A 57,671-nucleotide genomic window follows, 5' to 3' on the forward strand; every position below is an offset into this window, starting at 1 on the left:
CTGGGTCTGCAAGGTCCGGGGACTCGTGACCGAGATGGACCACATGTTGTCGCAATACTTGCGCGGCCAGTTGCTCGTGATGGGCGTGCTCGCCGTGTTCTACCCGGTAGCGTTGACTCTGGCCGGCCTCGACATTGCGTTGCCCATCGGACTCTTCACCGGCTTCGCGGTGTTCATCCCCTACGTGGGTTTCGCCCTGGGACTCGCCTTTGCCCTTCTTGCCGCGCTTCTGCAATTTGGCGGCTGGTACGGCATCGGCGCAGTCGCAGCCGTGTACGGAGTTGGGCAGGTTCTCGAAAGTTCTTTTCTTGTTCCCAGATTCGTGGGTAACCGCATCGGTCTACACCCGCTCGCGGTGATCTTCGCCCTGCTTGCATTTGGCGAACTTTTTGGCTTTTTTGGCGTGCTGCTCGCGCTGCCGGTCAGTGCGATCCTTGCGGCGCTGCTGGGCGACCTGCGCCGCCGCTATGTGGCCAGTGCGCTTTATAAGGATTGACCCCCGGTTTGCCCTGGATGCCGATCTGCCGCCCGGACAATGCGGGCGGCAGCCCGATGATCAGTGCGTGGTCTGTGCGGCGTCCGTCGACCCGTACGCGGCCATGAACACGTCGACCGCTCTCTGGACGACCTTCGCGATGTTGCGGGGGCTGGTATCGGCCGGCACGCCAAACAGGCAGAGCTCCATCAGCTCAGCCTCATACAGCGTGCGCAGATGCGCTGTCGCGATGGCTGCGTTACAGTTGCGCAGCTGCCCGGCGTCAATCAATTGCTCCAGGAAGACAGCCACCGTTTGCCAGCCGAGCTTCGGCCCGCGCTCATAAAACAGGGCGCCGATCTTTGACCGGCCGCCTTCGCGATGCGCGAGACGGCGTATCGCGAGCAGTTGCGGTTTCAGCACCGCAATCAGATAGTGCGTGCCGAAGCTCGCCAGTGCATCGCGAACCGGCGTGGAGGTCTTGAGCAGCTCGAACGCCGCTCCGACTTCCTCCTCCGCGGCGGCGGTCATGAACTCAGTGAACATCTCTTCCTTCGACTCGAAGTAGCTGTAGAGCGTGGCTTTCGAACCGCCTGCCCGTGCCGCGATCTCGGACATCGACGCGTGCTCGAATCCCACCTCACTGAACACCTCAAACGCGGCGTCAACAATCGCCTGCCGCTTGGCTTCCGTTTTCCCCCTCATCGGGTTCTCCTTTTGTTTACGCGATCGAATCGACGCCGCCGCCGGCGGCGACGCATCTGATCAATCTTCCGTCTTTACACGTGCGGACTTTAACATAACTGAACTGTATGGTTTATTTACGTTGACGGCAACAGTATGTTTCACTATACTGAACCGTATGGTTTTGAATTTCGATTCACTCTGGATTGCGAACACTTATGGACCATCTCGAAACGCTGCGAACCTTTTGTACCGTCGTCGAAATGCAGAGCTTCACGCACGCCGCCAATGCATTGGGCATCTCAAAGACAGTCGTCTCGCGCGCGATCACCGGGCTCGAAACCAGGCTTGGCGTGCGTCTCTTTCAGCGTACGACCCGACACCTCGCACTCACTGAATCCGGGGAGGAGTTTTACGGCGGCTGCTCGCGCGTGGTTGCTGAACTGGACGTGCTCGAGGCCGGTGCCGGGGAGCGCGCACGGGAGCCTGCAGGGGTATTGCGGCTCGTCGCCCACACCACTGCGGCGCTGATCGAGCTGCCACCGCTGATCGCCGGGTTCCGTGCCCGGTATCCAGCTGTGCAGCTCGAATTGACGCTCGCGGAACGGACAGTGGATCTGATCAAGGAAGCCTTCGATCTCGGCATCGTGCTGCCGTTCATGCTGACCAGCGAGCTGACGATCACCCGTTCGTTGTGCCGCCTGCCCCTCGCCGTAGTGGGCTCGCCCAGCTATCTGCAGGGGCGCCGGCTGCCGCAAAGGCCCAACGATCTCGCCGCATTCCGCTTCGTGACAATCCTCGCCTCGATCAGCGAACCACAACTGCGGTTCCGGCGCGGTGGCGAACAGATTGCCGTGCCACTCGAACACGACGTATCGACCAACAACGCCGCGTTGAACAAGGAACTGGTAATGAGCGGTGCTGGTCTCGGCGTGTTGCCGCTGACGATGGTCGGCAAGGAGCTGGACGATGGCCGGCTGGTACAGCTGCTGCCCGACTTCGAGCTCATGAGCGGGGACGCCGAACTCAGGCTCGCATATCGGGACCGGAGCCTGATGACGGCGAAGGTCCGGGCGTTCATCGACTATACGACGTCATACTTCGACGCGCGCGCTGCTCAGGCGGGCCACGCGCAACAGCAGCGAACTGTGGCTGGGGGCAGTGGCGGGCCGTCCTGATTGCCGGATGCTCATGCAAACCTTCCCTACTCTCGTCGTTTGCGAGCATTGTGACAGCGTGTACCGCCGCCGCGCGCTGCGGGCAATGTTCGGCAGTTCTGTATCGCGCAAGCCAGCTCGAAGTCGATCTGGCGCTTTGGCAATGGTTAGTATCACGTAATTTTTCTTAGCGCTATTCGCTAGTGCAATAAGCGCTGTTTGCACATGTAGATGCCTTCCGCTTTTTTCGGCGGTTTCGTCGGATGGGCGAATTCAAAGTGCGAAGCGAGTAGCAGTTGATGCCAGAATCCAGCCTCGCTTGTCTGACTGTCCGGACGGCGGTTCCACACCACCAGTGATCGCATCACTCTAGACGTGCAGTGCCATCCAGGCAGTAAGACTAGCTGGCCGAAATTGACCAGGGCGCGGTCTTTGAGCACAAGCGGCTTGGCCACGTGCTTCAGGTCTCGCAGGCGATCCACGCACAACGAGATATCCCAACGGAGACGATACTCGGGCTCGACATCGTCGCCGGGGTTGCTGCGGCGTCGGTCGGTCCGTTAAGGCGGGAGGCGACCATTCCATCTATTTAGCCAGGAAACGGATCATTTCTCAATCAGCCGCCCTTAAGCTGCTGGGGAGTCCGGCCGGTCCATCGGCGAATCACGCGCACGAAATGCGAGGCATCCGAGAATCCGGCGCGTCGGCCAATCTCAGCGGTTGTTACGCGATCAAATGCCCGTGACTGGAGCATACGTACCGCCGCTTCCATCCTGGCTTTCAACAACTGTTGACCGAACGTCTCGCCGCTGTTTGCCAGAACCCGGTGCACGGTGCGAAGCGACACATTCAACATTGCTGCAATGTCGCTTGCAGTTAGCTGCGGCTCAGTACGACGCTGCATGATGCACTCGTGAATCCGCTCAAGCAGGGATCGCTCCACAGGTGGCATCCTGAGTGATTGGCCTGAAAGCTCATGGGCCGTAAGCGCAAGCAACGCACCGACCTGATCGGCGAGAACGGATTCAGCCAGCGGCGCGCGCAGGGCAAACTCCGGCGAGAGCTGGTTCACATAGCTTGACAGCACTCGCCCCCATCCGGAGTCTGCTGAAATTCTCCGACCGGTCAGGGTCTCCACATTCGAGCCCCACATGGCCAGCCATTCTGGTGGGAGCGTCAAGTTCAGGAAGTCGTACGTGTCTGGACAATTCATCTCGAACTCAAGCTGTGAATCGAAAAGTACCAACTCGCCGGGCAGAAGCCGCGCCTGGCCGCGGTGCGTCATCGTCCAAGGGAGATTACGGCTCATAACCAGGTGAAACGAACGACCTCGACTCTGCGGGATCTCACGTTGCGTGGTCAGCGCATCGTGTGCTGATCCACGCGTAGCGGTTAGCGTGATCATGCCGAGCGGGGCGCTCAGGAGACTCGACTCGAATTGGCACGGCGATTGGCAATCAATCGCCATCGGCAGGAGCGCAGAAGCGAGAACGTCGGTCCAGTATTCGAGCCGCCGCACCGGTGGCACGTCTTGCGTCGACAACCGCGCAATCGAACGTGGCTCGACACTCGACATATCCTGGATCTCCTTAAAGTGATTTTCTGTTGGCAGCTTCTGCGGGAGCGCGGTACTTATAGGTCGTGGATGCGGTGGCGACACGCACGCCGTTGTAGTCGAGTGTGCCGGCGAGGCTGTCTCCGCCGACCTCAGGCCTCGGGGACACGAACACCTTGGAAAAGCCAAGAATCTCCCGTCCCGCGGTGACGCCGGCCAGATTGTCGAGATAGGCCGAATGCCTGTAGCCGGGTGAGCAGCTTCAGGATGTGGTGTCTTTCGCGACTGCGGCTGCCGTCATCAGATCGCCGACCCGCGCGGTCGAGTAGCCTGGTGATGCGGCGACACCATCGGCGCTTCAGTGGGCTGGCGACGGGTACGCCGCGCCCGGACCTCCGGATCATCGACAGGCAGGAACGCGCGGCTTGCATGAATCCGTGGATCGTTAATGACCTCGCTCGCCATCTGAACGACCCCGTAGATCACGCGTGCCTCGTCGGATGCTTTTTATCCAGTCCATCAAGGTGCACCTCGGAAACACGGGATCGAAGATTTGAACGAGATCCATTTCAATCTATCATCGGTAACGACGTTGAGACATTGGACAAATCAACGAAGATGATTGTGTGTTTGTACAGTTTGGAACTGCAGCGCCCGCCACCGCAGCGTTGCTAGACAGGGCGAGCTCCCATACTTCACCGTCTTGCGCTCTCCCGTCCGGGGGTGGTTTCGACCGTGCCCGCCCACGTCTAACAACGACCACACACGTCCTCGATGCGATCCGCGGGTTGTACAGGAACTATGCGGCTCATATCGTGCAAACAGGCGTCCGGATGCAACTTATCGTCGGAAAACTGTGACCGCTATGGCCGCCGGTCGCCGTACGAACCGCCATGCATGGCCGCAAGGAGGTAGACACCAGCGAATGTCGGCTGTCCCGGCACATTGTGGAATTCCACAAGATATCCAGGCGATTTCCACGAATAACTCAAGTGGGTGCGCTGGTAGAGTGCGAATACCCGATGGGTGTCGTCCGCCCGATTTGACAATTAAGGTGGATTGCTTTGAGAAGAATGCCAATTATCAGCAATCGCTTGCGCGAAAAAACAGCTGCCCTGGCGCACAACCCGTCTCCACTGATTGACCGCGTGTATGCAACGCTGACGAGCCCCAACGAATACCAGGCGCTGACTCCCGCGCTGAGACATGACGTTGCCGAATCGATTACGTTTTCAGTCAACCTGTGGTTCAAGTCGCTTCTTTCCGGTGAGCTACCCACGGCCGCAGACCTCAGCGGCTTCGAGCAACTGGTGCATCGGAGCGTTCACCAGTTCGTTCCGCTCAACCTTGTCTTGCGTGCGCTTCGTCAAAGTTCGCGCGAGTTGTGGCGGGCGTATATCGAACTAGGCAAGCCCGACGGCAAGCTTGTCGAGGAGCTTCTGTTCGACGTTTCGCCGTATTTCTTCGATTACTTCGAAGTCATGGTGCGAAGCATTGCGCGAGCCTATCGGGACGAGCAGCATCGGCAGACGCGATGGCGTAACTCTCTTCGTCAACTACTCTGCAATATTTTGTTCTATTCGCCCCATGACGCGAAGTCGTTTCGCAAGACTGCAGAGGCGCTCGGACTCGATTTCTCCGCGCCGCGCATTGCACTGGCACTGGACGTCGAGGTGACGGGTATTGATTCGTCCACGAGGGAAGATGAATTTGAACGCATATCATTAGCCGCGTCCCGGCATCTGAAAGTGGCGCCGGACGATCTGATGCGAGCGTGGCATCGCGAGCGTCTGATTATCTGGGTGCCATGCGTACGGGGAGATTCCATCACGCGCAGCGACCGGCTCGTAACAGATCGTGCCGCCAGCCTTGCGCTCGGGTTGCCACATGTGCAGAGAATTGGCGTGGGCTTGATGAACGAGGGGGCAAGCGGTTGGGCACGTTCCGCCGAGGAAGCGCTGAAGGCCATTGATTTCTCGCCGAAACGTCATGACAGAAACAGGGTTTCCCTGTATTCGTCGATCGTCATGGCGGAATGCGCCCGTCACACGGATACCGCATCGCGCTACCTGTCGGCGCTCCTGCAGCAGTTATCGAGCGAACCCGATCTCGTTTCGACGCTGGAAGTCTATCTGGAAAAAAATCAGCGTCGCAAACAGTCTGCGCTCACGCTGGGCATCCATCCCAATACGCTGAACTACCGGATCGAACGCATCGAATCTCTGCTGGGCGCCAGTCTCGACGACGTCGGCTGGATTTCGAAGCTGGATATCGCACTCAAGCTGCGCCGTTCAACGCTAGCTGGCTGTTGAGTCGTACCGGCGGACGTCCTGCATGCCCGCGGATCCATCATCTGCGCCGCGTGATGTCGTATAGTGTCCTTGCCGACGGGCGTCACTGTTCAATGCCCGACGTGCACCTGCACAAACGCATCTCCAGGGACGGGTCCCACGATGACGGTCAGCATCCCAACGATCAGCGAGCGCTTGCGTGAACGCACGGCTCAACTTGCGGCGAATCCGGCGGCCGTGATCGATCGTACCTATGAGGTGCTGATAAGCATGGAGGGCTACAAAACCCTCGCGCCCTCCGTCAGGCAGGATATCGCCGCGTCAATCAATCTGACGGCGAGTTTGTGGTACCAGTCGCTCCTGACGGGCAAATCGCCGTCGGCAGAAGAGATGGATCGCTTCCGTGAATTCGGCTGCCGGCGCGTTCACCAGCGCGTGCCGCTGCAGGCCGTGCTGCGAGCCTTCCGCCTCGGGTCGCGTGAAATCTGGCGCACGTACATCGATCTGGGCGAGAACGAAAAAACCCTCGTCGACGAGTTGCTGTTCGCCATCTCGCCGTACCTCTTCGATTTCTTCGACGTCATGGCGCAGAACATCGCGCAAAGCTATCTCGAAGAGCAGTACCAGCAAGCGCGCTGGCGGGAAGCATTGCGTCATCAGCTTTACAGCATTGTCTTTCATTCACCCGACGACCACGCTGGGTTTCGGGAAATTGCGGAAGCGCTGGGCCTCGATTCCACCGCGCCACGCGTTGCGCTGGCCATCGACATCGAACTGCCTGCTCATACGTCCTACGAGCGTGAACGGGAACTCGATCGCATCGCGCTTGCGTCAGCCCGTCATGTGTCTGCTGCGCCGGACGATCTGGTACGCGCCTGGCATCGCGGCCGGATGATTCTGTGGGTGCCTTGCCTGCGAGGCGATTCGATCAATCGAACCGATCGCCAGATGACCGAGCGGGCCAACGCGATGGTCGCTGCGATACCGGAGCTTCGCGGTATCGGCGTCGGCCTGATGAATGAGGGTGCGTCGGGTTGGTCGGCTTCTGTCGACGAAGCGATGAGAGCATTGGACTTCGTATCGAAAAGCGCAAGCCAACCGCAAGTCGCGATGTATTCGAGCATTCTCATCGAAGAAAGCGCGCGCCATGCGTCAAACGCGCTGCGCTATCTCGTCTCTCTGCTCGAACAGCTATCTACCGAACCCGAACTTGTGACGACGCTGCAAACCTACTTCGAGCAGGGACAGCGACGCGGACAGTCGGCCGCCGCTCTGGGCATTCACCCGAACACGCTGAACTACAGGATTGAGCGCGTTGAGGCGTTGCTTGGGGCGAGCCTCGATGATGTCAGCTGGATTGCGAGGCTCGATATCGCCCTCAAGCTACGTCGGGCGGAAAAGTAGATGCCGATCTCCTGTTCCAGGCGAGGCGCGCGATGCGCTCGCGCAGCGTCGTATAGGTCGTCCGCACCTGTCCGCGATACACGATCTCCTGGTCCGACGCCTGAACGAATGGCGTGTGCAACAGTCGCCTGATTAGCAATGGGTAGGCATAAGCCGAGGGCGCGGCGGCCTGGACATCGTCCCGCATCTGAATCTCCTTAAGTCCTGAACTGGATGACGGGCAGACACGGCTTCATCTCTGCTTTGGCGTACTGTGTCGTCCCAATAGGCAAATGATCGGCGCGAATGCGCTCTTGAAATATCCCCTGAGCGGGGAGCGAGACAGGGTGATGCGGGAGGGAACACGGCTGTTCGGCAACGGCTAATCGCCGCCGGCGTTGGGTGGCTAAGCGTTTTCACCTGGAAACGTTCCTCACTGCTGCCGTGCAACGCGGACCGGATTTTTTCTCTGCGGGCGGTCTACGCCGCTTTCTCAGTCCTTGAACAAAAACCCGAGGGGCCAGCGTAAGCGCGAAGCTTGCGTCGCACACGTATCGTGGAAAATGCACGCACCGGCGCTAATATGGATGACAGTGATTAGCAGGGAGAAAATGCGCTATGAACCCATCGATCATCCCCGCACTGTCTGCACTCGTCGGCGCCGCCATCGGCGGCCTGACATCGGTCCTGGCTTCGTGGCTGACCCAACGCACGCAGGTTCGCGCGGAATGGCGGGCACATGACCGAGTCCGGCGGCAGGATCTGTACAGGGAATTTATCGAAGAAGCGGCGAAGTGCTATGTCGACGCGCTGCAACACCACGAGCCGGACCTCCCTGCGCTCGGCAACCTCTACGCGAAGATCAGCCGCATGCGGGTGCAATCATCGCGTGAAGTCGCGGATGAAGCCGACGTGATCGGACGCAAGATCGTGGACACTTACCTCGCGCCGGACAAGACCTTCATCGAGATTCGCGAGCTGCTCGCGGACGGTTCGATCGACATCCTCGGCAAGTTTGGCGACCTGTGCCACGCGGAATTTGAGACGCTGCGCGCCCAGCAGTTCTGAAACCCGCTGACGAGCCGCTCATTTCTTCATTCATCGCGGCTTGAGTACGACCGGCGGATCGGAGCGATACCCGCCGCCGAGCGCCTTCGTCAAAGCAATCTCCTGACTGAGCACCTGGCCGTTGAGCGTAAGCAGGGCGACCTGTTCCGCGATCACCGGCTGGCGCGCTTCGAGCGCCGCGAGCCGGCTCGTGAGTCCGCGCTGATAATAGGCCTCCACACTGTCCCTCGTGAATGTAACCGATTCGATCCGCTGCTTCTGCAAAGCCTTCTGCGCATCGAGAGACTGCAGACGGCTGCCCGTCTGCGCGACATCGCGTACGGCGTTGAGAACGGCCTGGTTGTACTGCTCGATCAACAGGTTGCTCCCCTCGCGCGCGCCGCTCAGGTTCGCATTGAGCCTGCCGCCGTCGAAGATCGGCAGATACAGGCCCGGAATCAGGTTGATCTGCTGGCTCGCATGCGTGAAGAGATCGGCGAGGTGCAAAGCGTTGAAGCCGAAGAACGCCTTGATGTCGAAGCTTGGATAGAACGCTGCCTTCGCCGCGTCGATTCGGTCGAACGATGACTCTACATACCATCGCATCGCCTGTAGGTCGGGCCGCCGGGCGAGCAGTTCGTACGACAATGTCGCCGGCAAGGCCGCCTGCGAACGTGGCAGCGCGACGGGCTCGATCGTCGGCAGCCCAGCGGGTCCGGCGCCGACCAGTGCCCGCATCGATTCGCGAAGTTGCCTGATCTGCCCTTGTGCCGACACGATCTGCTGTTCGATGGCCAACTGCTGCGCGCGTGCTTCTTCGGACTGGGTGCGGGCTTCCAGGCCCCGCGCCGCGCGCGCTTCGTGTGCTTGCACCGCGAAAGCCGCGACCTCATGCGAGTCGTTCAGCAGATCGATCAGCTGATAAGTCGTTTGAATACCGTAGTAAAGCTGCGCGACATCCGCCGAGATTTCGAGTTCGACAGCGGATGTCTCGGCGAGCCGTGCATTGCTCACGCCAAGCGACGCGGCGACCTGCGCGCGCTGCTTGCCCCAAATATCGACGTTCAGACTTGCGCCGAGCCCGACGATGCCTTCGGTGTACCAGGGGCCCGTCAGCCCCAACGCCGGTTCGTTCATCGCGAACGGGCCAATAAAGCCGTTCGCGGAAACGTGCTGGCGATCCAGCAGGCCAAGCGCCACCACCTGAAGGCTCGACCCTGTCCTGACAAGCTCCACGTCCGACTTCGCCTGCGCGACGCGGGTTCGCGCAATCACCATCGTCGGCGCATCGGCGAGCGCCTGATCGATAAGCGCGTCGAGTTGCGCGTCGCGATAGCGGTCCCACCAGCGCGCCGCGGGCCAACCCTCTCGCGCAAGATGGATGTCCTCAGCAAGATTAATCTGCTCGGGCGCGATCTCGGTATAGGGCGTGCCGTTGTGATGGATCAGCGCGCACCCCGACAGCACGGACGATATCCACGCGACGCTTACAAAGCATCGGCGCCATCGCCTGGCGTGCAAACCCGATCGCGTATTCATATTCGTACGGCCTGTGAAGAGCTTGTCGTGACGGGCGCCTCGATGCGCCAGTCCGGCAGCCCTGCGACCTGCCGCGACAGATCTTCCGCGGCAACGATGAGCGGCTGATCGGCCGGTTCGACGGCCTGGGCCGCAATTCCGATGAGTTGCGGGGCGTGCGCCTCAGGCGGGCTGACGGCAAGCTCGTCCGCGTATCGGTTGACCTCGGCGTAAGCCTCGACCTGAGCCGCCCGAGCAGCGCCCACGGCCTGCGGGCTCGATGACCCCGCTTGAGCCACCAGCGCCTTGTGCAGCGCATCGCCAGCGAGCATGATCTCGCGCCCCTGCGCGAGGACTGTTTGTGCGTGCAACGTTAGTTGGGACTGTTCCGCTTCTTGCCAGCCGGGCTCGAGTGCGACGCGCGACAGCGTCGCTTCGCAGTCGGCCAGTACGGCCCACGCCTGCAACTGGCGCTGCGCATACGGCAACACATCCCGTTCGTCGCTCCCAGCCTCTGGCGCGCGTAGCTGGGCCGCAATCGCACGCAGCATCGTCGCGAGTTTTTGTCGCAGCACGTCGCCCTCACCCTCGCGCCAGAACGACATCTGCACGAACGTCGCCACACCGACGCCCAGCAGAATGCCGACCAGCCGGTCGCGTATTTCAGTCAGATTGACGGTTGGGCCAAACTGTTCGAACAAGGCGAGCGAGAAGGTGAAGATCAGCTGTACGCCCGCGTAGCCGATCCGTTCCGAACCAGCCGAAATCCATGCTCCGAACGCGACGACAGGCAGCGTCATCAGCAGCAGACCGACAATGTCGTCGAGATGAGGAACGACGAACACGACCATGAACAGCGCCAGCGCGCTACCGATGGCAGCACCAGCCACCCGCAGCAACGCGCGCTGCGCCGATGCGCCGAGGCTCGGCAGCGCGACGATCACGCAGGTCAGCATGATCGTGTGGATGCCCTGCCAGTCCACGGCGTTGTAGAACACGTAGCAGACCAGAACGGCGAGCAAGGTCTTCAGCGAAAAGCGCATGTAGGCGGGATTGGTCCATGCGTCCGGCGCAATCATCGGCTCGCTGGCGGGCGGCTTGCCGGATGCCGGGTCGCTCGCAGCCAGGTCGGCGAATGCGCGCAGCGCCCGCTGCGATTCGGCAGCAGCAGGAATCGTGTCGGCGGCGTTGCGCTCTTCAGGTGTCGCCGTGCTCACGTAGCGATATGGCTCGTCTGTCGCCACCGCTTCGTCGAGCGCGTGGCAGTTCGCACGCAACTCGCGCAACATCGCCAGCTGCGCGGCTGACGCGCGCGGCCAATTCAGCGGAAGCTCACTCGCTCCGTGATAAAGCCGCGACACGGTCGCAATGCATGCAAGCTGCGACGCCTGATGTTCGCGATAGTGCGCATCACGCATTGTTGTGAACCGCAGCAACTTCTGCAGCGTGAGCGCGCCTTGCTGAACGGCCGCCACCGTGATCGGCGCGGCGCTCGTGCCGCCGTCGATCAGTTGCGTCAGGCGCGCGTCCAGCGCTGCCAGTTGTCGATGGATTTCCGCCTTGAGCTGCAATTGCGGCTCGACGGGCAACAAAAGCGTATTGACCACGAGCGTCAGCGCGATCGGATAGTTGACGGCGACCCATACCCATAACACCGCGCGGATCAGCAGGTCGGCCTGATCGGTCCGGTCGACGAAGCTCTGCACGTAAATCACAATGATGGCGACGATGAAGAACACCACACCGATCTTGAGAACGCGTAGCAGGTACACGCTGCCCAGGAATAGCAGGCTCGCGATGACGATGCGCAGCAACGGGTAGTCGAATGTAAATTTCAGCAGCAGGATCGACAGACCGATGCCAAGCGTTGATCCGACGATGAACATCAAGCCTACCAGCCGCGTGACCACCACATTCGCCTGCGTCACATAGAACACCACCAGCAACGACAGTGCAAGCTCCGGCACTTCGAGCGTCATCGACGCGACGATCACGACGGCGCTCGTCAACATGCAACGCAACATCACGTTGACGCGGCCGGGGAAAAACGCAAGCTCTCGGCTGAGGAACGCGCCTGCATCGCGCAGCGTGACGGGCAGGTAGTCGGCGGCGGCCACGGGCGGTCCTCAATGGCGCTCGCCGTCGTCGCCGGGCCCAGGGTGCAGAACAGCCACCGCGGATGTCCCGACGCGAAACAGCTCTGGGTTCGGTTTGTCGATGAGGATCTTCACCGGGAAGCGCTGCGATACATGCACCCAATTGAGCGTGCGTTGAATGCGTGGCAATCCGCCAGGCAATGCAAGGCCGGCTTCATCGGGCGCGATGCCGTAGCTGATCGAATCGACCCTGCCCTGGAAGCGCTGGCCCGTATCGCTCATCAGATAGACCGTGGCGGGCGTTCCCGTCCGGATGCCTTTGAGTTCCGTCTCGCGAAAGTTCGCGATCACATACCAGTGGCGCGTGTCGATCAATGTGAAGACGGGTTTGAGCGCAGACGCGAACTGCCCCGTCGATGTCTTCAACGACACGATGCGTCCGTCGAACGGCGCCCGCACGGTCGAATATTCAAGGTTCAGCGCGGCAATCGAGATCTCCGCCATGACGACGGCACGCTGCGCAACCAGCGCGTCGACGCCGCTCACGGCCGCAACGGCTTGCTGCGCCTGCAGTTGCGCGGCGCTGAGTTCGGCCTGTGTGGCACGTTGCGCGGTGCGCGCACGATCGACGTCCTCCGCCGACACATAGCCGTGCGACAGCAGCGGCTCCATGCGGTGCAGCGTATCGGATGCCTGCCCGGCCGCGGCTCTCGCGCGCTCGACCGCCGCACGCACCGACTGCGCGTTGTACTGCTGCGCGTTGACCGTACGTTGGGTCAACTCGATCTGGCGATCGAGCGCGACGAGCGACGCGTTGCCCCGCGCGAGCGCATCCTGATACGGACGCGGGTCGATACGGAACAACAGATCGCCCTGCTTCACCGTCTGGTTGTCCCGTACGGCCAGTTCGACGATGCGGCCGTTGACCTCCGGCACGACGTCGATCGTGTCCGCGTAGACATAAGCGTCGTCGGTACGAGGGGTGCGGTCCCACTGCCGGATTACATAGACGAGCAGCAACAGCGTCACCACGACGATCACGATGGCCGGCCATTTTCTTTTCGATGTCTTGCTGGCTGGAGTCGCCATTCATCCACCCGACAAAGATTCAATGTTGGAACAGCAACAACCACGCAGCGAGCGAAAAAAAGGTGGCTAACGCGGGATATACCACCGCTGAAGGTCCCGGCAGACGGTCGGCCTGCAAACGCTTGAGAATCAGATAGAGGGCGACCGTGAGCACGACGCCCGCGGCGATACAGAACAGCCAGTCAGGGAAGTACGCACCGAGCACCCCGATAGACGGCGCCTTGGCACACCCGCCCACCAGGGGAACCGCCGCCACGGCAACGACGACGGAACGCGACACACGTTTTGTTGTGAAGACCGGCATGTGATCGCTCCAAGGTCGCTCGCGTCATCAGGATTTGTATCACCAACCTGAGCCTTTCGCGATCGCTTCTACCCAATCGCAAAGAATTGTGGAGAGTTGGGCATTGCGGTATGCCTGATGGACGGTGGGCATGTCGGAGATCTTCGTGTGCCCCATCACTTCGGGTGTGCCCAAGGCCGCCAGCGTGATCCCGGCAATGATGTCGTGCGGCAGTTGCGCGAGATTGGCGGGCAGAAGTCGCTGCAGGAAGGGCATGCGATGCAGATGAGACTGCGTGGAATCCGCTGGTTTCATGGCGCCTCTTCCACCCGCGCTGTGAGCTTGCCGACCAGCGCATTCGCGACGATCTCATCGACGATAACCACGCCGGATGCCCCCGCGCTCTCGAACAGCCCCTTTCTCAAGGGATTTTCGCCAGGAACGACAATCGTAAGCGAGGCGTTCAGCGTATGCGCCAACAGGGTGATCGCCAGATTGTTATTGCTGTCGGGCGTCGTCACAACCAGTGCTTTGGCGCTGTCCAGTCGCGCGCCCTTGAGCACGTCGTCGAACGCGCCCGGCGAACCGAGCACGACCATATGACCGCGATCCGCAGCCCGATTGGCCTGGTCCTGATCGCCCACGAGGATGAGCACCGTCTGTCCCGCTTCGCGCAAGCTGTTTGCGACCAATTCCCCGGGCGAATGAAATCCAACCACCACGACATGATTGGCGAGATGTGCGAGCTTGCCTTCCATGACCCTGTTCTCCCGATAAGCCATTACATCGTCGCCCGATAGCATGCCGGTGAGCCTCGACACCGCGAATCCGCCGATCAGCAGCGTCGCGAACATGGCCAGCAGCATGAAGATCTTTTGAGGCTGATTGAACTCGGTAAAGTCACCGAGTGTCGAGACGAGGTTGACCCCATCCCAAAGGGCCGCGAACACTTTGGTGGGAAAAGAGGCATTGGTCTGATCGAGCAAGACCAGTCCGGTGGCGGCGCCGCCCAGCAGCAGAAAGAGCAGGCCGACCGTGTGACGCGCACGGCGGTGCCATTCACGAATGCGGATGCCCCCGAGACGAGGCTCATCGACACGGAATATCCACATCGTTACCCCGGGTACATATTCTGAAGGAAACCAGAGCCAACCCAATGCCAGACAATCACGCTCGTCTTCTGGATCAGTGGCCAATAGTCAAGCGTCCCTGGACACGCCGCACCTGTGGCAGAAAGCGTCATTCCTTTCCTCGCAGACGCAGCAGGCCCATCAGAACCTCGTCGCGATACGTCGCAAGATCCTGCTGTAAGGAGCGTGACTGGATCTCATCATGTACACCCTTGATAATGGTCGCGCGAACATCAGGCGTCAGTTCCGGCGTACCTAGCACATGCCACCATGCCGTCAACGGGCCGGTGAACTGTTCAAAGAAATGTTCGATGCCACCCTGACCACCGCCGAGGTGATACAGAAGACTCGGCCCCATGATCCCCCAGCGCAAGCCCGGACCCCACGAAACGGCGGCATCGGCGTCGGCCACGCTGACAACGCCCTCCGCGATCAGGTGGACCACCTCGCGAAAAAGCGCTGCCTGCAGACGATTCGCAACGTGGCCCGGCACCTCCTTGTGCAGGCGTATCGTCCGCTTGCCCAGATCGCGATAGAACGCGCTGACGCGCTCTATCGTCTCTTCCGACGTCTTTGCGCCGCCGACAATTTCGACAAGCGGAATGAGATGGGGTGGATTGAATGGATGGCCGATCACGCACCGCTCAGGGTGGTTCGGGCAAGCCGACTGAATCTCGCTCATCGTCAAGCCCGACGAACTCGATGCAATGATCACGTCCGGCGCCAACGCCTCGTCGAGACGACGGTAGAGATCCTTCTTGAAGTCGATTCGCTCAGGGCCGTTTTCCTGAACCAGATCGACGCCGGCTATGGCCGCATCGAGGTTGTCAGTGAATTCGAGCTTCGACGGCGCAGCTCCCGGCGCGAGACCCAGATGCTCCAGTGCAGGCCAGGCGGCCGCGACGAAATCGTCGAGCTTTTTCTTTGCGTCGGGGGCGATGTCGGTGGCGACCACCTCCAGGCCTTTCGCAAGGAACAGCGCAGCCCAGCTCGCGCCGATAACACCCGTCCCAATGATCGCGATGCGTTTGATTGGCTTGGCCATGAAAAATGAACTCCGTTAATTTTAAACAAAGGCACTGAAGCCGGTGACCGCCTTGCCGACGATCAGCGAATTCATCTCGCGCGAGCCTTCGTAGGAGTACAGCGCTTCGGAATCGGCAAAGAAGCGGGCAACGTTGTAGTCAAGCACAATACCGTTACCGCCCAGAATCTCGCGAGCCGACGCCACCGTTTCGCGCATGCGCACCGTGCAGAAGGCCTTGGCAAGCGATGCATGCTGGTCCTTAAGCTTGCCCTGGTCCTGCAACTGCGCCAGCCGCACGACCAGACACTGCGACGCGGTGATGTTTCCCAGCATCTTCGCGAGGTGATCCTGGATCATCTGGAAAGACGCAATCGGTCTGCCGAACTGCTCGCGCGTCTGCGCATACTTCAGCGCATGTTCGTACGCACCCATGCTGCATCCGACGGCCTCCCACGCAACGTACTGCCGGGTGAAGCGGAGCACGCGCGCGGTGTCGCGGAACGACAGATCGCCCTGCAGGCGGTTTTCTTCGGGCACGCGGCAGTTATCCATTGTGATGACGCCGTTCTGCACCACACGCAGTGCGACCTTGCGCTCGATCTTCTCGACGGAAAATCCCGGCGTGGTCTTATTCTCGACAATAAAACCCTTCACCTGATTGTCCGCGACGTCGCGCGCCCAGATGATCGAGACGTCGCACCACGGCGCGTTGCCGATCCAGCGCTTCTGGCCGTTGAGGGTCCATGTATCGCCTTCGCGTTTGGCCGTCGTCAGCAGGCCCCCGCCGGCACCGGAACCGACGAGCGGCTCGGTCAACCCAAAGCAGCCGATCTTCTCCATCCGCGCCATCGGCGGCAGCCACTTCTGTTTCTGCTCTTCCGATCCGCCCAGATAGATCGAGCCCATCGCGAGGCCGCTATGCACGCCATAGAACGTCGCGATCGATGCATCGACCCGCGCGATCTCCATTGCAATGAAGCCGTCGAGCAAGGTGCTGCCTCCGGGGCAGTCGTAGCCCTCGAAGCCGATACCGGCGATGTTCAGCTCGCGGATACCGGGAATCAGATCGAACGGAAACCGGTCCTCGGCCCAGTACTGGTTGATGACCGGGGCGACGCTCGTTTCCATGAAATGGCGCACCTTCTTGAGGATGGCCTGCTCCTTCTCGCTCAGAATGTCGTGGATCTGATAGAAGTCGCTGTCGGGTACGGGCAGCGACGGTGGGGAGGTCTTCGTCTCGGGCATGGCGATCTCGCACAGTGAGTCAGATAACGTTACGCAAGGTAGTTGTAGACAACCTCGGCGTTCCCGAGAGACAGATCCGTCAGGATATGGACGGCTGACAGCACCTCGAGAACAGGAAGCTTCGCGACGGGCGCAAAGCAGTGTGGGTGCAGCTCCAGGGACGCGGGTCCCGACCAGGCGCCCTTCACTGTCAGATCGTCGACGTGGTATTTGACGATCTCGCAGACCCGTGCGGTGCCGTTCACATTCGGCAGTATCTTCAGCAAAAAGCCTGGCGCTTCGAGCGACTTCCTGACGCCGGCGAGATCGAGCTCGGCATATTTGTAGGCCATTGTCGCGGTGGCGACGCGTACGCCGTTATAGTCGAGCGTGCCGACCAGGGCGTCCTTGCGCACCTCGAGCTTCGGTTGCGCCAACACCTTCGGAAAACCCAGCAATTCGCGGCCGGAGGCAATGCCCGCTTCGCTGTCGAGATACATCGCATGCGTGAACCCGCCCGCCACGCCGTTGAACGTCACGGGAATGACCTGGCCGGACTCGGTATACGAGCCGAGTCCGCTCGAGTCGGGCATGTTGATGAACTCGTATTTGACAATCGGCTCGGTCGGCTTCAGCGGCGCCGGCACCACGCGGGCAAGCGCCTCCGGATCGGTGCGATAAGTGATGATCACGAATTCGCGGTTGACGAACCGGAACGGCCCCTTAGGATAGGCGGGACTCGTCAACGGCATGGTGTAGGCGGTCGAGCGTACTTCGTCTTCAGTCATGTGCATCTCCGTGTGTGCTGCTGCGCGACGTATGCGAAGCCGGGGCGGCCGTTTGCCTGGTCCGACGCCTGGATGCGCTACCTCATGATTTGTCTTCGAACCGGGCGACTGCGCCGCCATCATTCAGCCTCGCAATATCGGCATCGTCGAATCCCAGTTCCTTCAGGATGACCGCACCATGTTCGCCGAGCCGGGGCGCGACCGAGGGCTTGACCTTCGGTGCGCCGTGGATCTGAATGGGGCTGCTGACGGTACGGGCGCCTGCTCTGCCGGGAACTTCCAGCGGCACGACGATGCCGTTGGCCGACAGTTGAGGATCGTTGATGATTTCTTGCGCGATCTGCACGACGCCGAAAATCACGCGGCCCGCCGTCAGCACTTCCTTCCAGTGGGAAAGCGGCTGGCTCGCAAACAGCGGATCAAGAATCTCAACAAGCTGGGCAGCATTGGCCGTGCGCTTGTCGTCGGCGAAACGCGGATCTTCGAGTAGCTCGGGCCTGCCGATCGTCGTCACGAAGCCGGGCCAGTCCTTGCGCTGCGCAGCAACAAGCAGAATCCAGCGATTGTCCGACGTCTGGTACGGATTGAGCAGCGCATTGGGTGGAGACTTACGGTTGTGTTGTGCGAAGAAATGGCCGCCATTGAGGCCGCCTTCGACCCACGCTGCCGCGGCCCAGATACCGTTTGCGATCAGCGAAGTCGAGACATGGCTGCCCTTGCCCGTCGTCGCGCGCACATAAAGCGCTGTGACGATCGCCGCATAGAGCGTTGTCGCAGTCGCGTGATCGCCGATGCCGGGTATCGGAAGCGTCGGCGGGCTTCCGGCATCGTGCGTCACTTCCATCAGGCCCGAGCGTGCCCAATAGGCGGTCACGTCGAACCCCGGTGTATCGGCCTCCGGCCCCTCGGAACCGTACCCTGTGATATCCGCATAGATCATCTTCTCGTTCAGTGGCGAGAGATCTTCATAAGTGACGCCCAGAGAAGCCTTCACGCGAGGCGGAAAATTGACGACGACAACATCGGCCCAGCGTGCGAGGCGCTGCACCACTTCTTTCGCATGGGGAGACTTCAGATCGATGGCAATGCTGCGCTTGTTGCGGTTCGTCAGTTGCCACGCGTAGTTGACATCGCTGGTCGGATTCGGTGGCATGGCCGAGAAGAATCGATAGGCGTCACCCGTACCGGGTGGTTCCACCTTGATGACATCGGCGCCGAAATCGGCAAGGATCGTCGTCGCGGCTGGGCCTGCAATATAGCTTGCCAGATCGAGTACCTTCAGACCCGAGAAGACGTGATTGCCGGTAGTCATCTAATCATCTCCATGAGGTGGGACTAACGTCGTCGCGTTGGTTACGCGCCGTATTTCGGGCAGCGACGACGGTCGTATCGACAGTCGCTATTCATCGGCCGGTGAACTTTGGTGGCCGTTTCTCGAGGAATGCTTTCGTGCCTTCCGTCTTGTCCTCAGTGGATGCGCACAGCGCAAACAGGGCTCCTTCGAGGGCGAGCCCCTCGGACAGCGAACCGTCGAGTCCGCGGTTGACGGCTGCAATGGCGTAACGCACCGCGAGGGGTGCATTCACGGCGATCTGCGCGAGAAGCTCCTCTGCACGCGCGAGAAGCTTCGACGGCTCGACGATTTCATTAACAAGGCCAATGCGGAGTGCTTCTTCGGCGGAGATCATCTCGCCGGTGAGAATAAGCTGCAGCGCGATTCCTTTGCCGACAAGGCGTGCAAGGCGCTGTGTTCCGCCAAAGCCCGGAATGAGGCCGAGTTTGATTTCGGGTTGTCCGAATTTCGCGGTTGATGCTGCGAGCCGAATCGTGCACGCCAATGCAGTCTCGCATCCGCCGCCAAGCGCGAGACCGTTGACCGCTGCAATGACGGGCTTGCCGAGGCTTTCGACCAGATTAAGCAAAGCCTGCCCGTCACGAGTGTGCTGCTCGGCCTCGACGGGTGTCGCGCTCGCAAGTTCGCCAATATCCGCTCCCGCAATAAATGCGCGATCACCCGCGCCCGTGACGATGACGCCGCTGACCTGAGAATCATCCCGAGCGGCTTCGAACGCCGTTTTCAATTCGCTGATGGCTCTCTGGTTCAATGCGTTGAGAACCTTGGGGCGATTCAGCGTGATGTATGCGACAGCACCTGTCCTTTCATAGACAATCGTTTCAAACGATTTCGGGGTAAGTGACGGCACCATGAATCTCAACACTCCACATGAACGTTACTAATCATCTGCGACCAGCATCCCAAGCCCGTATTTGCGCAAAATCCCTCTTCGCTCTTGCTGGGTTTCAGTCCTGGTTATCTCACGCGCATGCCGTTGAGCCTGCCGCAGACCATTGAGGACTTTTCGGGGATGCGCGGGCGGGTCCGTGAGACTAGGTTAGAAAATCCTGGTACATAAAGCCATGCTACGAACGGCTAGCTTTACTAGCGAATTGGCATTGGCTTCTCATACACTTGTATACGTACCCCACCAGGAATAACGGTCCAACTGCGGCTTCGAACGGTCCAAGTTCGCCGATGCGGCATGGGATCGCGTAGAAGCGGTGCTCACCCTATACTCGTTGAACCCAGGAAATCCTGACGGAATGGTGTCGTTGACCCGGCGCGGCTTGCGATAGCCTCCACCTTTAGCAATCAAGGAACGTTCCGGAGGGACGGCCGCCTGGCCGCATATCCGATTACGGAGGCGACTGCTCACCGGCCGCGCGCAGAGGCGCATTCTCCGTGTGGCCGCCTGGAACGGCGAATTGAAAGATGGCCCCATGAGGCAGGTTCGCGGATGCCCATAATCGTCCGCCATGCGCTTCCACGATCGATCGGCAGATCGACAGTCCCATCCCCATGCCCCCTGGTTTGGTCGTGTAAAAGGCCTCGAAGAGTTGGTCGAGGTTCGCAAGAGCGAGTCCCGGGCCCGAATCCCGAACTGCCACAACCACGCCGGCGGAGGTCGCCGGCTCGGTGCTAATCACCAATTCCCGCGCTCTCTCACCGGTGCCGCTCATCGCTTCGATAGCGTTGATGATCAGGTTGAGGATCACCTGCTGCAACTGGATCCGGTCTCCCGAAATGAGCGGCAAGCCCTCCGCGAAATGGGTCAGCACGGAGACGCAGTTTTTCGCGGCTTCGCCGCGAGTCAGCTCAATGACCTCGCGAACCGTGTCGTTGATCTCCAGCCGGTCCTTGCGCGACGGAGCCTTCTTGATGAGAGCGCGGATGCGGCCGATCACGTCGCTGGCTCGCCTCGCGTCCCTGACAATGCGATCGAGCGCCTGCCGGACCTCCTCCGGATCCGGTGGCCGGGCACGCAACCAGAGCAGGGCGGCCTCCGCATTGGTGACTGCCGCCGCGATCGGCTGTCTGATCTCGTGGGCGATCGACGCGGTCAGCTGACCCATGGTGGCGACACGATTCGCGTGCGCCAATTCCATCTGCATCTCGCGGTACCGGCGCTCGTTTTCGGCCGCTGCCGTCTCCGCGCGCTTGCGCTCGGTCAAGTCGAGCACAAAGGCGAGGCCGTTTTGCCGCGAACCTTCCATCAACGCTGAGCCCACCAGTACCGGGACGCGCCGGCCATCCTTGCGGATATATTCTTTCTCGTAGGGTTGGCAACTGCCGGTCCGCCTCAGCGTTTCGACGTGCCGTAAGTCTGCTTCGCGATATTGCGGCGGCGTCATGTCCACCCAACTGATGTTGCCGGAAAGCAGATCTTGCCGGGTGTAGCCGACGATCTGCAGAAATGCGTCGTTCGCCTCGGTGGCATTGCCGGAAAGGTCTCCAAAGAAGATTCCAATGATATTGGCATCAAAAAGGCGGCGGATGCGTGACTCCCGCTCACGCAGTGCGGCGTATAGCATTGCGTTCTCCAACGAGATCGCAGCCTGGGCGGCAAGCAGTTCCAGGACCGCCAGACGTTCGGGCGTAAAGGCATGCGTGGCGAGGTTGTTCTCCACATAGAGCAGCCCGATCATCACGGATTGGCGCATGATCGGCAGGCAAAACACTGATTTCGGTTGCCTGCGGGCGAAATAGTCGTCCGTCGAAAACGGATTCGATTGCATCGCATCGGTCAGCAGCACCGGTTCCTGGCAGCGCCGGACGTAGTTGACGATCGATACCGGCAACACCGACTCGGATTCGGCCTGATCCATCCGCCATTGCACGCGAATCGCCTGCTGCTCGACGCTTGCCTCAACCGCGATGACCAGCCTTTCGTCGCGCACGAGCAGCAGGTAGCCTCGCTGGGCGCCGGCATTTTCGAGCATGAGGCGCATCAGCGTGCTGCCCAGGTCCTCCAGCACAATCTGGCCAGAGATGGCCTGCGAGGCTTTGGTGACCGCCAGCAGATCCAGTTGCGCAACGTTGCCCGGCGAAATGGTGGACGCGGAGGTTGCCTGCACGCGCAGTTGCGGCGGAGCCTGTTCGTCGAGTTGCCGAACCTTGCCAGCGGCACTCCAGCGGACATAGCAACGGCGCGCCTGTTCCAGATAGGCGCAGCCCGCAACGGTCAAACCGCGGGCAAGACAGAACCGCCCGGCAAGTTCATGCGCCATACCTTCGTTCTGGACAAATCCGTTCTCGCGCGCCGATTGAATGGCCACCTCGTAGAGGCGCATAGCCTCGGGGGCGCGCCCTTCAATGCGGGCAATTTCGCCCGAGACCAGCGCATGCTTGTCGCGGAACGTGGGTGGATTGGTATCGGCCCATTCGCGGAGTTGGGCCTCATGCTCTGTGAGAAGGTCGCGCCACGCGCGCTGCTTTTCGGCAGACGCGTTTTCATAAAGCGCGGTGACCGTCAGCGCCGCGTAGAGGAAATAGTCGATCGTCTCGATACGGCCAGCCTGCGCCCAAAGCAACGCCCTTGCCTTGCTGCTTGCCACCAGCGCCTCAGCGTAGTCTCCGGATAGGAACCGGGCCTTCAGCTTGAGGATCCAGTACCAGCAGATCATCATAGGCATGCGGTCTTCCGTCAGTTGCGCCTCGAACGCAGCTTCGCTGAACTGCGCGTCGTTGAAGGTGGACAAGCTCGCGGTGCGGCCCTGCATGGTCGCGATGAAGCGTTGCTGGCTTATGATGATGTCCACGACGTCGCCGAACCCGGCCTTCCGGACGAAATCCAGGGCGATTTCCGACTCGCGCCACACGACGTCGAGCGGATCGTTCCGTAGGAGAAGGTCCGTGCTAGCCTGGATCATGCTGTAGCAAGCTGTCGAGAGGTTTCCCATCTCAGTCGCGGTGCGAAATGCCGCCCGATGAAAATCGATCCCCTTTCCGATCGGCTGGGTCCAGAAGGCGACATTTCCCATCGCGTACCAGACGTTTGCCTTGAAGGTCAGATACCCATGCTTCTCGACCAGATCGCATGCGAGCCTGCTGAAGCAATATCCATCCCTGTAACGGTGAAAGATCGATCCGAGGATCTGTCCGACCCAGCCATAGGCCTGTGCCGACGCGTCGCTTATCCCATGGTTCATACTGATGTTCACCATGCGGAACATGTGCAGGCAAAATAGATTGAGGTCGGTGAAGTAGGCCGCATCGAAGATTGCCGAAAGTACGCGAACTGAAGCCTGTCGTTCCGGATCGGACATCAGCGGCAATTCGATCAGACTCTCAATCGTGCGTCCCTCCAGATTGCGCCAGAGGGTCTCGTACTCGTCCTGAACCTGTTCCCAGCTGGGATGCGCTGGGATGTCGATGCCGAACAGGCGCAGGCATCTTAGTCCGCAGTCGATCGCCAGTGGATTCTCCGACTTTACGACGTGCAACTGAATCTTGAGGATGAAGGCCGCCGCCAGGTTGACTTTCGACCTTCCATGCTGCAACAACTGCCCGATCAGTTGCTCAGCCATGTCGAAGTGACCACTCAGAAATTCGCACTCCGCCCGCTCGAGCCACAGGCCGAACATGAGCTCATACTGGTCGCCCCAGTTCTTCTCTTCGAGCAAGGCCATGCCCGCCGACAAGTAAGTGCATGCCGACGTGTAGGCCGCCGACGCTTTGGCCTTTCGCCCTGCTCGCAGGTTAACCGTGGCCACCTGCGCTTTCTCCTCGTCGACCAGCAACGCGGAACCACGATTGAACTGGCTCGCGACTTCAAACAGATGCTCAGCAAGCTGGTCCGTTGTCATGCTCGCCAGCAACAACCGGCCAATGCGCAAATGAACTTCTGCGCGGGATGCTTCGGCGATCAACGAGTAAGCCGCCTGCTGGATCCGGTCGTGCAGGAACTTGCCGTCAAAGCGGCTGCACGATATCAGATGTTCACGCGTCGCAGCCGCAAGGCGCTCTCCAGCCTGGCTCTCCGATTCCTGACTAACGAGCGCGAGATGATGCAAATCGAACCTGTTGCCGAGACAGGCGGCGACTTGCAGGGCTTCCTGGGTCGAGACCGGCAATTGCCTCAGCTTTTCCACCATCAGGTCGACCACGTTATCTGCGAGATCCTTCGCCTTGATCTGGTCAAGGTCTCCGTGCCATCTGTTGTGCTTCGCATCGTGCACAAGTAAGCCTTCCTTGTTGAGCGCGTTCAGGAATTGGCTAAAGAAGAGAGGGTTTCCCTTGGTGCGTTCATGGAGGAGGCGCGTCAGCGGCTCGCACACCACCGGCTCGGCACGAAGTGTATCGGCCATCAATTGGTTCAGATGCACGATCTGCAATGGCGCGAGCCGGATCTCCGTCACAGTTGCGTCAGCATGCCGGATCGCTTCGAGCGTGCGGATCAGCGGATGTCCCGTGCTGACTTCATTGTCGCGGTACGCTCCGATCAGCAGCAGGTTGCGCACCTCAGGCTGAGTCATCAAGTGTTCGATGAACGCCAGACTGGCGGCGTCGATCCACTGCAGGTCGTCCAGGAACAGGACGAGCGGATGCTGCGCTTTCGCAAACACGCAAATGAATTGCCGCAGTACCGTCCGAAACCGGATTTTCGCCTCGGTGGGCGGCAAGTTCGGTACTGGCGCCTGATTGCCGATGAGGACCTTGACGAGAGGCAGCACGTCGACGATAAGCTGCCCGTTCGCACCGACGGCCGCCTTCACCTGCTCTCGCCAGTCGGCGATCCGCGTCTCGCTTTCGGCAAGAAGTTGTTGCACCAGTTCGCGGAACGCCTGCACGATGGTGGCGTAGGGGACGTCGCGTTGGTACTGATCGAACTTGCCGGAAACGAAGTAGCCGCGTCTCCCGACGATCGGCTTGCGCAATGCGTCGACCAGCGACGATTTGCCGATGCCCGAATATCCGGAAACAGTCGCCAGCGCCGACCGGCCGGTCGCAGCCACGTCCTCGAACGTGGTGAGAAGCATGGTTTCTTCCTCGTCGCGCCCATATAGCTTGTGCGGAATCTGGAAGCGTTCCGACAGGTCCTCCGAGCCGAGCGCAAACGCCTCGACGCAAGCCTCTGCCTGCCATTGCGCCAGGCAGCGGTCCAGGTCGAATCGCAGACCATGCATGCTCTGATACCGGTCCTCCGGCAGCTTGGCCAGCAGTTTCATGACAATGTCCGATACTGTCCGCGGAACCGCAGGCGCGATGTCGCACGGTGCAGGCGGGACACGGGCAATATGGCAATGCGACCATTCCAGAGCGTCCTGTGCCTGAAACGGCAACTGGCCGGTAAGCATGCGATAGAGCATAACGCCGAGCGAATAAAAGTCGCTTCGGTAGTCAATCGGGCGGTTCAGACGGCCGGTTTGCTCAGGGGAGACGTAAGCCCAATCCGCCGCGGAAACGACGCCATCCTCCGGCGAGACGCTAAACGCTTCATGAGCCGCCGCGTTGCTCAAGTCCACCAGCAGAATCTGCCCCGTGTCCGGCGAGACCAGGATATTGGCGGGGTGGACGTTACGATGAACGAATTGAGCCGCGTCGATGCCTGCCAGCACGCCGGCTAACTGACGGGCGATCAGAAGGCAGGCCGCGAAGTCGAGACGCATTCGAGCCAGAACGGATTCAAGCGAATCACCCTGGAAGTCCTCCAGTATCAGCACCAGCGATCCACCGTTGTCGACCAGGGCGAGCGGCTTCGCAATTCCTGCTGCATCTAACGACTGAAGCAGATGATATTCTCGCCTGAGACGAGCGAATTGGGCTGCGTCCGCGGTTTCCGAACGAAGCAGTTTCAGCAGCACCGGCATCCCGTCATTCGTGCGGCGGCCACGGTAGAGGTCTGAGCCCGCCGTGCTGCAGATGCGCTCGAGGATCTGGAGATTTGCAATGGTCATTTCCTTTGTCCTGCAACGGTCCATGCCTCATGTGTCTACAAATCGTATAGCCGCGTGACCAGGAAGAGGAGCAACTGCGTTGCTACCGCTCGGTCGTGGAAACAATCCCGGCTGACTTACATGGTGTTTTGTTCAAACGGGTAAATGGCGGCACGAAACTGCGACGAGTTGTTTGCTTTCTAATCCTACTCAATCAGACGTGAATAAGTGTCAGTGACCTCACCGCATCCAATACGTATGTATAGATCAGCCAGACCATTGACGAGGAAACTGCACGCGTTCGTAGAATGGCGTCTCGCGTTTTTCCAGGTTAAGTTGGCTTCATGGCGCACGGACGGAATCGGGCGCCGCTGAACCGAACTGCGAACGCGATGACCGCGACGGCACCTATCTGGCATCGGGGGCTCGGGCACTGGAAATGAAATACCTCATACGGTTTTCTGTCGCGCTGGTTGCACTCGCGGCGTGCTGCGTTATCGGTCTTTCGGTACGGAATCACGGGTCTTTTGAGCGCCTTGTCAGCGCACAGTGGGACGCGCGCGACTATGTCGTAGAACGTGCTATTCCAGCAGTGATCCCAATGGCTTACCTGAACGGCGGAATGCGGAACAGCCCACGCCAGCGCGCATATATCACGCAGATGACACACGAACCATTGCAACTGCCGCGCCCCACGCTGTCAAACCGATCCTGCCGAATGCGGCTTAACGCCGAGCACTTCTGCCTTTCTGACGAGATCCGCTACCGAGCGGGCGGCCATTTTTTTCATCGCTTGTCCACGATGAACCTTTACCGTAATTTCGCTGAGATTCATTTCCGCAGCAATCTGCTTATTCAGCAGGCCGGCCACGACGAATTCCATGACCTGCTTTTCTCGCGGCGTCAATGAATCGTGGGAAATGCGGAGGGTAGCAATTGATTGTTCGGCCAGGAGGCGCTCACGGTCACGGGTCAACGCATGAGTGACTGCATCCAGCATGTCCTGGTCGCGAAAAGGTTTGGCAAAAAAATCGAGAGCGCCGGCTTTCATGGCCTTGACCGACATGGCAATGTCACCGTGCCCGGTCATGAAAACGATCGGCATGCGAAGCGCGCTCTTTGCAACCTCCTCCTGAAATGCAAGACCGCTCTCGCCTCGCAGCCTGACATCGAGAACCAGGCAACTCGGTGCGTCATACTTCGGAAACGCCAGAAATTCGCGAGAAGAAGCGAACGTTTCAACGCGCAGCCCAACGGAACGCAGCAGCGCGCCTAGCGCGAGCCTTATCGCTTCGTCGTCGTCGACAATGTAAACTACCGGTGGCACGCCTTCGTCAGTACCTTTGAGCGAAGTCGAATTTTGTCCCGAACTCATCAGAATCTCCCTGGCGGCAGAATGCGCGGCGAGGCTCGGCATACCGACACCGATTCCATACCTCATGCCGCAGCGAACGCTTCTCGCTCAATCTGTTTTCCTTCTGGACACGGCAAAATCGGCTGGCGTACCTCGCTCGTGAGCAGGACGAAGATTTCTTGAGGTCGAGTCGTTCTGCTGGTCTGTGCTTGACGTCTGCCGTTGAGCGCACGCAATCGATGAAGATAATTCTAGGCTCCGGAATCAAAAGCTGACAGTGCCGTGCGAATGTGGTCCTGGATGCTGTGGCGCACCTATTGCACTGCAACTTTGCGCAACTCCCTGGAATTCGCTTTGTGCCCGTGCGTCATCCGAGCGCTCGATGATCGCAGGCAGGCCGAACTGGAATGTCGCGCCGTGGCCCGGCCTGCTGGCTGCCGACATCCGTCCTCCGTGAGCTTCGACAATCGATTGACAGATCGACAATCCCATACCGAGTCCATTGGGTTTCGTCGTGAAGAAGGCATCGAATAGTCGGTCGGCGTTTTCTGGATCAATTCCCGATCCTGAGTCCTGAACCGCGACGACCAGATTTCCACCCTGGTCCATGTACGACTCGATGAGCAGGTCACGGGGCCGGCCATGAATGCCGTCCATGGACTGGATTCCGTTCATCATAAGATTGATGATCACTTGCTGAAGCTGAACCCGATCGCCCAGCAACGGGGGCAGCTCAGACGCCAGTCGAAGGCAGAGCGATACCTTGTGGCTCAAAACTTCGCGCTGCGTCAGGCCGACAACGTCATGGATCACGTCGTTGAGGTCCAGTCGCGTTTTCTGCAGAAAGTCCTTTTTGGCCAGCGTGCGGATATGGTGAACAATATCGCTCGCGCGCCGGCCTTCGCCAATCATGCGCGTCACGCAGTTCTGCACCTCCGCCAGTTCCGGGCTCGGGTGCCCCAGCCATCGCAGACAAGCTTCGCCGTTTGTGACAATTGCAGCGAGCGGCTGGCTGACCTCGTGAGCGATCGAAGCGCTTAGCTCTCCCAGCGTTGTCACTCGCGTAACACGCGCGAGTTCGGTCTGCGCCTCGTGCAACTTTTGCGCCGCCAGTTTCGCCGCGGTCACGTCCATTATCGCGCCCACAAATCGCCGCTTGCCAGGCTCATCGGTCACGACATGGGCAACGACGTGAAGATGCTTGATCGACTTGTCCGGCATCAGCAGACGATATTCACAATCAAATTCCTGTTCGCCGCTCGTCGCCTTGTCGATCACCTGCCTGAAAAGAGCAACGTCGTCGGAATACACGCGTTGGAGCGTTAGCTCGACCGTGGGCGTGACGTCGAGGTCGTAGCCAAAGATCCTGAAACTTTGCTCGGACCAGAAAATTTCCCCGCTCGCCGGGTCCCAGCCGAAACTGCCGGTGAGACTCAGTTTCTGGGCTTCAGCCAGGTACGCCGCCTGATTTCGGCGCAGCGCGTCTTCCGCGCGCTTGCGCAGCGTGATGTCATTGTTGGTTTCGAGCGCCGAGATTGGGCGTCCGTTCGCGCTGCGTTGTAATGACCAGCGGCTGAGTACCACGACTTGCGAACCGTCCCGCGTGGTATGAATGAGTTCGCCTTCCCAGCGCCCGGTCGTGAGCAACGTGTTCATGGTGTCGTCAAGAGAAACAGGAAAGCGCGTTTGCAAGAGTTGATGGGAAGTCTTGCCGAGTGCCTCCGCCTTTTTCCATCCATAGAGCTCCTCCGCACCGTGATTCCAGTACGTGATTACGGCGTTCATGTCGCGAACAAAGACGGTGTCGTGAGACAGATCGAGGAGCCTGGCCTGCTCGCGCGCTGCTTTGCCGAGCCAACGTACGCGTCTCACTAGTGTCGTGATGATGAGTGACGTAGTTAGAAAAGCAATCAGCGCTGCAAGATCGCGTAACTCGCCTACCCGAAACGTGAAGATCGGCTGCGTAAAGAAAAAAGCAAGGCAGCCAACGGCGGTTATCGAAAAAACCGCAGAAGTAACGAAGCTGTCCATTAACGACAGCAGTACAATGATAATCAGATAGACAAATCCCGCTGTGCCAAGGCGAGCCCCGAGGTGAAAGCAGACCTTGGTCGCAATCGCCATGGCAACGCCACCCGCTAACCAAAGCCAAGCCAGATAACGTAGTCGGGCAATCTGCTCGACCCGGGTCTCTGATCGAAACAGCCGACGAGTTGGAAGGTAACGGAGCCGCTCCGACTGCTCGACCAATTCCGCGAAGAAATTCATGGGGTATCGTGATATCAACCGGGCTAACTGATCTTTGTTGATGGCTTGAGCCGTTGTGCCCGTGAGTTGTGAGTCATCCGCAGACGGAGGGCCGCCACTCCCAAGTATTTGGCACGCCACACGACGCGCGTAGATGCGCGTTGCTGCAGCCCCTTCCGAGAGGCAACGAGACGTCTCCTTCGGCAATAACCTCGACGATCAAGGCAGCGGCGGGTTGTTCCGCTTTTGTCTTCTGGTAGATCGAGGCGAGGCCCAGCTTTCAAGCGGCGCACAACCTTTCTGATTTCGCTTCCCTGCCGGGCTTCGCTCCGGCATTGCGATTGGACAAGCGCTCGCCGCGCCACAACGATCGGTACTATGTGAAGAAAGCCTTCTTCACTTACCCAATTCCCCGGCTGTGCTCCTTACGGTCAGCAGTTTAGATGCGGCCTCGCGCTCCGGATTGACTGATCGTGCCATTCATACGAGAAATATGGTCTGTAAGTGCCACGACCGGCCCGTGGCCAGCGTGACAGCCGAAACGCGGTGCGTGCCTTCACTGGTGTGCGTCCTGCCTCGGATAAGATCGTCTCCGCGCTAAAACGCCCGGCGAAGGGCATCCATCACGGGCCCAATGACTCACAAAGGTTCGCACCTCAAGTTCGGATCCCTACACTTCCACGAGCCCTGATTGACCTGGCAATCTCAGCGTCCTATCCTTTGTTTCCTGACCATAAGGAGGGCGAGAATATGTCCAGTGTCGAGCCACCTTCGATTGCGCGGTTGTCGACGCAAGATGTGCCACGAGTGCAGCGGCTCGACTACTGGGCCGACGTTCTGGCCTCTGCCCTCGTGCCGATGGCGATCCGTTGCCAGTTGCCACGCCAGTTCGAGGCGAACCTGTTGAGCGCCCCACTCGGCAGGATTACGGTAACCGCTATTTGTGGATCGGCACACGATGCCCTGACCACGCAACGCCAGATTGCGCGGAGTCGAGGCCGATCGTTTCACCTGGTTATGAGCCGTAACCTCGCGTGGACAATGACGCACCGCGGTCAGGCGCGGATTCTGCCTGGCGAGTTGGTACTTGTTGATTCCCAACTTGAGTTCGAGATGAATTGTCCGGACACCTACGACTTCCTGAATTTGACGCTCCCGCCAGAATGGCTGGCCAGTTGGGGCTCCAACGTGGAAGGACTGACGGGTCGGGTAATTTCAGCAGACTCTGGATGGGGCCGGGTGCTGTCAAGCTATGTAAGCCAACTCTCGCCGGAGTTTGCCCTGCGCGCGCCGCTGGCTGAATCCGTTCTCGCCGATCAGCTCGGTGCATTGCTTGCGCTTACGGCCCACGAGCGTTCGGGCGAATCGCTCAAGACATCGCCTGCGGAGCGGTCACTGCTTGAACGGATTCACGAGTGCATCATGCAGCGTCGTACTGAGTCGCAGTTGACTGCAAGCGACGTTGCAGCAGCGTTGAATGTGTCGCGTCGCACTTTGCACCGGGTTCTGGCGGCCGGCAGCGAGACGTTCGGTCAGCAGTTGCTGAAAGCCAGGACGGAAGCGGCCGTGCGTATGCTCCAGTCACGGGCATTTGACCACGTAACAACCGCGGAGATCGGCCGGCGCGCCGGATTCTCGGATGCGTCGCATTTCGTCCGCGTGATTCGCCAGAGGACCGGCCGAACTCCCCGCCAGCTTCGCCAAGGCCGAAAGGTCGCCGAAGGCGCAGGCTAGCGCACGCGGCTTCATCACCGCGTCAGGTTTGCGTAGTACGAAGCGGCAGCGGCGATCTCATCCGGCGTCATATTGCGTGCAATGTTGCGCATCTGCTCCGAGATATCGTTATGCCGTTCACCCGACGCGAACGCCTGAAGTTGCGCCCGCATATAGGCCGCCGGCAAGCCGTCGAGCCAGGGGCTGCCCGCCTTGTTGTCGATCCCGCCGTGGCACGTCGCGCACGCCGGAATATTGCGCAGCGGCGCACCGTGCATGACGATCCCCGGGGCGCCCGCCGCATTGAGGCCCTGTGCCAGCCTCGGCCGCGGCAGCGAGCCGTAGTAGGCGGCCAGATCGCGCATGTCCGGATCGCTCAGGTTCGCCGCCATCGGCGACATCACCGCGTTCGTGCGCGCGCCGCTCTGGAAGTCCTGCAACTGCTTGTAGATCGCGATCGCGTACTGACCTGCCAGATTCGGAGAATTCGCCCCGCTCATGCCACGCTCGCCGTGGCACATCGTGCAGCGCAGCGCGAGGGTGGCGCCGCGTCCGATCGATAGCTGCGTCGCCCCCGCGAGCAATTGGGGGGTCACTTCCACCTTGCTCACCTGCACTTGCGGCGCCACCGGCGCCTCGTTGCCGAGCCACCGCTGCGGCACCCCCGCCGCGCTGCAGATCGCATTCCAGAGGCCTTGGAACTGCGCATCGCGCTGCACCGACGGCAGCCACACGAAACCCACCGCCACGCCGAACACGAACACCGCGGCCGTGACGCCGACGCTCGCCCTGAACCAGCGATTGCTCCACGAGAACAGGCGCTCTTCGCTCATCGCCGGGCTCCAATCGGAATGACCGGGACGGTGTCGCCTCTTGCCATCAACTGGGCGATCGGATAGCCGTAGTTGAGCACCGTCAGCGCAACCATCAGCGTAAGCCACAGCGCGAAGCCGTTGAGCGCCACCGGCACCGTACGCGGCTCGTGCACCGCGGTACTGAAGCGGTATTCCTCGGGCGCGGCGGCTTCGCTGCGATGCCCTTGAATCAGAACCACGAAGAACACGATCGCCGAGAGCACGAGGATGAAGCCGCCGATCGCCGACATCACCACCCAGATCGCCTGCGCCGCAATCTCCGGATCGGTGTAGTCGTAGTACGCCATGCGGCGCGGCATGCCCAGAATGCCGACCCAGTGCCACGGGAACGTCAGCACGATCATGCCGATGAACCACAGCCACAGTTGCAGGCGCATGAGCCGCCAGTTCGTCATGACGCGGCCCGTGATCTGCGGCCACAAGTCGTAGGCGATCGCGAAGTACATGATGACGATCGCGCCCGCGTAGATCAGGTGGAAGTGTCCCGTGATCCACTGCGTGTTGTGGATCGTCAAGTCGAGCTGGTAGCTCATGTTGATGAGGCCGCCCGCGCCGCCGAAGCCCAGCATCACGAACGAGAGCGCGAGCGCCAGCATCTGCGGGTTGTCCCACGGCAACGCGCGAAGCCAGCCGAACGCGCCCTTGCCGCCCCGCAAGCGCGCGGCGATCTCCACCGACGCGCAGATCGTGAACACCGTCAGAAGCGTGGGCACCGCCACCAGCGCCGTGAACACCGACTGCAGGAACTTGAAGCCCGAGCCCACTTGCGGATCGGCGAACAGGTGGTGAATGCCAATCGGCATCGCCACCACGAGAAACAGGATGAACGCAATGCGTCCCATCGTATCGCTGTAGAGCCGCCCGCCGATCGCGCGCGGCACGATCGTGTAAAACGCGATGTAGGCCGGCATCAGCCAGAAATAGACGATCGCGTGCAGCGTCCACGAGAAGAACACGCGCGCGAGGCCCGCATCGATGGTCGTCTTCCAGCCGAAGGCGACCGGCAGGATCTGGAAGATGATTTCGAGCGCTGCGCCCACGGCGGTCCAACCCCACAGATAAGCACCCGCCACGCTCGCGAACATCGGCAGAGGCACTGGCATGCCGGGGTTGTCGCGCTTCCACGCCGCGAGGTTCACCGACATTAGCGCCACCCATATCCACGAGCCCACCACCACCAGCACTACGCCGAGGTAATAGAACACGTTGCCGATCATCGGCGGATAGAACGTGTAGAGCACCGAGGCCAGACCGAGCGCGACCGTGATCGAGGCCATGACCGCGCCCGCCGCCACCAGCATGAACCCGGCCCACGCCCAGCGCGCGCCGATGAGCGCGCGCTTGAGGGAAAGCTCGGTGACCGCATAGCCGAAGCCCATCGCCACGAGCGTCGGGAACACGTAGCCCATCACGGTGCCGTGCTCGGTCACCGAGCGGTAGTAGATTTCGGAGTCCTGCAGCCACGCGTGCAGCGGGCTGCGCACATACATCTGCCAGGCGCCGAGCAATAGCGCCGCGCCGAAGACGCCGAAAGCCAGCCAGAAATGCGCGAGCACGAGTCGCTTGTTATTTAACACAGCTGAGTCTCCGCGAATTGGCGGTCATCTGCATGAACGCATTTTTGTCGATGACTTTCACGTGCGCCCACATCCCCTGGTGGCCCGTGCCGCAATACTCATGGCATGGCATCAGATGGTCGCCCGGCTGCGCAAAGGTGGTCCTGAACGTGGAGATATAGCCGGGCTCGACCATAGAGTTGATGTTGGTATGGGTAACGAGAAAGCCGTGCACGACGTCCGCGCTCGTTGCGCGAAACGTAATCGGCACGCCGGCCGGCACCAGCAGGCACTGCGGCGTGAAGGAGTATTGCTGCGCGATGATGCGCACCGTCACCGAACCGTCGGGCCCCACCGCGCTGCCGAGGTTGCTCTCGACGAACTCACCCGACACGTTGAGCGTCTCGGGCCGAATGGTCTCGACGCGCGAGGGCGGCATCCACGACCAATGCAGGCCGGTGAAGATCACCACCGCGACGGTGCTCGCGACGAGCAGCACCGCGAGGATCGCCCAACGCCGCTCGACGGTTTCGGCGACTCTAGCGGATACATGCGGATCGGGAACGATAGGGTTCGACATAGCGCTGTCTGGTTCGATGAGGGATTCGCTTGAGTGATTCGCTTATTGGATGACGCCGCGCGGCAGGAACACCAGGAAGTAGAACGCGTACCACATGCCAATCACAATGGCCGTCGCGATGCCGGCCACCGCGATCGCGCCGCGCGGGCCGCTGCCGACGATCTGTTCGACGCGTTCTGCTTCGTCGTGGTAAGCGGCGTTGCCGTCGTCCGAAGGGAGGGGGGATTGGATCATCGCTGCCTCAAAAGATCGGCGCCGAGCGCAACTCGTTGACTTCCTTCACGGTCACGGGTGTGCCGTGATTGCCCCATGCCGTGCGGATGTAGGTCACCACGGCGGCTACTTCTTCGTCCGACAGGGTCTGGGCGAACGGCGGCATGCCGTACGGCATGGGATTCTTGCTGGTGCCCGGCGCATAGCCGCCGTTCAGGACCATGCGGATCGGATTGACCGACGAGGTCATCTGGATCGACTGGTTGTCGGCGAGCGGCGGGAAATTCGGCAACTTCCCTTGCCCCTGCGCGGCGTGGCAGATCGCGCACTGGGCATCGTAGATTTTCTTGCCGAGCGGCGTCAGGCGATTCTGTTCCTCGGTCACCGCGACGCTAGGCGGCCTCTGCTGCGCTTCGCCGGAGCGCGCTGGCAGCGCCTTGAGGTAGACCGCGACCGCGCGCACGTCGTCTTCGGAGAGGTACTGGAAGCTGTCGTAGACGACCTCGGCCATCGGCCCGTACACCGCGCCGCGCCGCGACACACCCGAGTGCAGCAGGTCGACGATGTCGTCGATGCTCCAGTCGCCGAGCCCGGCTTCCTTGTTCGAGGTCAGCGACGGCGCATACCAGTTCTGCATGGGAATCAGGCCGCCTTCGAACTGCTTCGAGGGGGAGTTGCCGCCCAGCGCATTGATCGCCGTGTGGCACATCGTGCAGTGGCCAAGCCCTTCGACAAGGTAGGCGCCGCGGTTCCATTCGACCGACTGCGTCGGGTCCGGCTGATACTCACCCTCGTGCATATACAGCGAGCGCCAGCCGCGCAGCAACTGGCGCTGGTTGAACGGGAAGCTCAGTTCGTGCGGGCGGTTCGGCTGATGGATCGGCGGCACCGATTGCAGATATGCGTAGATCGCATCCGAGTCGGCCCGAGTAATCTTCGTATAGGAGGCAAACGGCATGGCCGGATAGAGCAGCGAGCCGTCGCGCGACTTGCCGGTATGCATCATCCGGTAAAACTCGCGGGCACTCCATTTGCCGATGCCCGTGTCCTTGTCCGACGAGATATTGGGCGAGTAGAGCGTGCCGAACGGCGTCTCCATCGGACGGCCGCCGCCGAACAGCTTACCGGCGGGCATGGTGTGGCAGGCGATGCAATCGCCGGCACGGGCAAGATATTCGCCGCGCGCGATGGTGTCCGCGTGGCTGTCCGCGAGTGTGCCGGCCTGCGCGGAGGAGACGCCCACCAGCGTCGCGGCGCGAAGCAGCAGCGTGGCAAGTGCGGTGACGGCGGTGGGCTTTCGGAAACTGGGCACTTCGCAGCCTCGGCTAGTGAGAAACGCTGCCGCAAGCAAGCGGCATCTTCAAGGTGCCCGCGGCGGCGGGTTGCGGATCGGCAGGCGCAGGCTGCACGGAGAGCCACGCCGCGATCGCAGTGATGTCGCTGTCGCTCAAATGCGTGGCGATCGTGTGCATGCAGTCGGGTGCGACGGTGCGGCGCGTGCCGTAGCGGAACGCGCCCAACTGCGCGCTGATGTAGTCGGCGTGCAACCCCAGCAGCCCTGGAATCGTCGGCTCCATGCCGTTCAACGCCGCGCCGTGACAACTGGCGCAGGCGGGCACGCCGCGGGCCCGGTCGCCGTCGCTCACGAGCGCCTTGCCGAGCGCGAGCGCCTGCGCGCCAACGCTCGCGGTGGCAGGCAGGTGATAAGGCGGACGCTCGGCGGCGAAGTAGTCGGCGATCTGGCGCAAATAGGCGTCGGGCAAATAGGCCAGCAGATAATTCATCGGCGGGTACTTGCGGCGGCCATCGCGAAACGCCAGCAACTGGTTGTACAGATAGCCGGCCGGCTTGCCGGCCAGGCGCGGGAAATAGTCGTTGTCGGTGCCTTCACCGTGCGCGCCGTGACAGGCCGCGCAGCCCATGACACGGGCCTGCATAGTGTCGGGCGCCGCCTCGGCGCCGGGCCCCGAGACGAGCGTCGGTTCAGCGGACAACGCGCACGCCGAATAGAGCGCGACGATGAACAATGCAATGCGATTCGTCACCGGTTTCCTCGTACGGATTGCCATAGCCGAAGCGAAGGTGGCCTCGCTGCGTTTGCTTGCCCGCCTTTCTTCGAGCTTGACCGTCTTTCTTCTAGCGTCGCCCCACTACACTTGCATCGCCCCCACCGCGAGCATTGCACGGCCTATGGTTGGCCTAGCGCGACATTGAGCCAATGAGCCATGGCAGCGGCGTCGACCGGCTTCTCGAGCAAAACCAGCGCGCCGTTCGCCTGAATTTCCGATTGCAGCGAAGCGGTCGGAAACGCAGTGATGAAGATGATCGGCGGCGCAGTTCCCAGTCCGAGAAGGTAAGTGTGCATGCCGACCCCCGACATGCCGGGCATCCGCACATCCGAAATCAGGCATGACGTGTCAGCGACGTGGCCGGACTGCAGGAATTCCTCCGCCGACGCAAAAGTGCGCACACTCCAGCCCAGGGAACGCACGAGGCTTGAAGTCGCCAGACGAACCGCCTCATCGTCATCGACTATCGTAACTATCTGGGACGTATTCAAGCGGAGGACCCCGGTTTTTCAGAAAACGGGACACAAAAGCGCGATCAATCACGAGCACGTCCATTACAGCAAGGGTAGCTCGGAGCAAACCAAACGAGAATCATACGAACGTATAGCGCACCGACAATTTGACCGTTACCCAAAAAAACAGGCACGCTCACCGATCGATAGGTTTGGTCCGCTCATACTTTAGTGCGGGTGCTCAACCGATCACCCAGATCGCTACGTAATAATCGAGCATCCGATCTCATCGTCATGTCCCTCGCTATTGAATGCAGACGCGGCTGAGATCGACTGTCCTTCGATAGACGTTCTTTTTCAGCCATGGCACGAACGTGTACTCGTCGTATGCGTTGCTGCCGATAAAAATCCAGTTATGCAGAGCGTTCAACATGACGGCATCCTCGAATCAACCCATCCCGGCGTGACTAACCGCGTATGCGACCGATGAGATGAGCACAACCAAAGCTGGATCTCTGAACCTAATCGCAACACCGGCTCGATGGCTAACACACTCGTACCACGTAGGACGACGAAGATTATCCGTGCAAAGCAGACATCCATGACAGCGCCCCAAACCTTCCACGATAACGATCAGTCTTGCCACGACGGCAGCAGGCAGCATGGCGTCATCGTTTCGCATGCCGAACTCCAATGGCACTTCGATCAATGAATACCAGCAAACAAAAATAATCAGGGATGTGACCGGCTTTTCAAAAAACAGTCGCTGCATGCCCGAAGCTAACGGACTCAATACGCGCTTTGAAAAAAATTGGTCACCATCGGCATCGCCCCACTCGCACCCTATGTCTTGCCCGATCATCAGCTCACCTTCTTCTGAAGTCGTTTGGCCTTCCCGAAAAGCGGTTTATAAAAATTGAACCGGGCAACCGTACCGGCCATGCAATCAGGTTAGGCAAACGGGGCAGGAAAAACTATTCTACGAACGGTTGACATAGTTCCCGCATTGGCGTCGTCGACTCATACGTGGGTATATCCCACGGGCTGGGAGACGCAGTGGAGGGCAACCGACAACCTGCAATCGAATAAGGACTCAAGCGCGCTCACAGGTGGGACGAACGGGCAAGCTGGTCGTCGATAGGCATGGCGAAATTGGCATGCTGCGTCATGAGCACAGGTGTGTATATCCTCGGACTACATACGAGAATATAGGTATCTAAAACCATCGCGTGAAATCGTCATCCTCTTGCAGGTTTGCAACCGTCCCGTTACTGGAGTACTTTGAAAACGCAGCCATTCGTATGCGAGCGTTTTCTGCGCGGACACAGCTTTCGGCTGTTTTCGTCAAGGAAACCAACCGCTGCCAATTCTCTGAAGGATAGCGAAAGAATGCGTTCAAGTGCCTGTCCGAGCGATCCCTGGATGAAGACGATCGGCTTGTTGAAACTGCTATCAGGTCTCGACTCTGAGCGAAAGGAGGTGCTCGCCTCACTTGGCCAAAACGCGTGTCGGCGCGCGCCCTCCTCATGCGTATTGACCAAACGAGTGACATTTCCGGTCAAGGTCATAGAACGACCTGATCCGAATACCCTGATGATCGCTTGGTGTGATCCAACATCATGCCACTATGGCGACCAGATCTGGGGGGCATGTGTAGCGAGAAATTCCGGTGTCTGTGCGATAAGCGGCATGCGTATCAGGCGGGGGGATGCGATATACAGACCAAGAACATCCCGCCTGGCGCACCCGGTCAACGCTGACGCGATGATACTTTTTTCGGTGATCGACCATGCTGCTTCTTGCTCAACGAGCTTGCCATAGCCTTTGTCTTGACGGCCAGCCGACACACAGGCGGGTCTTGCCGTCGACCACACATACGTCGATACGCGGCGATTCTAACTGCTATCGGTTAGGCCGCACTTTCGTTTCTCACAACAGCGCTTCAAATTGAGTTCCGTTGGCAGCGCGGGGGACTAAAGGTGGCACGTTTTGGGGAAGTGAAACTGCAAAGTCGTGTAAACGTCAAAATCGATGAGCAATTCGAAGGGCGAGCCAGCGCAGAAAATGACGCAGAGAACATGAAGATTGCGTCGATCCGAATGTGTAGCAGAGCAGCTCGGTCAGACGGGTTGACAGAGGCGTCGGAGATGCAGTTGACGACGATATGTCAGCCTGGCGACATCGTTTCGTGAAGCAACACGTGGGGCGGAACCTTGGGGACTGCGTTTTGGAAACGATAACAATCACCCTCGAACTGCTCGCGTGCGTCATTGCCAGCAGTTTCGTTAAACGTGTCGCCCGGATTCCGCTTCCCCTTGCTCTTGTTCAGATTGCGATAGGCGCCCTGGTTGCCCAGGTGTTCGGCTTCCGGGTTTCGCTCGCGCCAGACGTCTTTTTGCTGTTGTTCGTCGCGCCCTTACTTTTTCTTGATGGTTGGCGCATTTCAAAGGAAGGGCTCTTTCGCGACAAGTGGACGATCGGCGCGTTCGCGCTCGGTCTGGTCCTGTTCACGGTGCTGGGAACAGGTTTCTTCATTCATTGGCTGATTCCGATGATGCCGCTGCCCGTCGCTTTTGCGTTAGCGGCAACGCTTTCTCCGACTGATGCTGTCGCGGTGTCGGCAATCGCCGAACGTGTACCTATTCCGAAGCGGCTAATGCACGTGCTGGAAGGGGAGGCTCTGCTGAACGACGCCTCGGGGCTCGTCTGCCTTCGCTTTGCGATTGCGGCTGCCGTGACCGGCTCATTTTCACTTGTCGAAGCCGGGAGTACTTTCCTGTGGTTATTGGTCGGCGGTGTTACCGTCGGCGCAGCGGTGACGTTTTTGGCGAGCGCGGCGAAGGACTGGACGGCGAGACTTTTTGGCGAAGAGACTGGCACACAGATTCTTATCAGCTTGGTGCTGCCGTTTGGCTCGTATATCGTGGCAGACAGGCTCGCCGCATCGGGTATTCTGGCGGCCGCGACGGCGGGCATCGTGATGAGCTACGAGGAGTTCTCGGGACGGGCGTTGGCAGGCACGCGTATCCGCCGGGCCGCCGTGTGGGATGCACTTCAATTTTCCGGCAATGGCGTGATTTTTGTTCTTCTTGGCCAGCAGCTTACGAGCGTCGCTGCTCAAGCCGGACAAGCGATTCGCCAAACCGGGAGGGAGGAGGAAGGATGGCTGCTCTTCTATGTCATCGTAATCAGTTGCGCGCTGCTTGTTGTACGGTCTCTATGGACCTGGGTTGCCCTGCGCCTGATCTTGTTTCGCGGCGGTCGCAGCGCCCGGACGATCAACTCGGCAGACTGGCGTTTGATCGCGGCGACGTCGTTGGCCGGGGTACGCGGCGCGGTTTCGCTCTCCGGCGTGATGACCCTGCCGTTGTTTCTCGAAGACGGTTCGTCGTTCCCTGCGCGAGACCTCGCCATATTGCTCGCCGCCGGCGTGATTGTCGTTACCCTGGTCGCTGCAAACGTCGGGCTGCCCTATGTGTTGAGCGGCATCAGGGTCCCTCCCGGCACGCTGGAGCAGCTGCAAGAGGATGAGGCTCGATCCGCTGCGGCTCGGGCGGCGATTATTGCCGTTGAGCGTGCCCTTCATAAGACAGGGAAGGCGGCGGAAGACGCCGACCTTTTCTCGCAGGCCGGCGCGCGTCTCATCGCACACTATCGCGAGCAGATCGAATCGCGCTGCCATATCGGGGCGCACGCGAGGCACGGCATGCAGATCGACCAGATCGAACGCAAGATGCGCCTCCTTGCCCTCAGTGCCGAACGGGAAGAGCTTTATCGTATTGCTCAGTCGGGCAAGCTGACGGACGAAATGGTTCGAGACCTGGTTCGCGAGGTCGATCTGCAGGAGTCACGGTTTAGTGTCCGCGGTTCCCGAACCTGAGGCCCCGTTACTGGATGACTGTTGTTTCGAAGAAAAACCATCCAGTTTCAATCGGTATCAAGCCAACACGGCAGCGACACGAAAACCTCCGACCGGCTCGCCGTGGAACGACATGGCGAGCTGGATGGTCCCGCTACCGATCTCCGCCACTTCTCGCCAGTTCGGACGAGCAACCGTCGTTTGATGAGGTCTGGTCATCGGCGACCGTCTCCACCGGCGTTCTGTCGAGAATCTCGGCGACAGGGCGGCGACAAACGCGGTGCGGGCATCCTGCTCGACCGCACCTCGTCCCTCGATCTGTATCGACACAAGCAGGTAGTCGTCCGCAGTGCGCTGAACTTCGTCCCACTCATGAGCCGCAACGTGATCGACCGCCGAGATCCGGGACACGCACACTCCGTCCGTGTTCACACTAGAGATCTCGCCACGAAATCCCTGATCCGACTCGGTCCTGAAAACCATGGGGACGCAGCTGGCCCGGACCTGATCCGCCCATGCCGAAAGCCTGTCGTCGCGATCGTAATGATCCGTTGTAGTCACTGTATTCATGGCATAAGATTCCGACGGCATATACGCGGGATAGCTATCCCGAAGAATTGCGCATCCAGAAACTGGCGTCAATGCGCAACCGATGATCTATGACGGTCGCCTCGATATGTAGCTGCGATCGAGCTCACTGACCGAGCGACAACCGATGAGGGCGAGCGTCCGGTCTGTTTCCTGCTTGATCATCTCAATGACGTCGCTAACTCCGATTTCCCCTCTGGCAGCCAGCCCGTATAGGGTGGCGCGCCCCAGCATCACGGCATTTGCCCCCAACGCGATTCCCTTGACGACATCAGCCCCCGTCCGTATGCCGCTATCGAGAATGACCGTCGTTCCCGAGGTGCTCTCGACAATATCCGGCAGCACGTCGGCTGTCGCGGGCAGGTCGGCGAGTTGCCTGCCGCCGTGGTTTGAAACGATGATGCCGTCCGCGCCGAGCTCGACGCACCGCACGGCATCATCGGCCGTCACGACGCCCTTGACAAGGAGTTTGCCTGGCCATTCGTCCCGCAAGCGGCGCAGGTCATCCCAACTGAAGCTCGCATCCATCTGTCTGCGAAGAACCGCTGCCTGGGCGGCCGTGTCCGATGCATCATCCGTAGCGAAATTTTTCAACTCCGGCATGCCGTTCCTCAGGTAAGACCAAAGCCAACGTGGGTGCAATAGTCCGTCGACAGCCGCACGTGCACTTGCCTTGAACGGCATGGCAAAGCCATTGCGAAGATCGCGTTGGCGAAAGCCGTTGACTGCTACATCGGTGGTGAGGATCAAGGTCGAATAGCGAGCCGAGCGGGCACGATTGACCAGGCTCTTCGCGAGGTTGCGATGAACGACGTACAGCTGAAACCACAGTTCTCCGTCGGCCCCTTTTGCAACCTCCTCGATGGACATGTTGGAAGCCGTGGATAGTGCAAAGGGAATACCGGCTTTGCCCGCTGCACGTGCAAGTGCGAGGTCACCCTTGGGCCAGAATGCGCTATTGAGGCCCGTCGGTGCGATCACCAGCGGTAATGGGATCCGTTGGCCTAAAAGCACCACGGACTGCTCTCGTGCGCTGACATCCGACAGTCGACGTGGCAATAACTGCCATTTATCGAACGCCGAGCGGTTATGCCTTGGCCCCGATTCATCGTCCGCCGCGCCTTCCAGATAGTCGAACACCATTCTTGGCAACCGCCGTCTGGCTTCGTCACGATAGTCGCTGACGGAGAAAATGCCGGGAAATCCTGTAGTCATGATTTGCGTAAAATCTCCAACAGAAGGCACTGTCAGGTGCTTTCTCTGATTCAATCCGAGATGAATGAAGTCGTTGTCTACTCTGCGCAAGGCCCGTAGCAAACGCCACCCTCAAGACTGAGGTCAGGCGCGATTGACGGGCGGAATGTGATGACGCACGATCATCAGGCAGATAAAGACCATCAACATCGCTCCACCAAGCATGCCCAGGTACGCCGACGCTCCTCCCTGCGTGATCACGAACGCCCCCGCGAACGCGCTAAGAATCGCTCCGAGCCGCCCGAATGCGAGTGCGGATGCGGTCCCGGTCGCGCGTATCTCGGTCGGATAGACGTAGGCGCAAAGGGCGTACATGGTCGACTGAACTGCGTTCACAAAGAGGCCGTGCAAACCAATTCCGAACACAAGCAACGTCGTGTGGGCAGAGACGTCAAGACCGCGCAGGAAAAGCGCGCTCGCGGATGCCATCAGGCAGCACACGAGCAAAGGCCAGCGCGACCCGAACCGACCGATTGCCACTGCGCAGCCCAGTGCGCCCAAGACGCCGCCCAGGTTATAGGCGGTAAGACCTGAACCTGCCACCGAAGGGCTGAGACCCTCGCCAGCAAGCATCGTCGGCAGCCAGCTGAATGCGCTGTAGACCGCGATCAGGTTCATGAAGAAAGCGATCCAGATTGCGATCGTGTCACGGCCCTGACCGTCCGTGAATAGAGCACGAAAGCCCGGACGCTGTCCCGCCTTCTGCTCCTTCTGATCAGCGAACACAGCATCCGGCTGAATCGAGCGGGACATGCGGGTCAGCAGGTGACGCGGTTCGTTCCAACGTTCGTTATGGCGGGCAAGATAACGCGGTGACTCCGGCATGACGAAAAACAGCAGGACCGCCAGAGCTACGGGAAGCGTGCCTCCAATTAGAAAAAGTCCCCGCCAGCCATAGTGAGGAAGCACAACGCTCGCGAACAGTCCGGCAAGCATGCCCCCCAGCGGTACGCAAACGATGGTTGCAGTCACCGCGAGCGTCCGCCGGCGAGCAGGCGTAAATTCCGCCGTCATGGTCGTCGAGCTTGGCAGCGCACCGCCGATACCCAGTCCCGCGAAGAAGCGCAGGATTGCAATGGTCATGACGTCCGGCGATAGAGCAATCGAACTCGTCGCCAAGCCAAATACCAGCACGCTCCCGATGATTGCCCAGCGTCGACCGAACCTGTCCGCGAAAAGCCCGGCGAACGCGCTGCCTATACCCATGCCGACGAGGCCGGCAGCAACGGCGGGCGCAAATGCGTTGCGCGTGATGCCCCATTCCTTGATCAAGCTGGGAATGGCGAAGCCGATGAGTTGTCCATCGAATCCATCCATCACGATCGCAAGCGCGGCGAGAAAGACGACCATTCGCTGAAAAGTTGAGAATGGTCCATCATCAAGGGTGCGGCCGATGTCTACGGTCGGCAGACCGGAATTACGATCGTTCATTTCGCCCCCCGAGCCAGACCAGCGAAGTCTGAATCGCAGTCCTGGCTAACCTGTTCCCTGACAGGATGGTCAAACTCGAACTGGGTGCGACAGAGTGACAACTCGAAATTGACGACAGGCATTGCGGTCTCCTTAATTTGATCGCTCATCTTTCCCGGAGCGAATGCTTCTCACTGGTATATCGTTGTTCTTCTGTTCGCGCCCATGAGCCAGAGGCCCATCTCTTTCACCGTGAGAAAGAGGGGCTTCGCGACCGTAGCAACCGTTAGAACGGATAGTGACGAGGCGTTGTTTGCACGGTGATCCAGCGCAAATCGGTAAATTCCGCGATCCCGGCTTTGCCACCGAAATGCCCAAAACCGCTGGACTTCATCCCGCCAAACGGCATTTGCGCCTCGTCGTGAACCGTTGGCCCATTAACGTGGCAAAGCCCCGACTCAATACGCTTCGCTACCGTCAACGCACGCGCAACGTCACGGCTGAAGACTGCCGACGACAAACCGTATTCATTGTCATTTGCGCATGCGACGGCCTCTTCGTCTCCATCGACGCGGACGATCGCCTTGACGGGCCCGAACGACTCCTCCCGGTAGATACGCATGTCCGCCGTGACGTGATCGAGCAACGTGGCTGGCATGAGCGTGGTTTCGGACTTTCCTCCGCACACTAACGTCGCCCCCTTCGCCAGCGCGTCGTCGATCAAGTCGTTGCATCTCCTGACGGTTGCCATGTCTACAACGGAGCCAAGTACGGCCGGGCCCTTTCTCGGATCGCCAAGCGGCAGGCTCTTCGCCTTTTCGGCCAGTCGCGCGACGAATTCATCGGCGATCTTCGTGTCGACGACGATGCGTTCGGTGGACATGCAGATCTGACCGGAATTTGCAAACGCCCCGAATGCTGCGCCTTGAACTGCAGCTTCGATATCGGCATCGTGAAGAACTAGAAACGGAGCCTTTCCGCCGAGCTCAAGCACTGAAGGCTTCAGATATTTCGCGCACTGTGCAGCGACGATGCGGCCGATGCGCGTCGAACCCGTGAAGTTCACACGTCTGACCGCCGGCTCGGCAATCATCGCCTCGACAATATCGCCCGCATTCGCCGGCGCATTCGTGACGAAGTTCACGACGCCACGTGGCAGTCCGGCGTCCTGTAACGCCTCGATGATAAGGCCGTGGGTCGCGGGGCAAATTTCGGAACCCTTGAGCACGACGGTATTGCCGCACGCCAGCGGCAACGCGATAGCACGCACGCCAAGGATGACAGGAGCGTTCCACGGTGCGATTCCGAGCACGACGCCGGCAGCCTGCCGAACCCCCAACGCGAGACTGCCAGGCACGTCCGACGGAATCACTTCGCCCGAAATCTGCGTGGTCATTGCAGCGGCTTCGCGCAACCCGCCCGCTGCAAGTTTGACGTTGAAATCCGCCCACAGGCGTGACGCGCCTGTTTCGGTTGCCATTGCCAGCGCGAAAGCGTCGCCCTTTGCTTCGAGTGCATCTGCGGCTCGACTTAGCAACGCGCGTCGCTCGCCGGGCCCCGTCGCCGACCATGCTGGCAACGCAGCGGCCGCAGCGTGCACCGCGGCTTGTGCATCGGCGACCGTCGCGGCCGGTGCCGTCGATGCAACCGTGTTATCGAGCGGGTTACGGCGCTCAAATGTCGCTCCATCGCGCGCCATTGTGCGCTCGCCGTTGATCAACATCGGTACCTGATTCATTACCGTCTCCTGGAATATGTTTAAAAATTCAGCCTGCCGAACCACCGACTCACTGTTAGGCCACGACAATTTCTACAAGGCGCGTTTTACCCGAAGACAACGCGTCTTCCAGCGCGGACTTCAGCAACAGCGCGTCGCTCACTCGAACCCCTTTGCAACCCATGCTGTTGGCTAGAGAGACGAAATCCAGCCCAGGGAGGTCGGTGCCCTGTACCGGGTCCGATGCGGAGAAGCCAAACACGGGCGCAAACTCCTGCAAGGCGGCGTAGCGAGAGTTATTCAGAATGACAAATGTGACAGGGAGATCGAGTTGGACCGCGCTATAGATCGCCTGCGGCGAATACATGGTCGAGCCGTCACCGATCAGGCCGATCACGCGGCTGCCGGGTTTGCCCAGAGCCACGCCCACTGCCGCGGGCATGCCGTAGCCCAGACCGCCGCTTGCCATCGTGTAAAACGTCTGACTGCGCGTGAAGGGCAGATAACGTTGCATGACGGGGCGCGAACTAGGCGCCTCCTCGACCACGATATCCGCTGCGTTGCGGACCTCGGACAGCGTCTGCAATGCATACGCGACTGACATGATTGCCGTGGGCTCGGCTCGCTCAACTACCTCGCGAGGAGCCGGTAGCGGCCGGCTATGCGGCGCCGGACGGGCGAGCAGGTCCACAAGCCCCAGGCGAATGTTCGCCACCACCGACATGCCGACGGGTGTCCACGCCGCGGTAGCCGGATCGTCGATGAGCTGGCACAACGCCGCGCCATCAGGCACGTGGGGCCCACTGCCTTCGACGTGATACGCAAAAGCCGGCGCCCCGACGGCAAAGATCAGGTCATGCCCATTCAGAATCCGAACGATTTTTTCGCGCATCGCCGGAAGGAATCCGGCGAAAAGTCGATGATCTTCAGGGAAGCTGCAGCGCGACGACATTGGCGCAACATAAACCCGCGCATTGTGGCGCTCGGCTAGCTGGATTGCCTCACGCCAGGCATCGGCACGATCGAGTTCCGCTCCCACGACGATGGCTGGCCGTTTGCAGTTGTCCAGCGCATCACCGATCTCCGCAATCAGAAGCGGATCGGGGCGGAACCGGGTGCTGACCCGTGTCACCTCGACGAGGTCGGCCGGCTGATCCCAGTCGTCGACCGGAATGGAAACGAACACCGGGCCACGCGGCTCCTGCATCGCCACGTGGTAAGCACGGGCGAGCGCAAGCGGAACATCCGCGGCACGAGCCGGTTCAATGCTCCACTTCACATAGGGCCGCGGCAACTCGGTTGCTTGCGATGCCGACAGAAACGGATCGAACGGCAGAATCGAACGGGCCTGCTGGCCAGCAGTAATAACCAACGGCGTCCGATTCTTGAAAGCCGTGAATATGTTGCCCATCGCGTTGCCGACACCGGCCGCTGAATGCAGATTGACCAGAGCGGCATTGCCGGTCGCTTGGGCATACCCATCCGCCATACCGACAACGACAGCTTCCTGCAACCCGAGCACGTACCGGAAGTCCACCGGGAAGTCGCGGAACATGGGTAGCTCGGTTGAGCCGGGATTGGCAAACACGGACGTCATTCCGAGGCGCCGCATCAAGTCCACGACGGCATCGCGAACGGTCGGCTGCCCACTTGTGTTTCGTTGCATCGTTCCGTCGTCGGCAAGGCACCCTGCCGACGCCCGCTGTGAAACTGCTCGACGAATTGCGTCACCTGACGGGCTCTCTACGTAAAGGCAAGCCAAATCTGTCCTGATCACGATCGCAATGGCTGCGGGTCAACGTTCCCTCGCCGCGCGGCTCAGGAAGCATCGCAGGTTGCCTCGTTGGTATCGAGCCCCGCCTGGGAAGAACATGAGCTCGGCATGTACGGCGCGAGTGTGGACCAGCAGTGCGTCGTTGCTGATGCGCTGACGCGGTCGCTCAGAATCAACGTCACGGGCTTTGCGGTTGTGATAGCCGCTGGGACGGGACTGACGCCCAGCGCCTGACAGGCCACGGAAACCGGCCATTGCCGGCTAAGAAGCTGTTGCGAAATTAGTTAAACAGAGGCTTTAGGCGCGTCCAGCAAATTAAGGCGCAAGCCAAAGACAGGAATGCTTCGTGAACATGCGCATAGCGTTCGTAACGAATCTTGAGCCGTCGAAACGAGTGAAGCCACGCGATCGAACGCTCGACTAGCCAACGCGTTTTTCCAAGCCCACTGCCATGCGGCGAGCCGATTTTTGCGAGCACTGGCGTGATGCCTCGCTCGCGCAAGCGCCGCCGATGGGGTTCGGAACTGTAGCCCCGGTCGCCCTGAACGATTTGCGGCTTGTGCAGGGGACGGCCCCGCTTGCCCCGGATGTGTGGAATGGCATCGACCAGCGCATCAAGCTGGGTAATGTCGTGCCGGTTCGCCGCGCTCAGGATGACCGCGAGCGGGATGCCTTGCGCGTCGACGATGGGGCGGTGTTTGCTGCCGAGCTTGCGCCGGTCCGTGGGATTCGGGCCGGTTTTTTTTTCCCGCCAGCACGGCGCGAATCGATGAGCTGTCGACGAGCGCACGCGAGAAATCGATTTCGCCACGGCGACGCAGTTCGGCCAGCAACGTTTCGTGGATGTGTTGCCAGACACCCGCTTCTTGCCACGCGACGAGCCGTCGCCAGCAAGCTGTACCCGAACCACATCCCATTTCCTGTGGTAGAAGGTTCCACGCAATGCCCGAGCGCAACACGAAGACTATGCCCGTTAGCACGGCGCGGTCGGGTATCGGTTGGCGGCCCGCATACTGGCGATTGCGCGGTGCTCGCGCTGGCAGCAGGGGTTCGATGAGTGACCACAATTCGTCGTCTATAAGTTCTTCTGGCATCGCTTCCTGTCAGGCAAAACAAGACAGAAGTTAACACCAAGCCGAAAAAGTTAACAGACCCAAAATTTAATTTCGCAACAGCGTCTAATACTACAGCCGTAGATCTGGGTAAACTGGAGGCACACATCCTCGTCTTCGGTAGTGGCACTGCTGGGCGCGGTACTGGTGTCGGCGCCGCCATGCCGAACAGGACAACACGTACGCGATAGAGTGGGCGCCGCGCCACAGGATGCGACAGAGCAGCCGGCGGATCTCCTGCACGCTGAGCGGCACCAAACCTTCAGGTGTTTTTTTTGCCGTGCACCCGCAGGGTGACGAGTACTGCATGGGCCAGCAGAGCCAGCGTGATGTGGCGATACCAGCCTTGCCATCGGCGCACCTCATACTGATCGAGTCCGCATTCGCCTTTGGTCGCCTCGAAGCCGGTCTCGATTTCCCACCTGCGGCCCGCGACGTTCACCAGGGTTTGCCGTGTGGCCTTGCTGCGCGGTGCGTATACGACGTAATACGCATGTTCGCGTTGCTCGTCCAGGCTGCGTCGCACCAGCAGGTAATGCCCGAAGCGGCGCTCCTCTTCGGTGATCTGCAAGCGCCACAGCGGAGTCAGCGCCCAGTCATACAGGCGCTCGCCCTTGGCGCCGGCACCCGCTGACAGGCGGCGCCATGCCCTTGCCGGCAGGGCCTCGGCGATCCGGTCTGCCCGTACGTACTCTGGACCTTTCCACCATAGGGGTTCGTTCTTCGCAACGGCCAGCACGAAAGACTGGCCGCGCGACTCGAGCCACAGCCGCAGGTGACGGTCACCGCCGTAGACTTCATCCCCCGTGACCCAGCCGCACGGCACCCCTGCGTCCAGCGCCCGCTCAAGCATACGACGCGCAAGCTGTGGCTTCGTTGCGAATTCCACCGACCCGGGAATGCCCGCTGCCTCGCAGCGCACCCGGTCATCGGTCCACACCTTGGGTACATACAGTTCGCGGTCGATGAACGCACTGCCGCCACGACCGGCATAGCAGAGGAACACGCCGATCTGGCTGTTCTCGATACGACCTGCCGTGCCACTGTACTGGCGTTGAACACCGGCCGAGTGCTGTCCCTTCTTGAGGAAGCCGGTCTCGTCCACAATCAGCACCGCGTCACGCTCGCCCAGTTCTTCCACTACATAGCTACGCAGCACATCGCGAGCGGCATCCGCGTCCCATTGCGCCCGCTCCAGCAGGTGCTGTACGCCATCGGGTGTCGCTTCGCCGATCCATTCGGCGAGTTGCCAGCCGTTCTTGCGCTCGACTGTACCCAGCAGGCCCTTCAGGTATGCGAGCGACCGCTGTCGGGGCTCCGGACGCCTGAACAGTTCCCCGAGCCGCTGGTGCAGTACCTCCAGTTCACGCTCCCACGCTTTTGCAGTCGAATGCATAGCCTTAACGTATAGTAATCCTTAATTATTTGAGTATAGTAAAAAAATCTACGGCTGTAGTACTAAGCCGGTTGATGGAGCAGAGCGGACGCTCGAATGTCTGCGCGGATCAGCGGCCGGAGGGCCGCAGTTGGCCGGCAAGCGCCCACTCGCCGGTCATGGTCTGTCAAACCTCCGTTGCTCGGCCATCTCGAGCGCGTCGCCTACCTCAATCCCGAGGTAACGCACCGTACTTTCAAGTTTGGTATGGCCTAAGAGGAGCTGAACTGCGCGCAGGTTCTTCGTGCGCCGATAGATCAACGATGCCTTCGTGCGGCGCATCGTGTGAGTGCCGTACGCAGCATCGTCCAGTCCGATTGACGCGACCGATCGATGCACGATGCGAGCGTACTGGCGCGTCGACACGTGCGCTGACGCGTGCAGCCGACTCGGGAACAAATAATCGGCGGGCTTGAGCCCCCGCGTCGAAATCCAGGCCGCAACGCTTTGCTGAGTCTGCTCTGTCGGGTGCCACCAATAATGAAAAATGCGTCGTTGAAGTTAAGGCGATTTTTCAGCAAGAGTGGCGTCGAGCAACCAGCACGTGCCAAGGAAAATGAAAATATCCGTCCCGCACTGCCGCAGTAAGTGAAAAAAACTGTTGTGTTCCCATCGGCGCGCCTGGAGTCGATTGACCACGTCGCCACTTTGTTCATCAGACGACGAAACGCCCGGATCCGCCGCTCATGTCAGTTGTCGTGATCATTTCTCAATGAATTTTTGTCCAATAACCCGTCAGACGCGTCGCGGCAGGAGCACCAAGTCGGCCGCTTCCTCGGCATCTTTGAGGAGCATCTTGCGCGGCACTCCTAGCTGCGCACGCATGGTTAGCCCACGCGCTAAATCCGTGACTTGGGTTGCGCGCGCGGCGACGGGAAAGTCAGATGGGATTTCTCCCGCGCTGATTGCGTCCCGGAAACGACCTTCCACCAGCGCGATGCCACCAGCGGCCGCGTTTTGCAGGAACTGCCGGACCTCAGGGTCGTCCACAAGCGGCGCGACGCAAATCAGAAGGCAGCCCCGGGCGGACCCTTTCTCGGTCGCACTTTCGACGGCGTACCTCAGAAAGTCCGTGATCGAGTCGAGAAGACTGTGTGGTGAGAGGAGTGCCTTCGCGGCTGACGCGCCTTTCCGTTCTGCGTACGCCTTGAGGACCCGCAAGAATATGGCCCGTTTGTCCCCAAAGACGGCATACAGGCTCGGCCGTCCCACACCCATCCCGGCGACGAGATCGTCAATCGTCACTCCGTCGTAGCCTTTCGACCAGAACACCTGAGTCGCCTTTTCCAGCGCCCCTGTCTCGTCGAAGCTGCGCGGTCGGCCCCTCGGTCTAGCAGCATTTTGAATCATTTGGTTCAAAACTCCTTGACACTCGTCATCGCATCAATATATAACTGAATAGTTCGAAATTAGCAAGTCGTCCGTGGCCTCACGACCCGACCTTCCCCCCTTCCCCCTTCCCCCTTCCACTGAGACGCCCATGGAACATTCGATCGTGCTCGTCACCGGTGCCACCTCCGGGCTCGGTTATGCGGCTGCCAGCACACTTGCCGGAGAGGGCTGGCGCGAGATCATCGTCACTGGCCGTAGCTTGGCTCGGGTCCAGGAAACGGCCGCTCAACTCGCAGCGGAAACTAAAAGACAGGTCTTCACGCCGCTTGAACTGGAGTTGGACACGCCGGCCAGCGTCCAGTCCGCGCTCGCCGAACTCGTCAAGCGAGGTCGGCCGATCGATTTCCTACTGCTCAATGCAGGGATGGTTCCTGGCAAGGCGCGCGTGATCACTGCGGAGGGCGTCGAGGCTTCTCAGGCCCCGCTCATCGGTCATCATCAATTGACTGTCGGGTTGCTCCGCGCCAACCTGCTGAGCCCCAACGCGCGGATTGTCATCACCAGCGCGGAGCCTGCCCGAGGGGGCGTACCCATGTTCAAGTACACCGACGTGGACGCACTCGCTGCCAAATACCACCAGGGCGACCTGACCGCTGCTATGGAAGCCCTGATTCGCAACGGGCCGAACGTGAAGTACGTGCCCAACAATGCGTATGCCGACGCGAAGCTCTTCGTCGCCTGGTGGGTCGCAGCGCTGGCGCGGAGGCTACCCCCTGGCATGGCCGTGTACGCTGTCTCGCCCGGTGCGGCGACTGCGACCAACGTTTCGCGACAAGCTAGTCTGGCCGTGAAGTATCTGTTTATCCCGATCGCGAACCTCATTCCCGGCATGAATCAGACGCCGGAGACGGCAGCGGGCCGGTATATCCAGGCCTCGAAGTTCGGAACCGAGGTCTCAGGGCAATTCTTCGCCTCCGCTCAAGGGAAGTTCTCAGGCCCAATTGAGGCGCAGCTACACCCACACCTCCTCGATGGCGCTAATCAAGAAGCCGCGTGGCAGGCCGTCGTCAACGTCTCTGGCGTCAACTGGTCGTACGCGGAATCCTTACGCGCGGTGTCCTGAAGGCGCGCCGGTCGCGGCGAAATGGTCGCAGTTGCCAGAATCAGCGGGCGATTGCGTAGTTACATGATCGCCTACGGGCCATACGGTATTTTAATTGAATAGTAATGCAAAGTAGCCAAGTATCGGCCACGTAACCCTAACCCTCTCAAGGAGAACACATATGAACCGGTACTAGGATAAAAAGGTGGTGATTATCGGCGGCACGAGCGGCATGGGGCTCGCGACAGCGAAGATGCTCCTCGACGGGGGCGCGCGCGTTCTGGTGACCGGCCGCTCGCAGGAGGGCTTGGAGTCGGCGCAGCAAGAGCTTGGGGACGGCGCGATCGTGGTTTCGAGCGACGCGCGGTCGCTAACCGACATCGACGCCCTCGCCGCTCAGGTGAAGACCGAGTTCGACACCATCGACCTGCTTTTCGTCAACGCCGGGTTCAGCATTCCAACGCCTCTCGGGAGCGTGACCGAAGCCATCTATGACGAGATGTTCAACCTGAACGCCAAGGGCCCCTTTTTCGCGGTCCAGAAGTTCGCGTCGCTGATCAATCGGGGAGGCTCCGTCGTCCTCACGACCTCCGTCGCCAACGTCAAGGGACTGCCGGGCCAAGCCACCTACGGAGCAGCCAAGGCTGCGCTGCGATCACTCGCTCGGACGCTCGCCGCCGAGCTGCTTCCTCGCGAAATTCGCGTCAACGCGGTGACGCCCGGCCCCATCGACACGCCGATCCTCGACAAAGTGTTCCCCGATAAAGCCGTGGTCGCCCAGGTTAGGGAGAAGACGATCGACATGATTCCGATGAAGCGCTTCGGCACGTCGGAGGAAATTGCGAAGGCGGTCCTCTACCTCGGGTTCGATGCGACCTTCACGACAGGCATGGAACTTCCAGTCGATGGCGGTTGGTCGCAACTCTGAAGGCGGTACGCGGGTACGGCCCTGATCTTTTAGACCGCGCGCTCGGCGCCGATTACCGATACGTCGTCGCAATAGCAGCGCGCATGCGCGACCGGCACCGCGGATCCGTTCAACGCACGTATCAAGCGATATTCTCGATCGATCGCGTGAGCAGACGACAATAGCGTGCCGGACGGCTTGCGGCGCAGGACATAGCGGGCGGATGGCGTCGTCAGCAAATAGGTTGGATTCGACTGGCCTCCCGAAAATTGCGATGCTTCGAGTGGCCCGCTAAAACCACGCAAATTTCCGCCCAGCCACGATTCCAATCGCCGCACGTCGAAATCAGGGGCTCGCCTCATGGCGGCCTCATGCGACCGTGTATCAGGGTTGCTTTTATCTATTACGTTATTGAAGCTTCGAAAAATCGGGACGACGCTTTTCCTTGAATGCAGCCAAGGCTTCGCTGCACTCGTTCCCAGTCAATTGCTTGTCGATCGCATCGAATTCCGCGTTCATTTGATCGATGACTCTCCTGCGCTCACTCATCAACCGCTTCGTCGCTCTGATCGCGCCCGGCGCCTTCGCAGCGATAACCTCCGCAATCGCCTTCGCTTCGGCTCGAAGCTGGTCAGCCGGCACCGATCGATTGGCGATTCCCCATTCCACGGCGGTCTGTGCATCGACAGAGCGGCCAAGTGCGATCATCTCGAACGCACGAATGTTTCCGACCTGGAACGGAAGCAGGTAGCCCGACGCCGCTTCAGGAACAAGCGCCAGGTCGACAAACGGCGCGCTGAGTTGTGCGTCGTTTGCAAGGATGACGTAGTCGCAATGCAATAGCATGGTGGCTCCGACGCCCATGGCTTTGCCTTGTACGGCGGCCACGACGGGAACCTCCATCGCGGCCAGACATCGTAGGAACCGCGCACCGCGGCTCTTGCCGATGCCGTCACGGATTGCCTCGGCGGAGAATTCGCCCAGGTCGCTTCCCGCCGAGAAGGTGTCGCCATCAGATTGAATGAGGACGGCGTTCACGCGCCCATAAGCGGCAGCTGATTCGAGCGCGTCCGCAAGCGCGCCGTACATCTCACCGGTCAACGCATTTCTCTTTTCCGGCCGGGATATCGTGAGACTCATTACCTTCCCATCGACCTGAACGTTGACGTCGCTCACGCTGAAATCTCCTGTTTTCCTATATCCATTCCTACTCGAGCCGCTGCTCAAAATCGATAAGAAATCCCAACGAAGCCGATGATGGGATTGGCCGTTATTCTCGACGTGTTGCTCAAAACGGTGGTTCCGTTGGCGCTGACTGCATCGAATCTTCCGGTCGTCTTTAGCGGAATGTAGGTAATCGAGCCCAACATGGACCATCTGTCGTTGAGGCGATAGGTCACCCCCGCAGAGAAGGCGGGGTTCCACGACGAGCTCGCCGATGCGTCAACCCTTCCGCCAGGTCCGGCAAACTGACCGAGCGCCCCATTAAATGCCGGATGAAGCTGGACGGAGCTGAACCACGTGTAGTTCACTCCGAGACCCAGGAATGGCCGCCACACACTGTCCTTCTGTCCAAAGTAGTACTTCACGAACAATGTGGGCGCCCACACCCGAGCCGATACAAATGGCTTGAGATCGCCGACCGGCATTGACGGCCCCTGCGGCCCAAGCGGGGTGGCAACGCCATGGGCGTAAAAATTCAATTTCGGCGGAATCCCCACTGCTCCTTCGATCGCAATATGCTCGGTTGCGAAGTAAGTTACGAGAAGCTCTCCCGTGAAGGCGTTATGAATTTCCGCGCCTGTTCCAGGAGAAGTGAAAGTGCCGAACTGGGAGCTGCTTTTCAGTTCTTGAGCGCTCGATTGCGTCATGTCGATCCACGTCGCGCCACCGGTTACCACAACGCTTCCCGCCTCCTGTGCGTACGCCGTACCCGCGAGACCGCACATCGAAATCGCCAGCGCGATCGAATTCAGTTGCTTCTTCATATTTCGTCTCCTCCGTTTTACGGCGACTTCAGTCCCGAAAGGCGCCGGCTGGGCTCTCAATGGCCATTACTCGTCGACATTAACTTTGCATTACTAATTACATGACTTACTGCTCCGATTATTTTTGCCGATTGAAAATCTCTCGCTTGACCGATCCGCAGCTATCCCCGGACCACCAGGTTCCCTACGACTGCTGAGCGTGAAGAAGATCGAGCGCCACGTCGACGATCATGTCTTCCTGCCCGCCAACCATGCGGCGTCGCCCCAATTCGACAAGGATGTCGACGGTCTTCAATCCGTATTTCCGAGCAGCGCTTTCGGAGTGACGAAGGAAGCTCGAATAGACGCCCGCATAACCCAGCGCCAGGGTTTCGCGATCGACACGAACGGGCCGGTCCTGTAGTGGACGAACCAGGTCATCGGCAGCATCCATCAAGCTATAAAGATCACAGCCGTGGTTCCAGCCAAGCCGTTCGGCCGCGGCGATAAACACTTCGAGCGGCGCGTTTCCCGCACCGGCGCCCATGCCGGCAAGGCTTGCATCGATGCGGTCGCAGCCTTCCTCGACGGCGACAATGCTGTTGGCAACGCCAAGGCTCAAATTGTGATGCGCGTGAATACCTGTCTCGGTCTCCGGCTTCAACACGTCCTTGAAGGCGCGGAAGCGCTCGCGTACGTCATTCATTCCCAATGCGCCGCCGGAATCGACGACGTAACAACACGTCGCCCCGTAGCTCTCCATGAGCTTCGCCTGCTGTGCAAGGTCGCGCGGGGTGGTCATGTGGCTCATCATGAGGAAGCCCACCGCTTCCATCCCGAGCTCTCGCGCGTACTCGATGTGCTGTTTGGAGATGTCGGCCTCGGTGCAATGGGTGGCTACGCGGACAATGCGAGCGCCAGCATCATAAGCGTTGCGCAAATCGTGAATCGTGCCGATGCCGGGAAGCAGCAACGTCGCGACCTTCGCGTGCCTGACCGTTTCCGCCACCGCGGCAATCCATTCGAGATCGGTATGAGCGCCGAATCCGTAGTTGAAACTCGATCCTTGCAGCCCGTCTCCATGCGCCACCTCGATCGAATCGACTTTGGCTTCGTCGAGCGCCTTCGCAATCGCCGCCGCCTGTTGCACGCTGTATTGATGACGAATCGCATGCGAACCGTCTCGCAGCGTCACGTCGGAGATGTATAGTTTTTTGCCGAGTGTCATGCCCTGTTTCCCCTAGGTCGTAGCATGGGCGACCATCTCGGCGGCCATGCGTTCAGCACAAGCCTTCGCCGCGGAGGTCATGATGTCGAGATTGCCGGCGTAGGACGGCAGATAATGCGCGGCGCCCTCGACCTCGAGAAACACCGAGGTTTTGAGCCCTGTCATATGCGCGCCCACACCAGGGATATTCAAGGGTGCGTGGGCTTCTATCCGATCGAATTGCACCCGTTGCTTGAGGCGATAGCCGGGCACGTAGCGATTGACGGCGGCGACCATGTGCTCGATCGACCGCTCCACAGCCTCTTCGTCGGCCGAATCGGACAGACAGTAAACCGTGTCACGCATCATGAGGGGCGGATCGGCCGGATTGAGGATGATGATGGCTTTCCCCTTAGCCGCGCCGCCAACCTGCTCGATCGCTTTGGACGTCGTCTCCGTGAACTCGTCGATGTTCGCGCGCGTGCCGGGCCCAGCGGATTTGCTCGAAATGGAGGCGATGATCTCGCCGTAATGCACTTTTGCGACGCGCGACACCGCTGCCACCATCGGAATGGTCGCCTGGCCGCCGCAGGTCACCATGTTGACGTTTAGCGTGTTGACGTGTGCGTCGAGGTTCACAACCGGCACGCAGTACGGCCCGATCGCGGCCGGCGTCAGGTCGATCATGCGAACGTTGGGCTTGAGCTGCCGCAAGAATGCGTCGTTCTTCACATGCGCTGCCGCGCTCGTAGCGTCAAAGACGATATCGATGTCCCCAAACACCGGCAGGCGCGTAAGCCCCTCGACGCCTTCGTGCGTCGTCGCGACGCCCATACGTGCGGCGCGCGCGAGACCGTCGGAAGCGGCATCGATGCCGACCATCGCACCCATCTCGAGATGATCACCATGACGCATGATTTTGATCATTAGATCGGTGCCAATGTTGCCCGAACCGATGATCGCGACTTTCAACTTGCCTGTCATGAA

General features: G+C 60.2%; 47 protein-coding genes and 5 pseudogenes (1 of these 52 only partly in view). 10 read left to right on the top strand and 42 right to left on the bottom strand.

Features of this window, described 5'->3' with window-relative positions:
* Nucleotides 1-496 carry the final stretch of an AI-2E family transporter gene (locus tag B0G80_RS34625; protein ID WP_116123835.1) on the top strand. 581 nt of this gene lie to the left of the window's left edge, so the window shows 496 of its 1,077 coding nt (coding positions 582-1,077); its start codon lies beyond the left edge, outside the window; its stop codon occupies nucleotides 494-496.
* A 60-nt stretch (nucleotides 497-556) separates the two neighbouring features.
* On the opposite strand, the gene B0G80_RS34630 is transcribed toward B0G80_RS34625, so the two are convergent.
* Nucleotides 557-1,180, bottom strand: coding sequence for a TetR/AcrR family transcriptional regulator (locus B0G80_RS34630; protein WP_116122280.1), 624 nt, complete (start codon nucleotides 1,178-1,180; stop codon nucleotides 557-559).
* 197 nt (nucleotides 1,181-1,377) lie between these two features.
* Between B0G80_RS34630 and B0G80_RS34635 the strand changes: the two genes are divergently transcribed.
* On the top strand, nucleotides 1,378-2,337 hold the full coding sequence (locus B0G80_RS34635; protein ID WP_116122281.1) for a LysR family transcriptional regulator: 960 nt from the start codon (nucleotides 1,378-1,380) through the stop codon (nucleotides 2,335-2,337).
* A 595-nt stretch (nucleotides 2,338-2,932) separates the two neighbouring features.
* On the opposite strand, the gene B0G80_RS34650 is transcribed toward B0G80_RS34635, so the two are convergent.
* Together B0G80_RS34650 and B0G80_RS34655 are read right to left on the bottom strand one after the other, a co-directional pair.
* Nucleotides 2,933-3,892: a helix-turn-helix domain-containing protein gene (locus B0G80_RS34650; RefSeq protein ID WP_116122282.1), complete on the bottom strand. Its 960-nt coding sequence runs from the start codon at nucleotides 3,890-3,892 to the stop codon at nucleotides 2,933-2,935.
* A 13-nt stretch (nucleotides 3,893-3,905) separates the two neighbouring features.
* A pseudogene (locus B0G80_RS34655) lies at nucleotides 3,906-4,106 on the bottom strand (acetoacetate decarboxylase family protein); the annotation flags it as partial.
* 913 nt (nucleotides 4,107-5,019) lie between these two features.
* Between B0G80_RS34655 and B0G80_RS34660 the strand changes: the two are divergent.
* Nucleotides 5,020-6,183, top strand: a complete 1,164-nt coding sequence (locus tag B0G80_RS34660; protein WP_258879133.1) for a CdaR family transcriptional regulator — start codon at nucleotides 5,020-5,022, stop codon at nucleotides 6,181-6,183.
* 141 nt (nucleotides 6,184-6,324) lie between these two features.
* The gene (locus B0G80_RS34665; protein WP_116122285.1) at nucleotides 6,325-7,566 is read left to right on the top strand and encodes a CdaR family transcriptional regulator; all 1,242 of its coding nucleotides are present in this window, start codon (nucleotides 6,325-6,327) and stop codon (nucleotides 7,564-7,566) included.
* 19 nt (nucleotides 7,567-7,585) lie between these two features.
* Here B0G80_RS34665 and B0G80_RS34670 read toward each other — a convergent pair.
* Nucleotides 7,586-7,753 (bottom strand): annotated as a pseudogene (locus B0G80_RS34670) (fatty acid--CoA ligase); the annotation flags it as partial.
* Nucleotides 7,754-8,163: 410 nt separating this feature from the next.
* Between B0G80_RS34670 and B0G80_RS34675 the strand changes: the two are divergent.
* Nucleotides 8,164-8,613, top strand: a complete 450-nt coding sequence (locus tag B0G80_RS34675; protein WP_106283019.1) for a hypothetical protein — start codon at nucleotides 8,164-8,166, stop codon at nucleotides 8,611-8,613.
* Nucleotides 8,614-8,643: 30 nt separating this feature from the next.
* On the opposite strand, the gene B0G80_RS34680 is transcribed toward B0G80_RS34675, so the two are convergent.
* The 14 genes from B0G80_RS34680 to B0G80_RS34745 all read right to left on the bottom strand — a co-directional run bounded on the left by B0G80_RS34680 (nucleotide 8,644) and on the right by B0G80_RS34745 (nucleotide 29,583).
* On the bottom strand, nucleotides 8,644-10,131 hold the full coding sequence (locus tag B0G80_RS34680; protein ID WP_116122286.1) for an MdtP family multidrug efflux transporter outer membrane subunit: 1,488 nt from the start codon (nucleotides 10,129-10,131) through the stop codon (nucleotides 8,644-8,646).
* Nucleotides 10,128-12,227, bottom strand: a complete 2,100-nt coding sequence (locus tag B0G80_RS34685) for an FUSC family protein (RefSeq protein ID WP_116122287.1) — start codon at nucleotides 12,225-12,227, stop codon at nucleotides 10,128-10,130. Before B0G80_RS34685 ends, B0G80_RS34680 begins: the two co-directional genes overlap by 4 nt.
* Nucleotides 12,228-12,236: 9 nt before the next feature.
* Entirely contained in the window at nucleotides 12,237-13,295 is a 1,059-nt protein-coding gene (gene mdtN, locus B0G80_RS34690; protein ID WP_116122288.1) for a multidrug transporter subunit MdtN, read from the bottom strand.
* 19 nt (nucleotides 13,296-13,314) lie between these two features.
* A complete protein-coding gene (locus tag B0G80_RS34695) occupies nucleotides 13,315-13,599 on the bottom strand; it encodes a YtcA family lipoprotein (protein WP_116122289.1) in 285 nt (94 codons plus the stop codon).
* A 39-nt stretch (nucleotides 13,600-13,638) separates the two neighbouring features.
* A complete protein-coding gene (locus tag B0G80_RS34700) occupies nucleotides 13,639-13,893 on the bottom strand; it encodes a hypothetical protein (RefSeq protein WP_258879134.1) in 255 nt (84 codons plus the stop codon).
* On the bottom strand, nucleotides 13,890-14,564 hold the full coding sequence (locus B0G80_RS34705; protein WP_258879135.1) for an NAD(P)-binding protein: 675 nt from the start codon (nucleotides 14,562-14,564) through the stop codon (nucleotides 13,890-13,892). The genes B0G80_RS34700 and B0G80_RS34705 overlap by 4 nt, the downstream gene beginning before the upstream one ends.
* A 253-nt stretch (nucleotides 14,565-14,817) precedes the next feature.
* Nucleotides 14,818-15,753 carry a 3-hydroxyacyl-CoA dehydrogenase NAD-binding domain-containing protein gene (locus tag B0G80_RS34710; protein WP_116122291.1) on the bottom strand — a complete coding sequence of 312 codons (936 nt, stop codon included), beginning with the start codon at nucleotides 15,751-15,753 and terminating at the stop codon, nucleotides 14,818-14,820.
* 21 nt (nucleotides 15,754-15,774) lie between these two features.
* The gene (locus B0G80_RS34715; RefSeq protein ID WP_116122292.1) at nucleotides 15,775-16,980 is read right to left on the bottom strand and encodes an acyl-CoA dehydrogenase family protein; all 1,206 of its coding nucleotides are present in this window, start codon (nucleotides 16,978-16,980) and stop codon (nucleotides 15,775-15,777) included.
* Nucleotides 16,981-17,009: 29 nt separating this feature from the next.
* Nucleotides 17,010-17,747 carry an acetoacetate decarboxylase gene (locus B0G80_RS34720; RefSeq protein ID WP_106285055.1) on the bottom strand — a complete coding sequence of 246 codons (738 nt, stop codon included), beginning with the start codon at nucleotides 17,745-17,747 and terminating at the stop codon, nucleotides 17,010-17,012.
* A gap of 82 nt (nucleotides 17,748-17,829) precedes the next feature.
* On the bottom strand, nucleotides 17,830-19,059 hold the full coding sequence (locus B0G80_RS34725; protein ID WP_116122293.1) for a CaiB/BaiF CoA-transferase family protein: 1,230 nt from the start codon (nucleotides 19,057-19,059) through the stop codon (nucleotides 17,830-17,832).
* 91 nt (nucleotides 19,060-19,150) lie between these two features.
* Nucleotides 19,151-19,954 carry an enoyl-CoA hydratase-related protein gene (locus B0G80_RS34730; RefSeq protein ID WP_106285057.1) on the bottom strand — a complete coding sequence of 268 codons (804 nt, stop codon included), beginning with the start codon at nucleotides 19,952-19,954 and terminating at the stop codon, nucleotides 19,151-19,153.
* Nucleotides 19,955-20,441: 487 nt separating this feature from the next.
* Nucleotides 20,442-25,982 carry an ATP-binding sensor histidine kinase gene (locus B0G80_RS34735; RefSeq protein WP_181920123.1) on the bottom strand — a complete coding sequence of 1,847 codons (5,541 nt, stop codon included), beginning with the start codon at nucleotides 25,980-25,982 and terminating at the stop codon, nucleotides 20,442-20,444.
* Nucleotides 25,983-26,661: 679 nt separating this feature from the next.
* Nucleotides 26,662-27,336: a response regulator transcription factor gene (locus B0G80_RS34740; protein WP_116123836.1), complete on the bottom strand. Its 675-nt coding sequence runs from the start codon at nucleotides 27,334-27,336 to the stop codon at nucleotides 26,662-26,664.
* Between the two features lie 243 nt (nucleotides 27,337-27,579).
* Nucleotides 27,580-29,583: an ATP-binding protein gene (locus B0G80_RS34745; RefSeq protein WP_116122295.1), complete on the bottom strand. Its 2,004-nt coding sequence runs from the start codon at nucleotides 29,581-29,583 to the stop codon at nucleotides 27,580-27,582.
* Nucleotides 29,584-30,312: 729 nt separating this feature from the next.
* On the opposite strand from B0G80_RS34745, the gene B0G80_RS34750 reads away from it, so the two are divergent.
* The gene (locus B0G80_RS34750; RefSeq protein WP_116122296.1) at nucleotides 30,313-31,296 is read left to right on the top strand and encodes a helix-turn-helix domain-containing protein; all 984 of its coding nucleotides are present in this window, start codon (nucleotides 30,313-30,315) and stop codon (nucleotides 31,294-31,296) included.
* Nucleotides 31,297-31,310: 14 nt separating this feature from the next.
* Here the strand turns inward: B0G80_RS34750 and B0G80_RS34755 are convergent, their stop codons facing one another.
* The 9 genes from B0G80_RS34755 to B0G80_RS45505 all read right to left on the bottom strand — a co-directional run bounded on the left by B0G80_RS34755 (nucleotide 31,311) and on the right by B0G80_RS45505 (nucleotide 37,882).
* Nucleotides 31,311-32,108 carry a c-type cytochrome gene (locus tag B0G80_RS34755; RefSeq protein WP_116122297.1) on the bottom strand — a complete coding sequence of 266 codons (798 nt, stop codon included), beginning with the start codon at nucleotides 32,106-32,108 and terminating at the stop codon, nucleotides 31,311-31,313.
* Nucleotides 32,105-33,727: a b(o/a)3-type cytochrome-c oxidase subunit 1 gene (locus B0G80_RS34760; protein ID WP_116122298.1), complete on the bottom strand. Its 1,623-nt coding sequence runs from the start codon at nucleotides 33,725-33,727 to the stop codon at nucleotides 32,105-32,107. The genes B0G80_RS34755 and B0G80_RS34760 overlap by 4 nt, the downstream gene beginning before the upstream one ends.
* Nucleotides 33,717-34,286, bottom strand: coding sequence for a cytochrome C oxidase subunit II (locus tag B0G80_RS34765; RefSeq protein ID WP_116122299.1), 570 nt, complete (start codon nucleotides 34,284-34,286; stop codon nucleotides 33,717-33,719). The genes B0G80_RS34760 and B0G80_RS34765 overlap by 11 nt, the downstream gene beginning before the upstream one ends.
* Before the next feature lie 42 nt (nucleotides 34,287-34,328).
* Complete coding sequence (locus tag B0G80_RS34770; protein WP_106285063.1) at nucleotides 34,329-34,520, bottom strand: hypothetical protein; 192 nt, start codon at nucleotides 34,518-34,520, stop codon at nucleotides 34,329-34,331.
* A 7-nt stretch (nucleotides 34,521-34,527) separates the two neighbouring features.
* Complete coding sequence (locus B0G80_RS34775) at nucleotides 34,528-35,811, bottom strand: cytochrome c (protein ID WP_116122300.1); 1,284 nt, start codon at nucleotides 35,809-35,811, stop codon at nucleotides 34,528-34,530.
* Nucleotides 35,812-35,824: 13 nt separating this feature from the next.
* Nucleotides 35,825-36,436: a c-type cytochrome gene (locus tag B0G80_RS34780; RefSeq protein WP_258879253.1), complete on the bottom strand. Its 612-nt coding sequence runs from the start codon at nucleotides 36,434-36,436 to the stop codon at nucleotides 35,825-35,827.
* Between the two features lie 251 nt (nucleotides 36,437-36,687).
* Nucleotides 36,688-37,059: a response regulator transcription factor gene (locus B0G80_RS34785; RefSeq protein WP_106285065.1), complete on the bottom strand. Its 372-nt coding sequence runs from the start codon at nucleotides 37,057-37,059 to the stop codon at nucleotides 36,688-36,690.
* A 265-nt stretch (nucleotides 37,060-37,324) separates the two neighbouring features.
* Entirely contained in the window at nucleotides 37,325-37,453 is a 129-nt protein-coding gene (locus tag B0G80_RS47455) for a hypothetical protein (RefSeq protein WP_258194025.1), read from the bottom strand.
* A 15-nt stretch (nucleotides 37,454-37,468) separates the two neighbouring features.
* A complete protein-coding gene (locus tag B0G80_RS45505) occupies nucleotides 37,469-37,882 on the bottom strand; it encodes a hypothetical protein (protein ID WP_147309953.1) in 414 nt (137 codons plus the stop codon).
* 560 nt (nucleotides 37,883-38,442) lie between these two features.
* Here B0G80_RS45505 and B0G80_RS34790 point away from each other — a divergent pair.
* Both B0G80_RS34790 and B0G80_RS34800 read left to right on the top strand, forming a co-directional pair.
* Entirely contained in the window at nucleotides 38,443-38,841 is a 399-nt protein-coding gene (locus B0G80_RS34790; protein WP_258879136.1) for a DUF3331 domain-containing protein, read from the top strand.
* Nucleotides 38,842-39,247: 406 nt separating this feature from the next.
* Entirely contained in the window at nucleotides 39,248-40,900 is a 1,653-nt protein-coding gene (locus B0G80_RS34800; protein ID WP_116123837.1) for a Na+/H+ antiporter, read from the top strand.
* Nucleotides 40,901-40,957: 57 nt separating this feature from the next.
* Here the strand turns inward: B0G80_RS34800 and B0G80_RS34805 are convergent, their stop codons facing one another.
* From B0G80_RS34805 to B0G80_RS34855, 10 genes and pseudogenes are all read right to left on the bottom strand, one after another.
* A complete protein-coding gene (locus tag B0G80_RS34805; protein WP_181920124.1) occupies nucleotides 40,958-41,449 on the bottom strand; it encodes a hypothetical protein in 492 nt (163 codons plus the stop codon).
* An 87-nt stretch (nucleotides 41,450-41,536) separates the two neighbouring features.
* Nucleotides 41,537-42,682 carry an alpha-hydroxy-acid oxidizing protein gene (locus B0G80_RS34810; protein ID WP_116123838.1) on the bottom strand — a complete coding sequence of 382 codons (1,146 nt, stop codon included), beginning with the start codon at nucleotides 42,680-42,682 and terminating at the stop codon, nucleotides 41,537-41,539.
* 123 nt (nucleotides 42,683-42,805) lie between these two features.
* The gene (locus B0G80_RS34815; protein WP_116122305.1) at nucleotides 42,806-44,152 is read right to left on the bottom strand and encodes an MFS transporter; all 1,347 of its coding nucleotides are present in this window, start codon (nucleotides 44,150-44,152) and stop codon (nucleotides 42,806-42,808) included.
* Between the two features lie 265 nt (nucleotides 44,153-44,417).
* A complete protein-coding gene (locus B0G80_RS34820; RefSeq protein WP_116122306.1) occupies nucleotides 44,418-45,869 on the bottom strand; it encodes an aldehyde dehydrogenase in 1,452 nt (483 codons plus the stop codon).
* A gap of 55 nt (nucleotides 45,870-45,924) precedes the next feature.
* Nucleotides 45,925-47,514: a benzoylformate decarboxylase gene (gene mdlC, locus B0G80_RS34825; protein ID WP_116122307.1), complete on the bottom strand. Its 1,590-nt coding sequence runs from the start codon at nucleotides 47,512-47,514 to the stop codon at nucleotides 45,925-45,927.
* 210 nt (nucleotides 47,515-47,724) lie between these two features.
* Nucleotides 47,725-47,894, bottom strand: a pseudogene (locus B0G80_RS34835) (IS3 family transposase); the annotation flags it as partial.
* A gap of 8 nt (nucleotides 47,895-47,902) precedes the next feature.
* Nucleotides 47,903-48,716, bottom strand: a protein-coding gene (locus tag B0G80_RS34840; protein ID WP_408968843.1) for an IS5 family transposase whose coding sequence is annotated in 2 segments (ribosomal slippage) — nucleotides 47,903-48,368 and nucleotides 48,367-48,716 — 816 coding nt in all. Because the reading frame shifts where the segments join, the coding sequence is not laid out codon by codon here.
* Between the two features lie 289 nt (nucleotides 48,717-49,005).
* Nucleotides 49,006-50,130 (bottom strand): annotated as a pseudogene (locus B0G80_RS34845) (IS701 family transposase); the annotation flags it as partial.
* Nucleotides 50,131-50,286: 156 nt separating this feature from the next.
* Nucleotides 50,287-50,634, bottom strand: a pseudogene (locus tag B0G80_RS34850) (tyrosine-type recombinase/integrase); the annotation flags it as partial.
* Nucleotides 50,635-50,904: 270 nt separating this feature from the next.
* Nucleotides 50,905-51,519, bottom strand: a complete 615-nt coding sequence (locus B0G80_RS34855; RefSeq protein WP_116122309.1) for a TetR/AcrR family transcriptional regulator — start codon at nucleotides 51,517-51,519, stop codon at nucleotides 50,905-50,907.
* Nucleotides 51,520-51,649: 130 nt separating this feature from the next.
* On the opposite strand from B0G80_RS34855, the gene B0G80_RS34860 reads away from it, so the two are divergent.
* Both B0G80_RS34860 and B0G80_RS34865 read left to right on the top strand, forming a co-directional pair.
* Complete coding sequence (locus B0G80_RS34860; protein ID WP_116122310.1) at nucleotides 51,650-52,624, top strand: SDR family NAD(P)-dependent oxidoreductase; 975 nt, start codon at nucleotides 51,650-51,652, stop codon at nucleotides 52,622-52,624.
* A 184-nt stretch (nucleotides 52,625-52,808) separates the two neighbouring features.
* Nucleotides 52,809-53,531: an SDR family oxidoreductase gene (locus B0G80_RS34865; protein ID WP_220377506.1), complete on the top strand. Its 723-nt coding sequence runs from the start codon at nucleotides 52,809-52,811 to the stop codon at nucleotides 53,529-53,531.
* 29 nt (nucleotides 53,532-53,560) lie between these two features.
* On the opposite strand, the gene B0G80_RS34870 is transcribed toward B0G80_RS34865, so the two are convergent.
* The 5 genes from B0G80_RS34870 to B0G80_RS34890 form a co-directional block, all read right to left on the bottom strand.
* Complete coding sequence (locus tag B0G80_RS34870; RefSeq protein ID WP_258879137.1) at nucleotides 53,561-53,872, bottom strand: phosphotransferase; 312 nt, start codon at nucleotides 53,870-53,872, stop codon at nucleotides 53,561-53,563.
* 46 nt (nucleotides 53,873-53,918) lie between these two features.
* On the bottom strand, nucleotides 53,919-54,686 hold the full coding sequence (locus tag B0G80_RS34875) for an enoyl-CoA hydratase-related protein (protein ID WP_258879138.1): 768 nt from the start codon (nucleotides 54,684-54,686) through the stop codon (nucleotides 53,919-53,921).
* A gap of 47 nt (nucleotides 54,687-54,733) precedes the next feature.
* Nucleotides 54,734-55,498 carry an OmpW family protein gene (locus B0G80_RS34880; RefSeq protein WP_116122311.1) on the bottom strand — a complete coding sequence of 255 codons (765 nt, stop codon included), beginning with the start codon at nucleotides 55,496-55,498 and terminating at the stop codon, nucleotides 54,734-54,736.
* A 184-nt stretch (nucleotides 55,499-55,682) separates the two neighbouring features.
* Nucleotides 55,683-56,705 carry a 4-hydroxy-2-oxovalerate aldolase gene (gene dmpG, locus B0G80_RS34885; protein ID WP_116122312.1) on the bottom strand — a complete coding sequence of 341 codons (1,023 nt, stop codon included), beginning with the start codon at nucleotides 56,703-56,705 and terminating at the stop codon, nucleotides 55,683-55,685.
* A gap of 12 nt (nucleotides 56,706-56,717) precedes the next feature.
* Nucleotides 56,718-57,668, bottom strand: coding sequence for an acetaldehyde dehydrogenase (acetylating) (locus B0G80_RS34890; protein WP_116122313.1), 951 nt, complete (start codon nucleotides 57,666-57,668; stop codon nucleotides 56,718-56,720).
* Nucleotides 57,669-57,671 lie beyond the last annotated feature (3 nt).

It is taken from the genome of Paraburkholderia sp. BL6669N2, from assembly GCF_003387275.1.
Taxonomy (GTDB): Bacteria; Pseudomonadota; Gammaproteobacteria; order Burkholderiales; family Burkholderiaceae; genus Paraburkholderia.

Bases quoted from the DNA above. Each gene is read 5' to 3' on its own strand.
- B0G80_RS34750 (WP_116122296.1), top strand. From the start codon at position 30,313: ATGTCCAGTGTCGAGCCACCTTCGATTGCGCGGTTGTCGACGCAAGAT.
- B0G80_RS34650 (WP_116122282.1), bottom strand. From the start codon at position 3,892: ATGTCGAGTGTCGAGCCACGTTCGATTGCGCGGTTGTCGACGCAAGAC.
- B0G80_RS34715 (WP_116122292.1), bottom strand. From the start codon at position 16,980: ATGCCCGAGACGAAGACCTCCCCACCGTCGCTGCCCGTACCCGACAGC.
- B0G80_RS34695 (WP_116122289.1), bottom strand. From the start codon at position 13,599: ATGCCGGTCTTCACAACAAAACGTGTGTCGCGTTCCGTCGTCGTTGCC.
- B0G80_RS34880 (WP_116122311.1), bottom strand. From the start codon at position 55,498: ATGAAGAAGCAACTGAATTCGATCGCGCTGGCGATTTCGATGTGCGGT.
- B0G80_RS34635 (WP_116122281.1), top strand. From the start codon at position 1,378: ATGGACCATCTCGAAACGCTGCGAACCTTTTGTACCGTCGTCGAAATG.
- B0G80_RS34820 (WP_116122306.1), bottom strand. From the start codon at position 45,869: ATGAATCAGGTACCGATGTTGATCAACGGCGAGCGCACAATGGCGCGC.
- B0G80_RS34855 (WP_116122309.1), bottom strand. From the start codon at position 51,519: ATGATTCAAAATGCTGCTAGACCGAGGGGCCGACCGCGCAGCTTCGAC.
- B0G80_RS34725 (WP_116122293.1), bottom strand. From the start codon at position 19,059: ATGACTACCGGCAATCACGTCTTCTCGGGTCTGAAGGTACTCGATCTG.
- B0G80_RS34735 (WP_181920123.1), bottom strand. From the start codon at position 25,982: ATGACCATTGCAAATCTCCAGATCCTCGAGCGCATCTGCAGCACGGCG.
- B0G80_RS34790 (WP_258879136.1), top strand. From the start codon at position 38,443: ATGAAGACGATCGGCTTGTTGAAACTGCTATCAGGTCTCGACTCTGAG.
- B0G80_RS34780 (WP_258879253.1), bottom strand. From the start codon at position 36,436: ATGCAGGCCCGTGTCATGGGCTGCGCGGCCTGTCACGGCGCGCACGGT.
- B0G80_RS34675 (WP_106283019.1), top strand. From the start codon at position 8,164: ATGAACCCATCGATCATCCCCGCACTGTCTGCACTCGTCGGCGCCGCC.
- B0G80_RS34665 (WP_116122285.1), top strand. From the start codon at position 6,325: ATGACGGTCAGCATCCCAACGATCAGCGAGCGCTTGCGTGAACGCACG.
- B0G80_RS34870 (WP_258879137.1), bottom strand. From the start codon at position 53,872: ATGAGGCGAGCCCCTGATTTCGACGTGCGGCGATTGGAATCGTGGCTG.
- B0G80_RS34810 (WP_116123838.1), bottom strand. From the start codon at position 42,682: ATGACTACAGGATTTCCCGGCATTTTCTCCGTCAGCGACTATCGTGAC.
- B0G80_RS34765 (WP_116122299.1), bottom strand. From the start codon at position 34,286: ATGTCGAACCCTATCGTTCCCGATCCGCATGTATCCGCTAGAGTCGCC.
- B0G80_RS34730 (WP_106285057.1), bottom strand. From the start codon at position 19,954: ATGGTGCCGTCACTTACCCCGAAATCGTTTGAAACGATTGTCTATGAA.
- B0G80_RS45505 (WP_147309953.1), bottom strand. From the start codon at position 37,882: ATGATCGGGCAAGACATAGGGTGCGAGTGGGGCGATGCCGATGGTGAC.
- B0G80_RS34860 (WP_116122310.1), top strand. From the start codon at position 51,650: ATGGAACATTCGATCGTGCTCGTCACCGGTGCCACCTCCGGGCTCGGT.
- B0G80_RS34630 (WP_116122280.1), bottom strand. From the start codon at position 1,180: ATGAGGGGGAAAACGGAAGCCAAGCGGCAGGCGATTGTTGACGCCGCG.
- B0G80_RS34680 (WP_116122286.1), bottom strand. From the start codon at position 10,131: ATGAATACGCGATCGGGTTTGCACGCCAGGCGATGGCGCCGATGCTTT.
- B0G80_RS34805 (WP_181920124.1), bottom strand. From the start codon at position 41,449: ATGAATACAGTGACTACAACGGATCATTACGATCGCGACGACAGGCTT.
- B0G80_RS34815 (WP_116122305.1), bottom strand. From the start codon at position 44,152: ATGAACGATCGTAATTCCGGTCTGCCGACCGTAGACATCGGCCGCACC.
- B0G80_RS34745 (WP_116122295.1), bottom strand. From the start codon at position 29,583: ATGAATTTCTTCGCGGAATTGGTCGAGCAGTCGGAGCGGCTCCGTTAC.
- B0G80_RS34740 (WP_116123836.1), bottom strand. From the start codon at position 27,336: ATGAGTTCGGGACAAAATTCGACTTCGCTCAAAGGTACTGACGAAGGC.
- dmpG (WP_116122312.1), bottom strand. From the start codon at position 56,705: ATGACACTCGGCAAAAAACTATACATCTCCGACGTGACGCTGCGAGAC.
- B0G80_RS34770 (WP_106285063.1), bottom strand. From the start codon at position 34,520: ATGATCCAATCCCCCCTCCCTTCGGACGACGGCAACGCCGCTTACCAC.
- B0G80_RS34755 (WP_116122297.1), bottom strand. From the start codon at position 32,108: ATGAGCGAAGAGCGCCTGTTCTCGTGGAGCAATCGCTGGTTCAGGGCG.
- B0G80_RS34710 (WP_116122291.1), bottom strand. From the start codon at position 15,753: ATGGCCAAGCCAATCAAACGCATCGCGATCATTGGGACGGGTGTTATC.
- B0G80_RS34720 (WP_106285055.1), bottom strand. From the start codon at position 17,747: ATGACTGAAGACGAAGTACGCTCGACCGCCTACACCATGCCGTTGACG.
- B0G80_RS47455 (WP_258194025.1), bottom strand. From the start codon at position 37,453: ATGTTGAACGCTCTGCATAACTGGATTTTTATCGGCAGCAACGCATAC.
- mdtN (WP_116122288.1), bottom strand. From the start codon at position 13,295: ATGGCGACTCCAGCCAGCAAGACATCGAAAAGAAAATGGCCGGCCATC.
- B0G80_RS34890 (WP_116122313.1), bottom strand. From the start codon at position 57,668: ATGACAGGCAAGTTGAAAGTCGCGATCATCGGTTCGGGCAACATTGGC.
- B0G80_RS34700 (WP_258879134.1), bottom strand. From the start codon at position 13,893: ATGAAACCAGCGGATTCCACGCAGTCTCATCTGCATCGCATGCCCTTC.
- mdlC (WP_116122307.1), bottom strand. From the start codon at position 47,514: ATGCAACGAAACACAAGTGGGCAGCCGACCGTTCGCGATGCCGTCGTG.